The sequence below is a fragment of the Coraliomargarita sinensis genome, from assembly GCF_003185655.1.
Lineage (GTDB): Bacteria > Verrucomicrobiota > Verrucomicrobiia > Opitutales > Coraliomargaritaceae > Coraliomargarita_B > Coraliomargarita_B sinensis.
The window spans coordinates 1-57,671 of sequence record NZ_QHJQ01000009.1 but is presented as its reverse complement, the minus strand read 5'-3'; the positions used below and the strand labels follow the sequence as shown (position 1 = coordinate 57,671).

Annotated in this window: 43 protein-coding genes (1 of these 43 running past the window's edge); 16 read left to right on the top strand and 27 right to left on the bottom strand. The window is 56.0% G+C overall.

From position 1 onward, the window contains the following. Positions 1 to 356, bottom strand: partial view of a DUF456 domain-containing protein gene (locus DDZ13_RS11900; protein ID WP_110131681.1) — the 5' portion only. The gene continues 139 nt to the left of window position 1, outside the view; 356 of the gene's 495 nt are visible here — the first part of the coding sequence; its start codon is at positions 354 to 356; its stop codon lies off the left edge, out of view. Between the two features lie 91 nt (positions 357 to 447). Between DDZ13_RS11900 and lysS the strand changes: the two genes are divergently transcribed. The 6 genes from lysS (at position 448) to DDZ13_RS11870 (ending at position 8,853) form a co-directional block, all read left to right on the top strand. Next, positions 448 to 1,941: a lysine--tRNA ligase gene (lysS, locus tag DDZ13_RS11895; protein WP_110131680.1), complete on the top strand. Its 1,494-nt coding sequence runs from the start codon at positions 448 to 450 to the stop codon at positions 1,939 to 1,941. 263 nt (positions 1,942 to 2,204) lie between these two features. Continuing rightward, complete coding sequence (doeB2, locus tag DDZ13_RS11890; protein WP_110131679.1) at positions 2,205 to 3,386, top strand: N(2)-acetyl-L-2,4-diaminobutanoate deacetylase DoeB2; 1,182 nt, start codon at positions 2,205 to 2,207, stop codon at positions 3,384 to 3,386. 17 nt (positions 3,387 to 3,403) lie between these two features. Further along, on the top strand, positions 3,404 to 4,672 hold the full coding sequence (locus tag DDZ13_RS11885) for an aspartate aminotransferase family protein (protein ID WP_110131678.1): 1,269 nt from the start codon (positions 3,404 to 3,406) through the stop codon (positions 4,670 to 4,672). Then, positions 4,669 to 5,961 (top strand): ectoine hydrolase, encoded by a 1,293-nt coding sequence (gene doeA, locus DDZ13_RS11880; RefSeq protein WP_110131677.1) that lies wholly within the window; start codon positions 4,669 to 4,671, stop codon positions 5,959 to 5,961. The genes DDZ13_RS11885 and doeA overlap by 4 nt, the downstream gene beginning before the upstream one ends. Continuing rightward, complete coding sequence (locus tag DDZ13_RS11875; RefSeq protein WP_110131676.1) at positions 5,955 to 7,316, top strand: NAD-dependent succinate-semialdehyde dehydrogenase; 1,362 nt, start codon at positions 5,955 to 5,957, stop codon at positions 7,314 to 7,316. Before doeA ends, DDZ13_RS11875 begins: the two co-directional genes overlap by 7 nt. Positions 7,317 to 7,491: 175 nt before the next feature. Next, positions 7,492 to 8,853 carry an alanine/glycine:cation symporter family protein gene (locus DDZ13_RS11870; RefSeq protein ID WP_199221115.1) on the top strand — a complete coding sequence of 454 codons (1,362 nt, stop codon included), beginning with the start codon at positions 7,492 to 7,494 and terminating at the stop codon, positions 8,851 to 8,853. A 507-nt stretch (positions 8,854 to 9,360) separates the two neighbouring features. Here DDZ13_RS11870 and DDZ13_RS11865 read toward each other — a convergent pair. From DDZ13_RS11865 to DDZ13_RS11835, 7 genes are all read right to left on the bottom strand, one after another. Continuing rightward, complete coding sequence (locus DDZ13_RS11865) at positions 9,361 to 10,755, bottom strand: C39 family peptidase (RefSeq protein WP_158279908.1); 1,395 nt, start codon at positions 10,753 to 10,755, stop codon at positions 9,361 to 9,363. 123 nt (positions 10,756 to 10,878) lie between these two features. Next, a complete protein-coding gene (locus tag DDZ13_RS11860; RefSeq protein ID WP_110131674.1) occupies positions 10,879 to 11,862 on the bottom strand; it encodes a 3'-5' exoribonuclease YhaM family protein in 984 nt (327 codons plus the stop codon). 354 nt (positions 11,863 to 12,216) lie between these two features. Then, a complete protein-coding gene (locus DDZ13_RS11855) occupies positions 12,217 to 13,038 on the bottom strand; it encodes a LamG-like jellyroll fold domain-containing protein (protein ID WP_233246152.1) in 822 nt (273 codons plus the stop codon). Between the two features lie 103 nt (positions 13,039 to 13,141). Beyond that, complete coding sequence (locus DDZ13_RS11850) at positions 13,142 to 14,458, bottom strand: Gfo/Idh/MocA family protein (protein ID WP_110131672.1); 1,317 nt, start codon at positions 14,456 to 14,458, stop codon at positions 13,142 to 13,144. A gap of 224 nt (positions 14,459 to 14,682) precedes the next feature. Beyond that, positions 14,683 to 16,173 (bottom strand): sulfatase family protein, encoded by a 1,491-nt coding sequence (locus DDZ13_RS11845; protein ID WP_110131671.1) that lies wholly within the window; start codon positions 16,171 to 16,173, stop codon positions 14,683 to 14,685. A gap of 204 nt (positions 16,174 to 16,377) precedes the next feature. Further along, positions 16,378 to 17,670: a sulfatase-like hydrolase/transferase gene (locus tag DDZ13_RS11840; RefSeq protein WP_110131670.1), complete on the bottom strand. Its 1,293-nt coding sequence runs from the start codon at positions 17,668 to 17,670 to the stop codon at positions 16,378 to 16,380. A gap of 302 nt (positions 17,671 to 17,972) precedes the next feature. Further along, entirely contained in the window at positions 17,973 to 18,743 is a 771-nt protein-coding gene (locus DDZ13_RS11835; protein WP_110131669.1) for a hypothetical protein, read from the bottom strand. A 147-nt stretch (positions 18,744 to 18,890) separates the two neighbouring features. Between DDZ13_RS11835 and DDZ13_RS11830 the strand changes: the two genes are divergently transcribed. The 8 genes from DDZ13_RS11830 (at position 18,891) to DDZ13_RS11795 (ending at position 27,324) form a co-directional block, all read left to right on the top strand. Then, the gene (locus DDZ13_RS11830) at positions 18,891 to 19,955 is read left to right on the top strand and encodes a substrate-binding domain-containing protein (RefSeq protein ID WP_110131668.1); all 1,065 of its coding nucleotides are present in this window, start codon (positions 18,891 to 18,893) and stop codon (positions 19,953 to 19,955) included. 153 nt (positions 19,956 to 20,108) lie between these two features. Beyond that, positions 20,109 to 21,293 (top strand): prenyltransferase/squalene oxidase repeat-containing protein, encoded by a 1,185-nt coding sequence (locus tag DDZ13_RS11825; RefSeq protein WP_110131667.1) that lies wholly within the window; start codon positions 20,109 to 20,111, stop codon positions 21,291 to 21,293. Between the two features lie 23 nt (positions 21,294 to 21,316). Continuing rightward, positions 21,317 to 21,580 carry a hypothetical protein gene (locus tag DDZ13_RS11820; protein ID WP_110131666.1) on the top strand — a complete coding sequence of 88 codons (264 nt, stop codon included), beginning with the start codon at positions 21,317 to 21,319 and terminating at the stop codon, positions 21,578 to 21,580. 4 nt (positions 21,581 to 21,584) lie between these two features. Further along, positions 21,585 to 22,397 carry a TatD family hydrolase gene (locus tag DDZ13_RS11815; protein ID WP_110131665.1) on the top strand — a complete coding sequence of 271 codons (813 nt, stop codon included), beginning with the start codon at positions 21,585 to 21,587 and terminating at the stop codon, positions 22,395 to 22,397. A 156-nt stretch (positions 22,398 to 22,553) separates the two neighbouring features. Next, positions 22,554 to 23,729 carry a metabolite traffic protein EboE gene (gene eboE / locus DDZ13_RS11810; RefSeq protein ID WP_110131664.1) on the top strand — a complete coding sequence of 392 codons (1,176 nt, stop codon included), beginning with the start codon at positions 22,554 to 22,556 and terminating at the stop codon, positions 23,727 to 23,729. 183 nt (positions 23,730 to 23,912) lie between these two features. After that, the gene (locus DDZ13_RS11805; RefSeq protein ID WP_110131663.1) at positions 23,913 to 24,773 is read left to right on the top strand and encodes a UbiA family prenyltransferase; all 861 of its coding nucleotides are present in this window, start codon (positions 23,913 to 23,915) and stop codon (positions 24,771 to 24,773) included. Continuing rightward, positions 24,773 to 25,954 carry a 3-dehydroquinate synthase gene (locus DDZ13_RS11800; RefSeq protein WP_110131662.1) on the top strand — a complete coding sequence of 394 codons (1,182 nt, stop codon included), beginning with the start codon at positions 24,773 to 24,775 and terminating at the stop codon, positions 25,952 to 25,954. The genes DDZ13_RS11805 and DDZ13_RS11800 overlap by 1 nt, the downstream gene beginning before the upstream one ends. Continuing rightward, positions 25,951 to 27,324, top strand: coding sequence for an alkaline phosphatase family protein (locus DDZ13_RS11795; RefSeq protein ID WP_110131661.1), 1,374 nt, complete (start codon positions 25,951 to 25,953; stop codon positions 27,322 to 27,324). Before DDZ13_RS11800 ends, DDZ13_RS11795 begins: the two co-directional genes overlap by 4 nt. Positions 27,325 to 27,653: 329 nt before the next feature. On the opposite strand, the gene DDZ13_RS11790 is transcribed toward DDZ13_RS11795, so the two are convergent. From DDZ13_RS11790 to DDZ13_RS11755, 8 genes are all read right to left on the bottom strand, one after another. Next, complete coding sequence (locus DDZ13_RS11790) at positions 27,654 to 29,810, bottom strand: TonB-dependent receptor (RefSeq protein ID WP_158279907.1); 2,157 nt, start codon at positions 29,808 to 29,810, stop codon at positions 27,654 to 27,656. Between the two features lie 171 nt (positions 29,811 to 29,981). Continuing rightward, a complete protein-coding gene (locus tag DDZ13_RS11785) occupies positions 29,982 to 31,298 on the bottom strand; it encodes a sigma-54-dependent transcriptional regulator (protein WP_110131659.1) in 1,317 nt (438 codons plus the stop codon). Then, positions 31,295 to 32,674, bottom strand: a complete 1,380-nt coding sequence (locus DDZ13_RS11780) for a sensor histidine kinase (RefSeq protein ID WP_110131658.1) — start codon at positions 32,672 to 32,674, stop codon at positions 31,295 to 31,297. Before DDZ13_RS11780 ends, DDZ13_RS11785 begins: the two co-directional genes overlap by 4 nt. A gap of 248 nt (positions 32,675 to 32,922) precedes the next feature. After that, positions 32,923 to 33,702: a YdjY domain-containing protein gene (locus DDZ13_RS11775; protein ID WP_110131657.1), complete on the bottom strand. Its 780-nt coding sequence runs from the start codon at positions 33,700 to 33,702 to the stop codon at positions 32,923 to 32,925. A 77-nt stretch (positions 33,703 to 33,779) separates the two neighbouring features. Beyond that, a complete protein-coding gene (locus tag DDZ13_RS11770; protein WP_110131656.1) occupies positions 33,780 to 35,072 on the bottom strand; it encodes a Gfo/Idh/MocA family protein in 1,293 nt (430 codons plus the stop codon). Positions 35,073 to 35,081: 9 nt separating this feature from the next. Continuing rightward, positions 35,082 to 36,287: a cupin domain-containing protein gene (locus tag DDZ13_RS11765; protein ID WP_110131655.1), complete on the bottom strand. Its 1,206-nt coding sequence runs from the start codon at positions 36,285 to 36,287 to the stop codon at positions 35,082 to 35,084. Positions 36,288 to 36,422: 135 nt separating this feature from the next. Beyond that, the gene (locus DDZ13_RS11760; protein WP_110131654.1) at positions 36,423 to 37,565 is read right to left on the bottom strand and encodes a Gfo/Idh/MocA family protein; all 1,143 of its coding nucleotides are present in this window, start codon (positions 37,563 to 37,565) and stop codon (positions 36,423 to 36,425) included. An 86-nt stretch (positions 37,566 to 37,651) separates the two neighbouring features. Beyond that, entirely contained in the window at positions 37,652 to 38,401 is a 750-nt protein-coding gene (locus DDZ13_RS11755; protein ID WP_110131653.1) for an AraC family transcriptional regulator, read from the bottom strand. 100 nt (positions 38,402 to 38,501) lie between these two features. On the opposite strand from DDZ13_RS11755, the gene DDZ13_RS11750 reads away from it, so the two are divergent. Further along, positions 38,502 to 39,521 (top strand): sugar phosphate isomerase/epimerase family protein, encoded by a 1,020-nt coding sequence (locus tag DDZ13_RS11750; protein ID WP_110131652.1) that lies wholly within the window; start codon positions 38,502 to 38,504, stop codon positions 39,519 to 39,521. 176 nt (positions 39,522 to 39,697) lie between these two features. Here DDZ13_RS11750 and DDZ13_RS11745 read toward each other — a convergent pair whose 3' ends face one another. Next, on the bottom strand, positions 39,698 to 43,318 hold the full coding sequence (locus DDZ13_RS11745) for a DUF6288 domain-containing protein (RefSeq protein WP_110131651.1): 3,621 nt from the start codon (positions 43,316 to 43,318) through the stop codon (positions 39,698 to 39,700). Positions 43,319 to 43,464: 146 nt separating this feature from the next. Here DDZ13_RS11745 and DDZ13_RS15765 point away from each other — a divergent pair, with 146 nt between their 5' ends. After that, the gene (locus DDZ13_RS15765) at positions 43,465 to 43,809 is read left to right on the top strand and encodes a hypothetical protein (protein ID WP_233246151.1); all 345 of its coding nucleotides are present in this window, start codon (positions 43,465 to 43,467) and stop codon (positions 43,807 to 43,809) included. 194 nt (positions 43,810 to 44,003) lie between these two features. Here DDZ13_RS15765 and DDZ13_RS11735 read toward each other — a convergent pair whose 3' ends face one another. The 10 genes from DDZ13_RS11735 to DDZ13_RS11690 all read right to left on the bottom strand — a co-directional run bounded on the left by DDZ13_RS11735 (position 44,004) and on the right by DDZ13_RS11690 (position 57,255). Next, entirely contained in the window at positions 44,004 to 44,864 is an 861-nt protein-coding gene (locus tag DDZ13_RS11735) for a substrate-binding domain-containing protein (RefSeq protein WP_110131650.1), read from the bottom strand. Between the two features lie 65 nt (positions 44,865 to 44,929). Then, positions 44,930 to 46,261, bottom strand: a complete 1,332-nt coding sequence (locus DDZ13_RS11730) for a sulfatase-like hydrolase/transferase (protein WP_110131649.1) — start codon at positions 46,259 to 46,261, stop codon at positions 44,930 to 44,932. 157 nt (positions 46,262 to 46,418) lie between these two features. Continuing rightward, the gene (gene corA, locus DDZ13_RS11725; protein WP_110131648.1) at positions 46,419 to 47,618 is read right to left on the bottom strand and encodes a magnesium/cobalt transporter CorA; all 1,200 of its coding nucleotides are present in this window, start codon (positions 47,616 to 47,618) and stop codon (positions 46,419 to 46,421) included. A gap of 11 nt (positions 47,619 to 47,629) precedes the next feature. Continuing rightward, the gene (locus DDZ13_RS11720) at positions 47,630 to 48,226 is read right to left on the bottom strand and encodes a hypothetical protein (protein WP_110131647.1); all 597 of its coding nucleotides are present in this window, start codon (positions 48,224 to 48,226) and stop codon (positions 47,630 to 47,632) included. Positions 48,227 to 48,312: 86 nt separating this feature from the next. Continuing rightward, positions 48,313 to 51,411 carry an efflux RND transporter permease subunit gene (locus DDZ13_RS11715; RefSeq protein WP_110131646.1) on the bottom strand — a complete coding sequence of 1,033 codons (3,099 nt, stop codon included), beginning with the start codon at positions 51,409 to 51,411 and terminating at the stop codon, positions 48,313 to 48,315. Continuing rightward, a complete protein-coding gene (locus DDZ13_RS11710) occupies positions 51,411 to 52,628 on the bottom strand; it encodes an efflux RND transporter periplasmic adaptor subunit (protein WP_110131645.1) in 1,218 nt (405 codons plus the stop codon). Before DDZ13_RS11710 ends, DDZ13_RS11715 begins: the two co-directional genes overlap by 1 nt. Then, on the bottom strand, positions 52,625 to 54,031 hold the full coding sequence (locus DDZ13_RS11705) for an efflux transporter outer membrane subunit (RefSeq protein WP_110131644.1): 1,407 nt from the start codon (positions 54,029 to 54,031) through the stop codon (positions 52,625 to 52,627). The genes DDZ13_RS11710 and DDZ13_RS11705 overlap by 4 nt, the downstream gene beginning before the upstream one ends. Before the next feature lie 85 nt (positions 54,032 to 54,116). Then, positions 54,117 to 54,401 carry a YhbY family RNA-binding protein gene (locus tag DDZ13_RS11700; RefSeq protein WP_110131643.1) on the bottom strand — a complete coding sequence of 95 codons (285 nt, stop codon included), beginning with the start codon at positions 54,399 to 54,401 and terminating at the stop codon, positions 54,117 to 54,119. Between the two features lie 84 nt (positions 54,402 to 54,485). Continuing rightward, complete coding sequence (locus DDZ13_RS11695) at positions 54,486 to 55,859, bottom strand: Gfo/Idh/MocA family protein (RefSeq protein WP_110131642.1); 1,374 nt, start codon at positions 55,857 to 55,859, stop codon at positions 54,486 to 54,488. A 10-nt stretch (positions 55,860 to 55,869) separates the two neighbouring features. Then, entirely contained in the window at positions 55,870 to 57,255 is a 1,386-nt protein-coding gene (locus tag DDZ13_RS11690) for a Gfo/Idh/MocA family protein (protein ID WP_110131641.1), read from the bottom strand. Between the last annotated feature and the right edge of the window lie 416 nt (positions 57,256 to 57,671).

Sequence of the window (57,671 nt, the reverse complement as noted above, 5' to 3'; positions counted from 1 at the left end):
TCGCCCGCGACCGCTCCGATGATGGGGCCGATCACCAGCCAAAGTAGGGGTGGGGGCAGAAAGAATCCAATACAGGCCCCGAGTAGGGCTCCGAGCGCTCCTTTCCATGAGGCCCCGAATTTCTTGGCGCCCCAAAGCCCAAGTACCAGATCACCGGTCTGTCCGATCAGGGTCAGTACACCGGTGATCAGCACAATTTTCCAGCTCACCGAGGCATCGCCCAGCCAGAGCTTGTGCACAATTACTCCCGCCCAGACGACGAAATTGCCCGGGACGACGGGCAGCAGCGAGGTCACCAGACCGGCCAGGAAGATGAGCATGCAGATGCAGAGCGCGGTAATTTCGATCCAATTCATTTCAAGGCTAGATTGGCCCTAAAGCCTCAGGTTCCAATGCCAATTTCCATTTGCCATTTCCCCGCGGCCCCGCATTTTCGCCCGTTTCGTTATGACTGACCAGAACACACAGCCGGATAACTCGCACGACCTCTATGCCGTGCGACTGCAAAAACTGCAGGAGCTATGCGCGGATGGGCGCAATCCCTTCGCGTCCAATTGCGAGCAGAGCCACACGTCCGAGGAGGCGATGGCACTTTACAAGGAAGATGCGCCCGACGAGGAGCAGCCTCGCGTCAAAGTGGCCGGCCGGATCGTGGTCTTCCGCGTCATGGGCAAGGCCAGCTTCATCAAGCTGCAGGACCGCGACGGCCAAATTCAATGCTACGTGACCCGCGATGAATTGCCCGAGGGCGAATACAACACTTACTTCAAAAAGAAGCTTGATCTCGGCGACATCATCGGCGTCGAGGGGCGGCTTTTCAAAACCAAGACCGGTGAAATCACGGTGCGTGCGGAGAGCTACACGCTGGTTTCCAAGTCATTGCGTCCGCTTCCGGAGAAATGGTCCGGCCTGAAAAACGACGATAAAATCTACCGCCAGCGCTACCTTGACCTGATCATGAACCAGGACTCGCGCAAGCGTTTCAAGCAGCGGGCCGACGTGATTCGTGCCATGCGGGAATACCTCTGGGCCCGGGATTTCACCGAAGTGGAGACGCCGGTCCTGCAGGGCGTGGCCGGGGGCGCGGCCGCCCGTCCTTTTATCACGCATTTCAATGCGCTGGATTGCGATTTTTACATGCGAATCGCCCTCGAGCTCTACCTGAAGCGACTGCTTGTGGGGGGCGAGGACCGCGTGTTTGAGATCGGGCGGGTCTTCCGAAACGAGGGGCTTTCCCGTCGGCACAATCCTGAATTTACCATGCTGGAACTCTATCAGGCCTACTCGGATTACCGCGGCATGATGGAGATCACCCAGGGGCTCATCCAGCATGTGGCGGAAAAGGTCATCGGCTCGCTCGAAATCGAGCGCCCCGACGGCACCGTGATCCAGCTCGGCGGCGAGTGGCGCGAGGCGAAGTACAAGGACCTCGTCCTGGAGGCGACCGGTGACCCGGATTGGTTCAGTCACGACCGCGGGACCAAGTTGGAAAAGGCCCGTGCCCTGAATATCGAAGTCGACGGCGATCTCGAGGACTACGAAATCACGAATAATGTGTTCGAGAAGATTATCGAGCCGACGCTGATCCAGCCGACTTTCGTGACCCATATTCCGAGGGAACTCTGTCCGCTGGCCAAGATTACGCAGGATGACGAGACTACGATTGACGTCTTCGAACTCTGCATCAACGGCCAGGAGATTGCTCCGGCCTACTCCGAGCAGAACGACCCGATCATCCAGCGCAAGATGTTTGAGGAGCAGGTCGGCGAGGAAGTACAGGACATGGATACCGACTTTCTCAACGCTCTGGAGCACGGCATGCCTCCCGCCGGCGGGATGGGCCTCGGTATCGACCGCCTGATTATCCTGCTCACGGGCGCCGAGAGTATTCGGGACACCATTCTCTTTCCGAGCCTGAAGCCGATCAAGCAGGAGGGCTAGGCGGAAAGGCGTGCCGGTTGGCCGTGCCCCGGGGCTTCGCCTACGCGCGCAGGCGCCGTTCAGGCGATGGGTCCCCTGCGGTTGCGCAGTCCCAAAATATCCTACGGTACCAAAAGCTGTCGGGCGGCTTCTCCGTGAAGCCGAGGCATCCACAAACGGGCCCCTCCGGTCGGGCCTTTCAATCGACTGTAAAAAAAACTGCATCCTTTGCCTCAAGCAACGGTTTCCTTTGCAATTGGCCCGCGCGCTGCTAGGGTGTTTTTGTGCTTACCTCCCTAAACACTTGGGACTCTGTTTTGAACGCGGCCCGGACTTTGCGCCACCGTCTCCACACCCATCCTGAGTTGGGCTGGAACGAGCACAAAACCTCGGCGGTGATTCGTGCTGAGCTCGATTCGCTGGGGATTTCCTGGCGCTCAGTCGCGGGGACAGGCACGCTGGCTACGCTCGCACCGGATGCGGGCGGCACCCATATTGCCCTTCGCGGCGATATCGACGGGTTGCCGATTCGTGAAAAAACCGGTCTCGACTATGCTTCCGATGTCGAGGGGTGCATGCATGCCTGTGGTCATGACGGCCACACGGCTGCTCTTTGGGCGACGGGAGCCTGGCTGAAGCAATTTGAGTCCGAGCTTGCGGGGCCGGTCACCCTGCTTTTCCAGCCTGCGGAAGAGGGGGGACACGGTGCGGCCGCGCTAATCCGCGAGGGAGCCCTGGACGGGATTGATTGCATTTACGGCTGGCACAACTGGCCAGCGATTTCCTTTGGGAAAATCGTGTGTCCGGACGGCCTGATCATGTGCGGAAACGGGACTTTCGAGATTACGGTGACGGGGCGCGGCGGACACGCGAGCCAACCCGAGCTTTGTGCCGACCCGGTGCTGGCCGCTTCGGCCATCCATGTGAATTTACAGCAGGTTGTCAGTCGCCGGCTTCCGCCTCAGAAGCCGGCGGTGCTGAGCGTCACCTCCATCGAAGCGAAGAGTGCCCCCACCATCATTCCCGACCGTGCCGTCCTGGGAGGGAGTATCCGTGTTCCGGATGCAGCCACCCGTGCCTTGCTGAACGGCGCGATCGACGAAGTCGCGACAAAAACCGCGCAGGCCTACGGTGTGCAATGTGAAGTGGTGCACCGCCCACGCTATGAAGCGACGATAAATCATGCGGAGCCGGCGAACCGCATCCGCGAGGCTTGGAGCGCGGACCACGGGGCCGACGCTTTCGATTACGAGTTCCCGCTCCCCGCCATGGCGTCCGAGGACTTTAGCGACTATCTGAGGGAGATTCCCGGTGCCTTTGCCCTGATCGGGGCGGACGATGGGCCGGACCATCGGCAAAACCTCCACAATACACATTACGATTTCAACGACCGCTTGATCGAGCCGGTCGTGCAGCTTTACAGTCGGCTGGCCGGTGTTACCCCGCCACTCCGAACAAACCCATAAACAAACAGGACAAAAATATGAGTATATTCGAAGAGAGAGAATCCGAAATCCGCGCTTACAGTAGGCTGTATCCCGTCGTTTTTGAAAAATCGCGCAACGCGATTATCAGCGACGAAACGGGTAAAGACTATATCGACTTCTTTGCCGGCGCCGGCGTTCTCAACTTCGGGCACAACAATCCGGCGATGAAGAAAGCGGTGATCGCACACCTCGAAGCGGACGGAGTGACCCACAGCCTTGATTTGGAGACCACGGTTAAGCGGAGCTTTATGGAGCGGTTCACCGAGCGGGTGTTGGAGCCGCGGGGCATGCCGCACAAGATGCAGTTCATGGGGCCAACCGGCACCAACGCCGTCGAGGCCGCGATCAAGCTGGCCCGCCGGGTGACGGGGCGTAACGAAATTGTCGCATTCCAGCACGGTTTTCACGGGATGACTCTCGGCGCGCTGGCCTGCACGGCGAACAGTGTCTTCCGCAACGCTTCCGGGGTGCCGCTGCAGCACGTGCGCCACTATCCCTATGGATGCGAGCCGGTTTGCCTGGGCTGCACCCGCGGTTGTGGCATGGAAGGGTTGGAGCGCTTGCGGGCGCAGTATGCCGATACTTCCAGCGGTGTTGCCGCACCGGCCGCTTTCCTTGTCGAACCGATTCAAGCCGAGGGCGGGGTCAACGTGGCTTCGAAGGAATGGCTGCACGGTCTGCAGAAGCTGGCCAAAGAGATCGGTGCCCTGGTGATTTTTGATGACATCCAGGCCGGCATGGGCCGGACCGGGTCCTTCTTCAGCTTCGACGGCATGGATCTGGATCCTGATATTATTTGTTTGGCGAAAGGCCTCGGCGGCCTGGGGACACCCATCGCCATGAACCTGGTCAAACCGGAGCACGATAATCGCTGGAAGCCCGGCGAACACACCGGTACCTTCCGTGGTCAGAGCCTCTCCTTTGTGGCCGGCACCGAGGCACTGGATTACTTCAAGGACGAATCTCTCATGGATGAGGTCAAAGCAAAGTCGGCCAAAATCTTCGAGGCCCTGGCTCCGTTGGAAAAGCACCCGGGTGTACAGGTGCGTGGCAAAGGCATGATCGCCGGGCTTGATCTTGGAGACGGTGCCCTGGTCAAGGAAGTCGTCCATAAGTGCTTCGACGCCGGAGTGCTCATCTGCCCGTGTGGCACGGGCGGACGTGTCCTTAAACTTATCCCGCCACTTACGATTCCCGATGACCAGTTGGAACAGGGGCTCAAAATTATCACCCAAGCAGCAGAGGAGGTATTACAAGCCGCATGAAAGCACGAGAAGACATGACCTTTCCCTTTGAGGAATACCAGGAACGGATCGCCCACCTGCGCAAATGCATGGTGAGCCGTCACCTTGACGCGGTGATCGTGAGCGACCCGGAAAATCTGATGTATTTGACCGATTATCAGACGACCGGTTACTCCTTCTTCCAGGCGCTGGTAGTGCCGCTCGATGAAGAGCCTTTCATGATTACGCGTAAGATGGAGGAGTCGAATGTGCACGCGCGCACGTGGGTGGAGTTGACACGGCCGTATCCAGATACTGGAGACGCGATTCAGATGCTGGTTGATGCCCTGCGTGAGTTCGGACTTGCCGATAAGCGAATCGGATACGAACGGAACAGTTATTTTTTTCCAGCCTACCAGCAGGATCGGATCCGTACTACACTGACCAATGGGCGATTGCTCGATTGCTTCGGCATCGTCGAGTCCGGTCGTGTGCGTAAGTCGCCCGCCGAGATCGCGATTATGAAGAAGTCGGCCATCGCCACGGAAGAGGGGATGAAGGCAGGGATCGAAGCCAGTGCCGCCGGGGCGACGGAAAATGAAATCGGCGCCGCCATCAGCGCGGCGATGTTTAACGCGGGGGGCGAGTTCCCGGCGGTGATGCCTTATGTGACTTCAGGACCCCGCACCATGATAGGTCATGCCACTTGGGAGGGCCGCACCGTTCAGGAGGGCGAGCACGTCTTTCTTGAGGTGGGTGGCTGCTACCGTCGCTACCACACGGCGATGATGCGTACAATTGTGCTCGGTGAACTTACGGATTCGATGTATAAGGCACAGGAGTGCATGAAGTCGGCCCTTCAACTACTCCACGAAACCATACAGCCGGGCATGACGGTTTCCGATGCGGATAATTTAATTCGCGGCGTCATTTCCAGTAACGAGGTCGGGGCGTCCCTGATTACGCGTTCCGGTTATTCTATCGGCATTGCCTTCCCGCCAAGTTGGGATGAAGGCTACATTATCAGTCTGAAGCAGGGCGATGCTTATGTCATGCGCGAGGGCATGACCTTCCATGTGATTCCCTGGATGTGGGGCGTGGACGGCGACAAGACCTGCGGTATTTCCGATACCATTTACATCACGGAAAATGGGTGTGAATCCTTCTTCACTCTGGATAAGGATTTTGTGGTGAAGAAAGATGCGCGAGCCAACGGCGTGCACGAGCTCAAGGTTAATGCTCACGACAAGGATAACCCTCCGCCTGAGGCGGAACACCGTGATGTTGAAGAAGAACAATCACTCACAGTCAAAGGAACCGAAGTATGTTAGTATCAGTAAACCCCGCTACGGGGAAGCAGGCACATGAAGTTGAATCACTCGATGAACAGGGGCTAAAGGAAACGCTCGATGCGGTTACCGCCGCTGCGGATACGTGGCGTAAGACGAGTATCGCCGAGCGAGCGAAAGTGCTCCACTCGGTGGCCGCCAAGCTAAGAGAGCAAAAAGAAACAATCGGGACCCTCATGACGGAAGAAATGGGCAAGCCCGTCAAAGAGGCCGGACCCGAAGTTGAAAAGGGTGCCTGGTGTGCCGAGCACTATGCCGAACACGCTGCCGACTATCTCAAGGATGAGGTCATCGCCAGCGATGCCTCCAAAAGCTATGTCAGTTATCAGCCGCTGGGTGCCGTCCTCTGCATCTTTCCCTGGAACGCACCGGTCTGGGTCGCGATGCGTGGTATCGTGCCGGCGCTAATGGCGGGCAACACGGTTGCCATGAAGCATGACCCCCATGTCCCGGCCTGCGCGGCTGCACTGGAAAAAGCATTCATCGAAGCCGGTGCTCCGGCCAACATTATCCGCAATCTGCCAATCCCGACCGAGCTGGCGGAGCAGGCCATTCGCCACCCCGGTGTACAGGCGGTTTCCTTTACCGGTTCCAGTAAAGCGGGTGCTATCGTGGCTTCGACCGCGGCCAGTGAAGTCAAGCACTCGGTGCTCGAACTGGGTGGCTCCGACCCTTTCGTGGTTCTGGCCGATGCCGATCTGGAGGCTGCGGCCGATATTGCGACCCTGTCCCGGATCATCAATGCAGGCCAGTCCTGTATCGCGGCGAAACGAATCATTATTGAAGCGCCGGTTTATGACAAATTTGTCGGTATGCTTAAGGAGCGCCTGGCCAAGTTGAAGGTAGGTGATCCCACAAAAGAGGATACCGATCTCGGCCCGATTGCCCGTGAAGACCTTCGTGAAAACCTCCACCGTCAGGTCACGCAAACAGTCGAGGAGGGGGCAGACTGCCTGCTCGGCGGCGAGCTGCCGGAAGGCCCAGGCTACTTTTATCCCTGCACCTTGCTTGCCGGAGTGACGCCGAATATGTGCGTCTTCAATGAGGAAACATTCGGCCCGGTGATGGTGGCGGTGAAAGCGGAGAACGCTGAAGCCGCACTCGAATTAGCCAATCAAACCGAATACGGTCTTGGCGCCGCTATCTGGACGGCAGATGAGAAGCAGGCGCTGCATTTCGCCAATGAGCTGCAAGCCGGTCAGGTCTCGGTCAACGGTATCGTAAAAACCGATCCGCGTCTGCCCAGTGGTGGGATCAAGCGTTCAGGTATGGGCCGTGAACTGGGCCCACATGGCATACGTGAGTTTACCAACGCCAAACAGATCTGGATCAAGTGAGCGTCGAACATTGAACCGCCAACATCGAACATTGAATCGCGACTTTGTAAGACTGGTGGAGCGCTCTGAAGAGGCGTTGTGTCGCCGACCGTTCGCGGGCCTTCCGAAGGCAAACCCCTACGTTGCATTGGTTCGTGATTGCATCCGTTCATGATTGTCGGTCGATTCACCACCGATGGATCAATTAGCGACCAATCTGGAAACCGCTCTCAAGGCCTTCGAAGCCTTTATGTGGGGCCCGGCACTGATCGTTCTTCTGGTCGGCGGCGGGCTGTTCCTTGCTATCTATTCGCGCTTTCGTCCTTATCTGCACTTTAAACATGCGGTCGACATCGTTCGCGGGAAGTTTGACGACAGCGATGATGCCGGGGATATCCCACACTTTCAGGCACTGTCCACGGCACTCTCCGGTACCTTGGGTTTGGGCAATGTTGCGGGTGTAGCGGCTGCGCTTTCAGCAGGCGGACCCGGAGCGATCTTCTGGATGTGGGTGACCGCCATGGTAGGGATCGCTACCAAGTTTTACACCTGCACGCTCGCGGTGATGTATCGGGGTCGTGATTCAAAAGGGCACCTCCAGGGCGGTCCAATGTATGTGATTCGTGAAGCGCTGGGCCCGCACTGGCGTCCTCTGGCGGTGCTTTTCGCCGTAGCGGCTTTGTTCGGAACCCTCCCCGTTTTTCAGGCCAACCAACTCGTTCAGCTGATCGGTGAGTCCGCCTTCGACGGAGGCCTGACCACAATGCATAAGGGAATCATCGGTAGCATCATTATGCTTATGGTCGCCATTGTGGTGTTGGGTGATATCCGGCGCGTGGGGCAGGTCACGGCCCGTTTCGTTCCGGCAATGGTGGTTTTCTACTTCGGGCTATGTGCCTACATCCTGTTGAGCCATGCCGATCAAATCCTGCCCGCTTTTGAGGCGATCTTTGCCAATGCCTTTAGCGGCCAATCCATTGCCGGTGGGGCGCTGGGTACTGTTATCATGCAAGGCGTGAGTCGCGGTGCTTTCTCCAACGAGGCCGGTATCGGCACCGAAGCTTTGGCTCACGGCGCTGCCAAAACGGACGAGCCGGTCCGCGAGGGGCTGGTCGCGATGATGGGGCCCGCTATCGATACCTTGCTTGTCTGTACCTGCACCGCATTGGTAATCCTTGTCACCGGGGCGCTCGAGCCCGTGGACAGAGCGGTTGGTGTCAGTCTGACCGCTGCTGCTTTTGACACAGGGCTGCCCGGCGGGAGTGGCAGTGTGCTCCTATTGTTCATGGTTTTCTTCCTCAGCGTGAGTACGATGATCAGTTTCGGTTACTACGGTTGTAAGTGTTTCGGCTTTCTGGCCGGAGCGGAACGTCAGCACTGGTGGATGTGGTTCTACTTTGCGCTTATTTTTGTCGGGTCGATCGCATCATTCAAAACCGTCAGCGGTCTCGTTTTCGGGATGTATGCGGTCATGGCCATACCGACGATGGCATCCACGCTTCGTCTCGCTCCGCGCGTGAATGCGGCGAGCCGTACCTATTTCAAAAAGCTGCGATAGTAGGTTCGCTTGTTAAAGCGGGGTGTTTGAACATGCGACATGCCTTCTGCTATCAGAAAAAAAGTCACGCACTGGTAAAATACCGATTTAAAAAGATTTGATTCTTATCGACTGTAGCGATGGCAGGCACATGTCACGCCGTCTTGTCCGGCGTAACCCGGTGAAGACGGAAGCCTCGTTGAGCGAAGGCGGAGTGCCGACGATGGGCATTCAGATACAACCCTCGACCTTGCTGGCGCGAGTTCGCTACAAAAATCTGTTTCCAAAAGGATCAAAACTTTTGCAAACAGGTACAAGGTCGAATGCTGCTAACTTATGGACTATTATGTAGAAGACAGTTCGCCTTCGTAGGCAGTCTGCTCTTGAGCGGGCGTAGTTAAAACGCAGCCCCTTTAGTCGTCTGCCCGCAAGTACAAACGGTATCGCAAGCCTTTTCGTAGTCACAGGGCTAAAGCACTGTGACTACGTTAAATTACCTTAAGTTAGCGCGATTCGGTATAAGGCCCTTTAAAAATCGATAATGTAAAAGCTTCCCTGTGAAACCATGTCCGCCTGCTCGGCGGTGATCCAACGTAGCTCATACCTCGGTCCCCAGGAGTCACTGACTGCAATCTCGTCGGTATTCTTGTTGTAACCGACGATCATGCAGAGATGGCCTTGTGTTCGGTCCGGTAAAAGGTCGGGGGCATCTCTCAGAATATCGCGAAGTGTTTTTCTCCATTCTTTATAGTCGGTCGCGCCCCTGCGTTGTTTGGTGATGCTGTTGGCAATTCGATTGTAGGCATTTGTGGAATACATCGTCCACATCAGAGGTTGTCCCTGGTCGATGTACTCACTGACGGTCTTGATGCTGACATCATCGGAAATGGTTTCCATTTTACGACTACTTCGCCGTACGTAGGAGGAAGTGCCTTCAATAATATCGCTGAGCCGTGTGCCGCCACCGATCGTCGTACTACCAGCCATGGCCAAGGTATACATGTCCGCGCGAATGCCCATGTAACGGAGGCATCGCTCGATAGTAGCCGGCACGCAATAGCCTTTCGGGCCCTGGTTGACCATTGGGATATTCTGAATCAGGACATCGCCAAACTTGTTTTCCTTTACGTTGGCCGCAGCGGCCTGTCTCACGGTTTCGTCACTCTGGTATTCCGGTCGGCCCCAGGTGTCGGCCAACTCGGGTGGCATAATGCGCAGCGCGATGTATTCGTTCTCCACGGCGGCCAGCCAGAAGCTGTTATTGCCGGTATCCCAGCGCACGGCCCGTTCTTTCATGCCACGGCTGATCCCGCCGATTTCATTTTGTGATTCTCCCAAAGTATCAAATCGTGCACTTATCGATTCAAGGTCGGCATCGATGGCATCGTTCACCTTTTCGAAAGCTTCATCCATATCTTCAACCGAGCCGGGTGGAACGGAGTCGCCCTTGTTGGCAAACATGACGGAGAGATAGTCCACTTTGCCTTCACGACCATAGAGCACCGCCGTGTAGGGCCTGGCTCCGGCGATCGAGTTCTCCCTCCGAAAATAAATGCGGTAGCTGGATTGGGTTCCGGTTTTCGATTCGCGCGGCCAGCCGAGCCTTTTCGCTACTTGATCGACGGGGTCGTCCCAGAGGTTGGTGTCCTTCCAGAGCTTGAGCTCCAGCAATTGATTGAGCGATTCGAAGTCGTACGTTTCATTGGTTGGCTCGGACTCTGAACTTTGCTTTAGCTTGCCTTTGCTTTCTGTACTCAGGCTGGAAAAGGGGATGTTGAAAACATAACCGTCCGAGCGGCGTACTTTCACCGAGTCGTCACTGACTTCAAGTATGTCCACCTCAATGCTGCGGCCCTGTGTGTCGGTCAGGGTTGTGCCGTAGAGGCAGGGGGTAAGCAGTGCGAAGAGGAAAATACGAATCATTAAAATTGAGTGATGCAGGTCTGGAGATCTGCGTTCCCGGGATCGCAAATCTCCTGATTTGCTCGAAAAGGAAAAGGTGCTCGTGATGCGAGATAATGGCATGATCTTATCCCTGCGAATCCATCAGCTCTTATCCGGTGGCGTCAACAAGACCCGCGTTTGTAGGCCCATAAGACGCTCGGAAAATTCATCGCCCTCGTTGGCGTTGCGGAGCACGCGCTGCACCATGCCCATCTTGGCGTCGAGGTTGTCGACCATGGAAACAAAGACCGCTTCCGGCGTGGCGGCCATAGCGGCGGCCCCCCATTCCTTTTCGCCCTGGTGGCTGAGGATGATGTGCTCCAAGCGCTCGGTTAGATCGGTGTTGAGGTGGGATTGCAGGGCCGCCTTGCGGGCGGTCCGGAAACCGAGGACCACGTGGCCGTGTAGTGTCCCAATCCGGCTGGTCTTGGCGGAAAAATCGCCTTCGTATTCCTCCAGCTTGCCGATGTCGTGCAGGATGATGCCGGCGATGGCCAGATCGGCATCCACTTGAGGATAGAGGGGTAGCAGGGCGCGGCAGGCGCGCAGCATGTGCACGGTGTGCTCGAGCAGCCCGTGGCGATAGGCGTGGTGCATGCTGATGGCGGCCGGCGCGGTGCGGAAAGCGGTTTCGGTATCGTCGATCACCCGCTGTACCGTCTCCTTGAGTTGCGGATGCTCGATCGCGGCGATGCCCTCCACCAGATGATCCCAGAGTTCCTCCTCCGATTCCGGCGGCACTTCGACCAGTGCGCCCAGCATGCCTTCGGCCTCCGCCTCGGTGGCCTCGATGACTTCGGCGGCCGAAAGCTTGGGCGAAAACATGTCGTTGTAGTAATCCGTTTTCCCGCTGATCCGTACAATGCAGCCCTCAGCTGCGGGATCGAGGGCTTCGAAGACGGCGGAATCCCCAAAGGCATTGGCACTGAAGCTGCCACCCGCATCCCCCAGTTCGACCTTTAGGAAAGGATTTCCGTTCTTGGCCGTCCGCGTCTCCTTGCGCTTCAGAATGTAAATGCCCCGGAAAGGCGCCGCCATCCCGGGATCAATCGATTTGAGCTCCTGAACGCTTTTGTAGTCGGACATGGGCATCAGCAAAGCTGATGGGTGGGAAGGTGTAAAGTGGGAAGGTCGGAAGGTGGAAAGTGAAAAAGTAGGAAGAAGGGGGCCGTGGCGACTCCGCTTGCAGATGTCTCGGCTTCGTTGAGAAGCCGTATCTCTGTTGGTCAGGAAAGGCACTTGCTGCCCCGTCGCGGTCCACCACTTCATCAGATCGGCCAAAATCTCGGTATCTGGTAGCACATCGGCGATAGCCGTTGTGTGACGCGTTCCGATGACCTTCGTCTCCCTGGCTATCAGCGAGTTACAATCTGGTGTCCTGACACAAAAAAGCGCCGCGTCTTACGAGCCCGGCGCTTCGTAAAAATTGTTTTCTTGCGTTTAGGCGCGAAGGCGTCGGATAAAAAGTGCCAGACTAGCGAGCCCGATAAGGGCAAGAGTGGAGGGTTCAGGTACGACTGCCGCACCATTGGATAGGTCGATAATTCGCTGGTCACTCAAAACTTCATTCCACACAGCAATATCATCAATCAAACCCTGAACGTCCTCAGAAAATTTTCCAGATCCGCCAATTTCGAAGTTATTATTGTAAGTAGCTAGGCTGTCAAAAGTTGCGCCAGTATCGGTAGCAACATTTACACCGTCTACCCATAAGTTGAAAGTTGCTGATGCGCCAGTTCCCGCCCCCGTGTAGGCGACGTGGTGCCAGTTGCCGGTATCAACACTATAGCCCCCAAAGGATGACCATCTCTCGACTGATTTAGGCTGGACCTTGTGCCAAGTTTGTCCGCTATCGCTCCGTGTTCCGATGATAGTATCTCCGTTACTAGAGTCACTGTCGTGAAAGTCTAAGCTGGGCGATTTGAACCAAAAAGACCAAGTGAATCCCTCGGTCAGATCGATATCCTGCGTCCCAGCTGAGTAGCGATGGCCTTGAACTGTGGAAATGACGTCGCCTCCTCGGGTCGAATCGAAAACGATTGATCCAGTGTTGTTATTCCCTGTCCCATCGGAGATTGCGTGAGTTGCATCATCGATAACGTCGTCGATGAAGGTTGATGTGTCCGTAGTGGAATCGATTGGGAAATAGGCGACTAGTTCTGCGTTGATGCTGCACGTGAACCCAGCCAATGCGCTGGCAAGAACAATAGTAGAATAAAGCTTCATAATAGGTAGGATATTATCACATAAAATTTTTGCCAAAAGTTAGCCGAATATCAAGTATATATCTTAAGGCAGAAGCTCGTGGTAATGGTCGTTTATTGATCTATTTAAAGCGTCGCAAGTGTCTTGGAGCTAAGATTTATTAAACTATCGCTTCTTTCACCTTATCCCATCGCACCTGCCGCTTCTGGCGGTAGGATTCCAACGCCATCATGAGGACGGCTGTCTCGATGAAGGCCTGATCCTCGTCGCAGCGGGGCTTCTCGCGGGTGCGGACGCAGTTGAGGAAGTCCTGCATGTGGTCGGGGCGGCGGTGTTCCTTGCCCGGGACGAAGAGCTGCTCGGGCTGCGGTTGGGGACGGCGTGAGATCTGGTAAGCCTGCTCGTCCCCGAAGCGTTCGAAGATGTTGGCGCTTTGTCCGATATTGTTGAAGATGATGCGTCCGTCACGCCCGATGTATTCGGGGGTTTGGGCCCGGCGGGAGTTCATGCAACCCTCGTAGGTGACCACGCAGTCCTTCTCTTCGAAAACGTAGGAACTGGTCCAGTTATCCGGCACCTCGCGGTCGTCCTTCCAGTGGCAAAGGTGGGCGTTGGTGGTGCAGGTGTCCGGGATGCCGTAGCGAAGCACGGTCTGCACATGGTCCATCTCGTGGGAGAGCAGGTCGCCGCACTGGCCGGTGCCGTAGGGCCAGTAGCAGCGCCAGTGCCAGAAGTGGCGTTCGTTGAAGTCGATATTCGGGGCGTCGCCCAGCCATTTCTCCCAGTCAAGGAGCTTGAGGACTTCCCTGGGCTCCAATTCGGGTTCTTTGACCGAGTAGTGGCCATACCAGCGCCAGGGCGGGGCTTCCTCGGTGCCGTTGAAGAAGCGGCCGCAGTTGACCAGGGTCACGTCGCCGATTTCGCCTGAGGCGATCATGTCGTGGGCCACATCCGCCGCGGCGAGCTGGCGGCCCTGATGGCCGAGTTGCATGACGGCTCCCGCGTCCTTGACCGCCTTGCGCATGCGCTTGGCCGCCTCGACGGAGGTGGTCCAGCCCTTTTCACAGTAGACGTCCTTGCCGGCGGCGACGCAGTCGAGGAGCATCTTCTCGTGCCAGTGGTCCGGCGTCGCAATGATGACGGCCTCGATGGCCGGGTCGTTGAGCATGTCCTTGTAGTCGGTGTAGGCCACAGCCTCCGGATTGTTGCAGAGCTCAAGTCCACGGTCGGCGTGTGGTTTATAGACATCGCAGACCGCGACCACCTTGCAGGTCGGCTTGCTGCCCGCCACCCGCACCAGATTCATGCCGCGGGTGCCGATCCCGATCTGAGCGACTTTAACGGGGTTGGATTCGGAGGCCGGGGCGGCAGCTCTGAGGATCGACGGGGCAATGCCAGTCGCGAGGGCGGCGGCTGCCGCCGTTTTACTGGAATCGCTAATAAAGCGGCGGCGGGTGATGGGGGAGCTTGGGTTCATTTGTGTTATAAAGATAATTTTGTGGGAAAGAACAACGTCAGAATAGTCAATGGCTCGGGTGCAAGGTGGCGTGTCCGCTTGCCGGACGCCCAACTCAGTTTGAAATAGCAATCATAGTCTCGATGCCGCAACGCCGCCCGGCGAGCGGGCGCGCCACAGGAGGAGTCCGTTCTGCTATGGCGCTCGGGATCTGCTTATTAGAGCCCGCCGCTACGCAAGAACGTCTACTTCAACGGCTTGACCGGAAGGCCGCCGACGTCGTCCGGCACTTGATATTGCTCGCGGAGGCGCAGCAGTTCTTCCTTCAGTGCCGCGACTTCCGTTTCGTAGGCCGCTTGCCCGTAGACATTGGTCAACTCGTTGGGGTCGGCCTCCAGGTCGTAAAACTCCCACTCTTCGCCGTTGGGAACATCGTTGCCGTAGAAGCGGATCAATTTGTAGCGGTCGGTGGAGACCCCCTCATGGCGCCGCACGGCATGCCAGTAGGCGGGGAACTCGTAGTAGTGGTAGTAGAGGCTCTTTCGCCAGTCGCCGGGTGTTTCCCCTTTCAGCAGGGGGACAATGCTCTCGCCCTGCATGTCGTCCGGCGCCTCGACACCGGCGATATCGAGAAAGGTTTCAGCGTAGTCAATATTTTGCACGAGGTCCTCGTTGATCGTCCCGGGCTTGGTCACGCCCGGCCATTTTGCGACGAGGGGGGCGCGGTAGGACTCCTCATACATGAAGCGCTTATCGAACCAACCGTGCTCGCCCAGATAGAAGCCTTGGTCGGCGCTGTACATCACGATGGTGTTCTCAGCCAGGCCCGACTCTTCAAGGTAGTCGAGCAGCTTGCCGATGTTCTCATCTACCCCGGCGATGCAAGCCAGGTAGTCGCGCATATACCATTGGTATTTTAGCTTGGTTAGGGCGCGGGGGTCGTTCTTGTCGATCAGGGCCAGCTCGGCGGCTCTTTCCGGTTGTTTGGCCTTCACATCGCGGCCCATTTCCATAGTATGAAGGATCGTCATGTCCTGATGGTGGGCGGCATAGCCTCGACCCTTATAGTCGTCGAAGAGGGTAGCCGGTTCGGGAAAGATCTTGGCCTTGAAACGTTCCTTCCAGCGGGTGGTCGGTTGCCAGCTGCGGTGGGGTGCTTTATAATGGACCATGGCCATGAAGGGCTTGTCCTTGTCGCGCTTGTTTTCCAGCCAATTGATCGCGTTTCGGGTGATGACATCGGTGGAGTGCTCCCCCTGGTAAACGGTTTTGCCCTCCTCGGTGATAAAGATGGGCTCCCAGTAGCGGCCCTGGCCGGGAAGCACTTCCCAGTAATCGAAGCCCTGCATTTGTCCCTTCAGGTGGATCTTTCCGACCATGGCGGTCTGGTAGCCATGCTTTTGGAGGATCTTTTGAAACTGCTGCTGGTCGTGGTTGAACCCGGTGTAGTTGTCGAACTTCCCGTTTCGGTGGCTGTGCTTACCGGTCAGCAGGGTCGCCCGGGCCGGGGCGCAGATGGAGTTGCCCACGTAGGCCCGGTCAAAGCGCACCCCCTCGTCGGCGATGCGGTCGATGTTCGGCGTCAGGTCGAGATCGCCGAAGCGTCCACCGTAAGCACCGATTGCCTGGTAAGCGTGATCGTCGGAGTAAAGCCAGAGGATGTTGGGACGTGCCCTATCTGCGGCTGACAGGCAGGCTTGGGCGGCAAGTAGAAGGGTGAGCAATCGGATCAACATAGTCGGTGTTATTTAGGCTCTGGCTGTGTTTTTCCAGAAGATTATTTGAATAGGCTGGGGCGAGGGAGTCGTAGAAGCGACACTCCTGTCGCTTTTGTATGGGGGTCGAAGGGATCGTTGTCATGTCGTCACGGCAACGAATCGATAAATTGGGAAATACGTTTTAGTGTCGGTTGGAAAGGAAAAGGATTGTCGCCTCGCGGTTCATGAGCCCGGTACGACCGTTGCTTTGAACTGCTCGATCGCGGCGCGCATGGACTCGACCACCTCGGGATATTTGTCGGCCACGTTGCTTGTTTCCTTCAGGTCCTTTTCCAGATTGTAGAGCTGCACCTTGCCGTCTTTTAAAATCATCTTCCAATCCCCGCGGCGCATGGCCGTGCCGAGCTTGGGTTCGTAGCCGAAAAAGATATCGCGGCTTGGCACCGGGGCCTGATCCAGAAGATGGTCGGCAAAGCTAATGCCGTCCAGATTGTCGGGGTTGTCTTCACTGACCCCGGCGATTTCGGTAAAAGTGGGGTAGAGGTCGAAGCCGAGGAGGAGGGCGTCCGATTCGGTGCCGGCAGGAATCATTCCCGGCCACCAGGCCACCGCCGGGACGCGGTGCCCACCTTCGTATTGGCCGAATTTGGTGCCGCGGAGTCGGCGGTCGACCGGGCTCATGCCCACGTCACCATTGTCGGACCAGAAGAAAACGAGGGTTTTTCCGGCCAAGCCGCATGCTCTCAGCTGATCGAGAATCGCTCCAATGCTGTCGTCCAGGTCCTTAAGCATTTCCTTGTAGCGCGGACGGTTCTCGTCGCTGACGCGGTTTTGTCGCCATCCTTTTTTACGGTTTTCCGGTGTGTCGGCGCGCGTCTGGTAGGGGTTGTGCGGTGTTTGGTGGGACACGTAGAGAAAGAAGGGCTCGTTCTGGTGGCGCTTGATGAAATCGACGCTGTCACTCGTGATCCGATCGGTGGCGTAGCTTCGCAGAGTCATGGGTTCCAGCCCGTTCCGCCAGTCCTCTTCAACATGGAAATCGCCCGCGCCGTTGAGTAAGCCGATGAATTCGTCGAAGCCGTGGTGGGTCGGGTTGTATTCATCCTGAAAGCCCAGATGCCACTTGCCGAAGAGGGCCGTGGCGTAACCGTTTTGCTGAAAGGTTTTCGCGAGGGTGGGGAGCTCCGGTGATAGCCCGGAGTCGGGCTCCCTCGAGCCGACGATGACATCGACGATTCCCACCCGCTGCTGGTAGCGACCGGTGAGAAGGGCGGCCCGGGTGGGGCTGCAAACCGAGGAGTTGGCGTGAAAATCGGTGAAAGTCATGCCTTGTTCCGCCATGGTTTCAATGCGCGGCAATTCGACCCAGCCGTTGTAAAGCGCCATATCGCGCATGCCGAGATCGTCGGCCAGGATGACCACGATGTTGGGCGGCCGTTCTTCGGTGGCGGCTGAAGGCCCGACGGCCCCGAAAATGAGCAGGATGAGAATGAGGGGTTTCAGATGAGCTTTCACATTGGGTTAGGTAACCAAGAAACAAGTGCTGGCAAGTCACAGATCACTCTAGCTAATCGATTCGGCGGCATTAGTCGGGCGGGATCTTTTTCTAAAGTCACCGTTGTTGACGAGGTGCCGGAAAAATTCATCACAAGGAGGAAAATCATGATGATACTGAGGTATCCCGCTCGTTTTTATTTTGTCCTGAGATAAAGCGAAGCGAGCAGGGACGAACACCTCTGGCAAAATTAAAAAAAGCCACGATCCAACAAGGATCGTGGCGGGACTTAATCGTTGAAGCTTTTGACGAGCGCAGTGTCTTACCTGCGGCGAAGCAGCATAGTGAGTCCGACGACTGCAAGAAAAAGTGCGCTCGAAGCTTCGGGGACCACCGTCAGCGTGTCGGACATGGCGAACATTTGACGCGCGGTATCCGCAGTGGCTGAGGTGTTCACTCTCCAAATCCACTCGTTAAGTTCCGATCCATTTTGACCTACCCCAACACCGCTATCGTCACCACCGAGAGAACCGCGGTTACCGTGATCCGCTACTGTAGTTCCGTCGATGTAGGTACCGGTTAATGCGAAATTAGGCGACTTTGAATTTCCATTTTCATCGAGATTGAGAGCATTATCGATAGCACCATCCCAAAGATCCGCATAATTGGAAGCGATCAAAGTCGAGCCATCAACAAGGAATATACTCTCTCCTGTCCCGTCAGTGTTCGGGTTTGTGGATGTGTTGTCGCGAGCATCCACCGATGAAGTCGAGCCGATTATGTTCCAGGTGACCCCTTGGGCAGAACCAATGTTCAGCGCGGATGCATCCGCTAGCCCTTGTGCCCAGTCATTATAAACCGTAATGTCGGTGCTCTCGGCGGTACGGTCTTCACTGCCCACGAACACGAACCTGTAGGTATCTCCAACTTGCCACGCCTCTTCGGTTGCCGGATTAATGCCGCTGGTGTCGAGAATACCAAGCTCACCCTGAAGCTGAGCGTGTGCCTGCTGGGCACCCAAAAGCAGGAGAGCACAAAATGCTCCGGATAACGATATCCATCTGGACCGAGAGGTTTGCTTAATCTTCTTCATAATTCGAATGATTTTTGGTTATTAGCTGTGACTGACTGTAATAATGATCGACTACTAAACCTCATTAGAATCAGGGATCAAAAGAAACGGGTCAAAACTTCAAAGCTTGCTAACTATCCCTAAATCTGGGTAGTTAATCCTTGGGTTATGAATTATTTCCAATTTCGCACCGCGACGGAACAGGTAACGGATTATCTTCGCGATGAGCTTGCTCGGCGGCGTTGGAGTGTTCATCTGCCCGGGAGCAACGCATTGGCCAAGGATTTGGGTGTGGGCAAAGGGACGATCGAGTCGGCACTGGAAAAACTGGAGGACGAGGGCTTGCTGGTGCCACAGGGCAAGGGGCGTCCCCGACGGATCGATTTGACGAAGCAGCGGGGCACGACGACCTGTAGGATTCAAATATTACTCGGCGGGGAACTGGACCGCTCGCGGGCGATGATGATCGAGTTGGAACGCCAGTTGCAGCTGGCGGGACATGCGGCGGAATTTTCCCCGAAAACTTTGGAAGATCTGGGAATGCGGGTTAATCGCGTGGCCCGATTTGTACAGAAGACGGAAGCTGACGGCTGGATGATTCTGGGCGGGAATCACGAGATCCTGACATGGTTTGCGAATCAGCCGGAGCCTGTGTACGCGATCTTTGGCCGACAGGCCTCTGTCAAGATCGGAGGGGTCTCGGTCTCCCGGTCCCAGGCTTTGTCCCGTGCGGTTCAACGTTTAGTGGAACTGGGGCATCAGCGTATTGTATTGATGGTTCGTCCGGATCGGCGGAAGCCGAGCCCCGGGCTTTTTGAGCGGCAGTTTCTCGAGACCTTGAGTCGATACGGTATCCACACCGGTTCCTACAACTTGCCCGACTGGGAAGACGAGCCGGAGGACTTTCGGGCCTGTCTGGACGCGCTCTTCAGCTTCACACCGCCAACTGCCCTGGTTTTTGACCAGTCGCATCTCTATTTTGCGGCTCAGCAGCATCTGGCGCAGCGCGGCCTGGTGGCACCGAGGGACGTCTCCATGCTCTGCAACGACCCTGATATCGTTTTTCGCTGGTCGGCTCCCCGCGTTTCTCACCTCCGCTGGGATTCGGGGCGTCTGATTCGACATGCGAGGCGCTGGGCGGGCCAACTGGCACGTGGGCAGGCGCGTCGGAAAAAATCGGTGGTCGAGGCGGAATTTGTCGAGGGCGGTACCATCGGGCCGGTGCCGGAGTGATTCGAGGGTCCGGGGGAGCTGCGGTCACCTCACCCTGAAGCGGGTCTCCGCCTCTTCGATGCCGAAAAAATCAAAGCGGGTCAGGTTTGACCTTCGGAACCATGGGCACATTGTCGTTGTTATAGTATCTGAACCATCTTTATCACTGCTCTTATGAAAATCTCCCTATTCCGTTTCTTCGCTTTCACGCTCCTGATAGCACTTGTTCCAACTGCCCACGCGGAGAGCCCGGTCAAGGACCTCTCGCTTCGCAACGAGGTGGACCACGCGGTTCACCAGAGCCTGACCCTGCTGGCGGAGGAGCAAAATCTGGACGGTTACTGGGCCTCGCCCGACTATCCGGGTCTAACCGCGCTGATCGTTCGATCGTTCCTAGACAGTCCGGTGGACAATGAACGCTGGTCGAAATCGGAGGCCGTGGCCAAGGGAATTGCCTTTATTCTCGATAACGTGAAGGAGGACGGTGGCATCTACAACCGTGGGCTCTACTCCTACAATACGGCGATTTCCCTGATGTGCTTGAACGTTTATGCAGAGGCCGCCGAAAAGTATGGGCTTTTGACGGAGGAAGAACTGTCCGATTTGAAGGAAATTATGGTGCGTGCGCGCGAATTCGTGGTCGGCCAGCAACAATTCTACTCAGAAAAGGATTTTGAAAAGTTCAGCGGAGGTATCGGCTACGGGAACAGCTACAAGCATTCCGATTTATCCAACACCTCGCTCGCCATCCAGGCCCTGCACGAGACACGTCATCTGGTTGACGAAAACGACGAGCAAGCCGTGGAACTGAACTGGGATGCGGCCATCCAGTTTCTCAGTAATACCCAGAACCTGCCTGAGACAAATAAGCAGGCGTGGGCCAGTGGTGACGCGGAGAACCGCGGCGGATTTGTTTATTACCCGGGAGACAGCAAAGCGGGGACCTTTGAGAAAGCCGACGGCGTCACCGGACACCGCTCCTATGGGAGCATGAGCTACGCCGGCCTGATGAGTCTCCTTTATGCCGGTGTAGATAAAGATGATGAGCGGGTCGTTGCCGCCGTCGACTGGTTGAAGTCGCACTTCAATTTGGAAGAAAATCCCAATATGGGATTGGAGGGGCTTTACTACTATTTCCATACCATGGCGAAGGCACTGGATGCCTATGGTGAGGATACATTGACATTGGATGACGGAACGGAAATTGACTGGGCCAAGGTGTTGGCTGAGAGATTTGTTTCCTTGCACAAGCACCCGGGTTTTTGGGTGAATGAGAACAGTCGCTGGATGGAGAGTAATCCTTATCTCGTTTCCGCCTACACACTGTTGGCTCTCGACTATATTTATCCCCGACTCTAAGCCTTGTTGGTAGGAGACGAACAATGAAAGAAACCAAGACAGCAATGATGGACGTCTATTTTATGGATGCCCGTTCCAAACTGATCGACATCGCTGCCTTTATGGACCGCGCTGAACGATACGGGGAAACCGGTGACTACCGCTATCAGGAATTTGTGAAAGCTTTGGATGCGCTCCGCTCGTCGGATCGCGCGGAGTCGGTTTTAATGAAATTGAGCGACCCCAGTAAAGAGCCCAGCGAGAAGGCTAGCGCCGGCCCGGCCGTGGGCGCCTATCAAAAGGATTAGACCGATGCGTTATATCGAGCCGCATGCCCACATGGTCAGCAGGACCATGGACGATTATAAAGCACTGGCCATGGCCGGTTGCCGTGCAATTTGTGAGCCAGCGTTCTGGGCGGGTTTCGACCGCAGCTCGGTCGATGGATTTTACGATTACTTCCGCCAATTGACGGAATACGAACCCAAGAGAGCGGCGCGCTTTCAAATCGCCCATTACTCCTGGATCTGCATCAATCCCAAAGAAGCGGAAGATCCGGAGTTCGCCCGGGAAGTGATCCAGATTATCCCTGAATTTCTCAAGAAGGAGAATGTGCTGGGGGTGGGGGAAATCGGCCTGAACAAGAACTCCAAAAACGAAGTCGCAATTTTTGAAGAGCAGGTGCAGCTGGCCTTGGATCACAATCAGCTCATCCTCATCCACACCCCGCATCTGGAAGACAAATACAAGGGGACACAGCTCATCATCGATATGCTGCGCCAGCACTCGGAGATCGATCCGAACCGTGTTCTGATCGATCATGTTGAAGAGCATACAGTCAAGCAGGTGGTGGAGGCAGGTTTCTGGGCAGGTATCACTCTTTACCCGGAATCGAAATGCACGCCCGCCAGAGCTGTCGATATGCTGGATCTTTACGGATCGACCGACCGGCTCTGGATGAATTCCGCCTGCGACTGGGGTGTCAGCGACCCGCTTTCCCTCCCCAAGGCCGTGCTGGAGCTGCGCAAGCGTGGTTTTGATGAGCAGACGATCGATCGCTTTGTTTACCAAAATCCGCTCAAGTTCCTTCGCCAGAGTGGTATGGAGATTTTACCGGAGGGTTAGACTTGCGGTTGGGTGAGTGTGCTCACGAGCCTTACATTGCTGCGCGGTTGTTGATTGTGTAGAGGCTTGTAGGTCACTCATTGATGAGTAACCTACAAGCCTCCACTGAGTTTGGGTTTGTGGTTTTCGATTTGGCGGTTTTTCGTCGTATTCCAGATGCGTTTTGACGAAAACATCCACTTAGGTTATTCCACCAATATCCACCGGGGAAACTCATGGGAGGAAACTTTTGCCGGCCTGCGTGACTACACGCTGCAGGTAAAAGATGCGGTCTGCCCGGAAGGCGTGCCATACGGGATAGGATTGCGCCTGAGTCACGAAGCTTCTCTGGAATTGGCCGAAGGTGACCGCCTGACGGAATTCCGGCGCTGGCTTGAGGCCAACAATTGCTACGTTTTTACCATCAACGGCTTTCCCTACGGGAACTTCCACGGCACGCGGGTGAAGGAGCAGGTCTATGTGCCGGACTGGCAAACCCAGGCGCGCTTGGATTATACGAAGCGCCTCTTCGATCTGCTGGCGCAATTGCTGCCGGAGGGAGTGGAAGGTAGCATCAGTACCGTGCCCTGTTCGTTCAAGTCTTTCATCCAGACGCCGGCCGAGGTTGAGGCCATGCAGGCCAAGCTGATTGAATGTGCCGAATATATTGAAGAGCTGAGCGATCGGTCGGGCCGCGATTTACATCTTGGGCTGGAGCCCGAGCCGTTCGGCTATTTGGAAACGACACCGGAAACGATTGATTTCTTCAAGAGCTTGTGCACTGCAGCGCCGGATGCCGGGTTGATCCGCCGCCGTATCGGTGTGAACTACGACACCTGCCACATGGCGATCCAGTTCGAGAACGCGGCCGAAAGCCTGGCGGCCTTGGCCGATGAGAAGATTCGCATCAGTAAGTTGCATCTCAGCTCTGCTTTAAGTGTCCGGCCGACCGAAGCGGCGCGCGTGTACCTGAAGGACTTTGTTGATTCGGTTTATTTACATCAGGTCGTCAGCCGCGATCCTGGCGGGGCGATGACGCGATGGGAGGATCTGGACCAGGCCCTGGATGCCCCGGCTAGTCGCACGGGTGAGGACAATGAATGGCGCGTTCACTTCCACGTGCCGCTTTATGCCGAACCCGAAGAGATTATGGGCACCACCGTCGGGCATCTCGAAGACACCCTGGATTTTGTGGCGAAGCACCGATCGGTCTGTAATCACTTCGAATTTGAGACCTACACTTGGGAGGTGTTGCCCGCGCATTTGCGAACCGATTCGGTGGTCGAGCAGTTGATTGCGGAATACAAGTGGTGCTTCGATGCCTTTACGAAGAGAAGCATCTCTCTTTCGTAGGGGGGCAGCTTTGCGGCACCTGCGAGCGCTGTGTGCGGTTTATCGCTTGCGCTGCGCTCTCGAACTTCTGCGGGACAAGCTCAGGCCCTGCGGCAAGCAAGCCCCGGCCAGGTAATTTGTTTTTTTCGTAGCCGAAGCCCTTCGGCTTTGGCTTACTGCAGGATTCGCTCATACTGAAGCACCGTGAATCCTTCCATCCATACGCATCTGAGCCTGGCTCGGGTGTCGAATCTGCCGACGACCTGGTCGAATGTCCTCTGTGCCACTCTGTTGGCCGGTGGTTTTCAGTGGTCGGTATTTCTCGGAGCGCTGGTGGCGATCAGTCTGTTCTACATCGCCGGAATGTATCTCAATGACTGGCGGGATGCTGAATATGATCGCAAGCACCGCCCGGAGCGTCCGATTCCTGCCGGCAAAATCTCGCGGAAGGCAGTTCTGCTTTTTGCCCTGACTTACTTCGCGGTGGCGCTCGCGATCAGTGTGATTATGCAACCACTGTCTCTGCTTTGGACGCTTGGTTTGATCCTCTGTATTACCCTCTACGACCTCGATCATAAGAATAATTCGATGAGCCCGTGGATCATGGGGGGCTGCCGTGCCTTGATCTATCCATGGGCTGCTTCGCTGACCGGCCAACCGCTTTCGGTTGAACTCTGGATTGCCGGTGCCGCGGCCTACAGTTACACACTGGGACTGACCTATATTGCCCGGGGCGCCGGCAAGACACGGTCACTGAAATATATTCTTCTAATATGTCTTTTCTTACCCGCGGTGCTATGGGGCAGCCAGTCGAGTGATCAGGCTATGTTTTTGAGGTGGCTGGCGATGGCAGTTTTCCTTGCATGGACCGGCTACTGCCTTAGCGCTTGGTGGAGTAAGTCATCAAGCACGGGGCCCTCCATTGGCAACCTGATTGCGGGATTCTGCTTTGTTGACCTATTGGCGATCACTGTCGTCACGCCGATTACGGTGGCCATTCTGTTCTTAGTGGCATTATTGTTTGTCGGTACACTCAAGTTTCAAAAAATTATTTCAGGCACCTAATGGATGAATCCCCACATTCGATTGTTGAAGAGTTCAAAGTAGCTTATTCCCACCGGGTTTACTTTACCGAAGGTGTCTTTGCGCCCGGTAATTCCCTGCTGGCTTCGACCATAAAAGCGTGCACCAGCGCGGAGACGCCCCGGGTCTTTCTGGTGGCGGATGCGGCATTCATGGCCGCGAACCCGGAAATCAGCTCGCAAATCACGCAATTCTTTGAGCATTGCCGGGGAGAGATTCAATATCTCGGCAGCCTGGAACTGCCGGGAGGTGAGCAGCTCAAAAATCACTCAGAGTATCTCGAGCAGTTGTATCGGGTCATCGAGCAAAATAAGCTCTGCCGCCATTCCTACATTATTGCATTGGGCGGCGGCGCCTTGCTCGATTTGGTGGGCTACGCGGCGTCCACAGCGCATCGTGGCATCCGCCACCTGCGCCTGCCGACCACATCCCTGAGCCAGGGCGACGGAGGCTGTGGGGTGAAGAACGGGATCAACTATTTCGGGAAGAAGAACTTCCTCGGCACATTCACGCCTCCGGCGGCAGTGATCAATGATGTCAACTTTTTGAAGTCACTTCCCGAGGCCCGATTAATCGACGGCTTTATCGAGGCCATTAAGGTCGCCTTGATCAAAGACTGCAGCTTCTTCGACTACATCGAGGAGAACGCGGTCGCCATTATTCAGCGTGATTTTGGCATTATTCGAAAGGTGCTCGAAGCTTCCGCGCGCCACCACGTTTTGCATATCGCGCGGAATGGGGATCCGTTTGAGCTCACTTCGTCACGCCCCCTCGATTTCGGGCACTGGTCCGCGCATAAGCTGGAAGTGTTGACGGATTATGCCCTGAGTCACGGGGAGTCGGTCGCTATCGGCATCGCACTGGACAGTATTTATTCGCATCGAAAAGGCTACCTCTCCGAGGCCAAGCTTCAGCGTATTCTGAAATTGATTCAGAGTTTCGGCTTCCGGATTTACGATGAGCGCTTATCTGAGCTCACAGAAGACGGGCAGTATGTTATCCTGCGTGGACTCGAGGAATTCAGGGAACACATGGGCGGGAAGCTGACCATCCCGCTGCTTCGCGATATAGGCGATCAATTCGAAGTGAACGATATGGATGGGGAGTTGTTGATCGAGAGTATCGAGAGCCTTCGTTCCTGGGAAACGACTTTGCAGACATGAAGCGCACTGCAGTCATCAATGTCGTTGGATTGACGAAATCACTGATCGGAGCGCATACACCGCACATCCGCGACTTTGTCGCGCGTGGCAGCATTCAATCCATACGGCCCGCCTTTCCGGCGGTGACCTGCACCGCCCAGTCAAACTATCTTACAGGGCAGGAGCCTGAGCAACACGGCATCGTGGGTAACGGGTGGTATGATCGCGAGTATGCCGAGCACCGTTTTTGGAAGCAGTCGAACCATATTGTACGGCAGCCGAAAATCTGGGACGCACTGAAAGAGATGGACGCCTCCTTTACCTGTGCCAAACTCTTCTGGTGGTATAACATGTATGCCTCGGTGGATTATTCCATCACGCCCAGACCGATGTATCCCGCCGACGGCAAAAAGGTCTTTGATGTGTATACCCAGCCGATGGGCCTTCGGGAAACAATTAAGGGGGATCTCGGCGAGTTTCCCTTTCCCTTCTTCTGGGGGCCGATGGCGGGGATCAAGTCTTCCGAGTGGATCGCTCAATCGGCGGAGTGGATGGAAGCCAAACATTCGCCGACGCTGAATCTGGTTTATCTGCCGCACCTCGACTATAATCTTCAAAGGGTGGGGCCGAACGACCCTGCCATCAACGAAGACCTGAAGGCGATCGATACGGTTGTCGGGCGGCTGATTCAATATTTTGAGCAGCGTGATGTGCAGGTTGTTCTGTTATCCGAGTATGGGATTACCGAGGTGAGTCGTCCGGTTCATCTCAACCGTGTCTTCCGAAAACAGGGTTGGATCCAGATCAAGGACGAGCTCGGCCTCGAACAAATCGATTGCGGAGCCAGCCAGGCCTTCGCCATCGCCGATCACCAGGTGGCCCACATTTACATAAACAACCCGTCGATCAAAGACGAAGTAAAGAAAACTTTGGCGGCGACCGACGGGGTGGAGCATGTTCTCGATAAAGAGGAGAAGAGAGCCCAGGGGATCGACCACGAACGTGCGGGCGACTTGATCGCTGTCGCGGATAAAGACAGCTGGTTTACTTACTATTACTGGGAGGACGATGCGGTGGCGCCCGACTTCGCCCGCTGTGTCGATATCCATCGCAAGATCGGTTACGATCCGGTGGAGTTGTTTTTCGATCCGGCCATTCGTTTCCCCAAGTTACGTGTGGCGCGACGACTGCTGCAAAAGAAGCTGGGCATGCGCATGCTTCTGGATGTTATTCCTCTCGACGCTTCTCTAGTCAAAGGCTCCCACGGCAGAAGGCCGGAAGACAAAGCGGATTGGCCGGTATTTATCGGTCCGAAAGTCGCAACTGAGGACGAAGAGCTCGAAAGCGCCGATGTGTACGCACGTCTGATCGAGTGTGTGCAAGGAACGTAGGGGCTCCGCTCTTGTCCCGTCCCGGCGTAGTTTTCCGGAGACGGATGCGGATGCCAGTATCGTCGTTCAGACGATACTGCGCCCGTTGTCGTGCCTTGTTGAGGGTAAGACAGTCGAGAGCGGTGCCCGCTTCCCGAGCGTAGCGAGCCGCTGTCGTGCAATCGCGGGCTCCGCAAAGCAGTCGCCCTTGAGATGACCTCGCTGTGGCGCTAAACACAAGAGCACGTCCTGTGTTATAGTGAATCAACGCGGATCGAAATAAAAAACGGTGCCAAGCCTGTCGTTCAAGGAACGACCAGGCCGGCACCGCGAAAAACATGAACCCGGCCTTAGTAGCGCAGGCTTGCCGTGATCCCGAAGTTGCGTCCGACGCCATCGGCACCACTACCGGGTTCGCGGTAGGTGATGTCGCCGATGTTTTCGACGAAGAAGCTGACGCTGCGATTGCCGTCGTCACTCTGCCAGCCGATCATGAAATCCACCACGCCGTATCCGGGCATGCTGCCGTCAGGGTTGCCTGCGGTGGTCAATCGGACGTCATCCGCATCGGAGTCACTCGGGTGTGTGGCCACATCATCATAGTTGTCATGCCAGCGAACCTGTAAAAGACTCCACCAGTTTTCGTCTTTTTCGGCTTTCAGACCGACGCGACCGTATAAGCGGTTGGCGCGTGAAAGGTTGTCTTCCACTGTGCCGCCCATGACCGGGATGTCGCGCGTGGCATCGACCAGTGACATGGAACCAACCAAGGCCAAGCGCTGCCAGGAGCCGACCTCGGCACCATAATCCCAAGCAGCTTCAAAACCTTGGAGACGGGCACTTTCCACATTGGTCGTGACTGCGGGCATCACCGAGAAGTCTCGTTGGATCAAGTCTTCAATGTCAGTCCGAAAAACCGTCAGCGCTAACATATTGCGGCCTTCCTGCCACTTCCAGCCAGCTTCATAAGTATAGCTGAGCTCCGGATCCAGATTGGGGTCGCCGGTGGCCGGGGTCCCGCTGGAACCACGATCCACATTGCCCGCAAGGTTGACCAGGTTAGGCGCGCGGAAACCGCGGGAAACTCCGGCAAATAGTCGATGATTTTTCTTTACCTTCCAAATGCCGCGGATGCTGCCGGTCAAGTCGTCCACGGAGCCATCAACATCATCAAAAGACCATGTGTAGTAGCTGTAGCGCAAACCGCCCACCAAGTTGAAACGGTCATTGATTTCCCAATCATCCTGAAGAAAAGCACCGTAGGACTCGTAGACACTGCCGTCCGGAACGGTGGTATTATTATCCCAGTCTGACTGGCCAAGCGGAGGTAAGGGTGAACCGACCGGACCTTGGAATGCGCGGAAGCTGTTGTCCGTGGTTTCATAGATATATGTGCCTCCCCAGGTAAGTTCATGCGACTCGTCGGCGCCCAGTAAAGAGGTCGCCTGAAGATCGATGCCAAAGACATCGATTACATTGTCATACTCACGCTCGCGGATTTCGCTGCCACCACTCCGGAAAGATGAACGATACTGTTCCTCTGCGAATTGATGCCACCAAAGCTTGGTATCGAAACGATCGACAAAATCATTGGCGACATCCCACGAGTGCTTCAGGTGAAGAAAGCTGAATTCCTGCGGGTCGAAATAGCGGTAGATACGATCCGGATCCTTGGAGTTGGGGGCATAGCCACCAGGACGTGGCGCATCGACTTGACGCTTATGACCGGTGTTCAGCTGTAATTGATGGTCGTCGAAGCCGAGATAAGCAACCCGCAGCCCACCGCTGTAGGCGTCGTAATCGGTGTTGGGAATCTCGCCGCCGTAGCTGCCGGGAAGAAGATGATCTTCGAAATCCTTGCCACCTTCGCGGTCATGAAACCAGCTTCCGCTGACTTCAAAGGAATAGGCCCAGTCGCCGGAGACTCCGTCGATGCCCGTCTCGAAGGTCGGGCCGTTGCCGGTATCGACACGCGTTCGTGCCCAGGGAGAGAATGCCTGGGTCACCCCGCGGCCAGCGGGGGCCAAACGAAAGTCCATCGCACCAGTGAGACCGTCCGAGCCGTTGACAGTGGAGGAGGATCCAAGGATGACATCAATCGAACTTAATCCGGTATCCGGTACCGAGGCCGCATACTGGTTTGGGCCTGGGCGCATAAAAGCATGGCTGAGACGAATACCGTCGAACATCAGCAGAGCCTGCTCGCCGGTCAGTCCGCGAATGAAAGGGCTCGCTTGGTTTGGCGCAGTGCGTTGCACGAAAACACCGGGCGCATAGTTCATGCGGTCCAGCGCAGTTCGTCCAACACGTTGGTCGAGATTGTCCGTTTCAAGTCGGTAAAACGCATAAGGCTGCTCGAACGGGGTGCTGTCGAGTCGTGTTCCTGTGAAAACACTCGGAGGTAGTTCGTAGACGGGTTCAGGGGCTTCCTGATCGGAGGCCAAGAGGGCATTGCTGCAGAAGCAAAGACCGCAAATGGCTAAACGGGATATAGATTTTACAGTCATCTTATAGCTTGATTCTTGTTTGTTGTTTGACGCGGCCATTCCGGACGCGAATCTACTCGAATGAACGCTAGCAGAACGCCAAACAAGTCCCGTTTGGTAGTTTTTAAGGGGTGAGCAAAATACGTTCAGGTGCTGATCAAAATTGGGCCAATCCTGGCGTTCGGCGCATGGTCAGTTGTCCTTGGTGCGTAGTTTGCGTCGCAGGGTGCTGCGATTGGCCTGAAGAGCTGTTGCCATCGGAGCGAGCTTACCGTTGTAGCGTTCGAGCAGTTGTTCGACCAGTGCCTTTTCCAGGTGATCTTCGAGCTCCCGGTAGCTGGGTGCTTTATTGGACTCGAAATATTGGTCGAGCCAGGCGCTCATCTCGTTCAGTAAGGGGCCGGGAAGCGGGTTTGTCCTCGGTCGATCCGATTGCGTGTTGAGGTGGCTCGGCAGGTGCGGTGTGTCGATCACCGTGGCTTCGGAGTTTACCGTAAGGGCAAAGGCCATGGCGTTGTGCAACTCTCTCAGATTACCCGGCCAGTCGTACTGCAAGAGCAGGTCCATGGCAGCATCGCTGACGCTGACATGAAAATCGTTCTTGAGCTGCCCGAGGAAAAAAGAAACCAGAGCGGGCAGGTCTTCCATCCGGTGACGCAAGGGCGGTAGGCGCACTTCGAGAATTTGCAGGCGGTAGAATAATTCGCTGCGAAAGTGTCCCTCTTTAACCGCCTGATGGAGGTCTTCGCTGGTCGTTGCAATTAGCCGCGGAAAAGTGCTCGAGGATTGGGACTCAATCCGGCGCACGAGTTCGGCCTGCACTGTGTCGCCGAGTTGGCCGACATCTTCCATGATGAGAGCGCCGCCTTCTGCTTCTGCGAGAGCCTCCTCCAGTTCAGCGATCGTCGTGCTGGGGCCGGCAACGAATGTGCAGGTGTGCTCGTGACCGCGCATGCCATAGCTTTGGATGACGCGTGCGGTATGTGATTTGCCGCTGCCGATTTCACCTCGCACCAGTACCGGCTCATCGGAAGCGCAACAGTGGGCGATTTGCTGGAATACCGGCCGCATGGCTCTGGCGGCCCCGATATAGGCCGCCGTGTCCGCAGCCTGAGGTCCCGTTGGCTCCTTTTGGCTCTGCATGGAGCTGATAATGCGTTTAAGGCTTTGGTTGAACGCATCGAAATCGATGGGTTTCTGAAAAAATTCCACGGCACCAAGCTTGCGGGCGGTGATCGTGTTTTGAATTTCGCCGTGGGCGGTCACGATGATCGTGGGCAGGTCGAAGTCCTCACCGAGTGAGTCGAGAAATTCGAGGCCATTCTGGTCGGGTAGACCGATATCGAGAATCATGGCCGCATAGGCGGTCGCCCCGGATTTCAGAAGTTTACGTGCTTGTGTGGCGGTGGCGGCGATATCGCTGGATGCGCCGGCCTGTTCGACGGTCGCGGCCAGCGCACGCGCGAGCGCATGTTCGTCTTCAACGATGAGCAAATGGGTGGATTTCATGCCGGATCCTCTTTTGTCGGTTTCGCAAGTGGGAGCTGAACGTGGACACAGGCCCCACCGTCGGGATCGTTCGACGCGTCGATCTTTCCGTCATGCGCCTCAACGACCTCACGGGCAAGTGTCAGACCGATCCCCATGCCGCCCTCACGTTCAGAAAAGAAGGGTTCTCCGAAGTGCTCCAGTGCATCTTTGCTGAAGCCCGGTCCTGAATCGTGGATCACGAGCACGGCGTGCTTATCGGTCCTTTCGAAATCGACTCTGATGTCACCGCCCTCCGGCATCGCTTGTACGGCATTAACCAATAGATTGCGCACGACCTGTTCGATTCGAGCGTGGTCGCAGTTAACGGGTAAAGGATCAGTGGGTTCGGCTATGCGCAGGGTTGCATTGGCGTGGTCCATGGTGGCCCGGAGGCTTTTACTGGTGCGGGCGACCAGGGTAACGAAATTGTGCCGGCTGGATTGTGGCGGGGCCGGACGGACCACGAAGAGCCATTGGTTTACCAGATCAGTAATGCGGTCGACTTCCGTGCGGATCAGCTCGACCGATTCCGAGTCTGAAAGGCTGGGTTGACGCGCCAGTAAGTCGGCATGCAGCCCAATGGACGATGCCGGATTGCGAATCTCGTGAGCCAGGCTGGTGGCAATGCGTCCAAGGGCAGCCATGCGCTCTGACTGTCGTCGTCGGCTTTGTTCTTCACGCAGGCGTTGATGCGTTGCCTCCAGTGACCGCGCAAGTTCGCCAATTTCATCGCTGCGTCCGGAAACGGATTCGGGGAGTCCGGGTGCTGGCCCCTCGTCTTGTTTCAAATGCGGCAGCCAGTTGGTTAAGCTCGAAAGCGGTTTAACAATCCGGTGTGCGAGGTAGTAGGCCAAGCCGCCACAAGCCAGGGTGAGGATCAGGGTGGGGATGAGCACCGTATTGCCCAGACCGGTTGCCAGGATCGAGCGGGTCTCGCGGATCAGCACGATTTGCATAGGCTCGCGCTCAAAGGGGGCGATCGCGATCTCCTTTTCCGCGAATTGAAAGGTCGCCTTGTTTTCTGCCAACGCTTCATTCAAGGCATCCCTGAAACCTGCAGACCAGGCGGCATTGGCAAACTTTGGATTCGCACTCTCCGTGTCATAAAAACCGACCCAAACCCCCAACACGGTCGAGAGCTTCTCCGCTAGAGCGGAAGACTTCGGCAGCTGCAATTCCTCGACAAATTTCGCGTTGGTTTTGGCCATCTGCTCAAGTTGACGCAAGGCGTCGCGCTGACTCCAATACGAGATATACCCCGCCAGAGCCAAGGATGCCAGCAGCACAAATAACGAAAAGGGCAGTGTCAGGCCGCGATAAAGACTGCCACTAAATTTGTTCAGAAGGCGCAACATCTGGACGAAATTTGTTCAAAAATACTTTAACTGGCCAGATTATAAAGTTTCCATGTGCCGATGCCGTTGTGCCCTCTCCAATTTCATCGCAATCGGGAGTGCGGACATTTCCTGTCCGCGTGTCAGGCTTGATGTGACTTACGGCGGCTACTTTGACTTTCCCACTAAACTGAACCGTGTTCCCGTCAGGACCTCACACCGCCTATAGCTCAAATGAATAACTCCTGCTTGCCCTTGAGGCTTAGCACTTATCGGGCTTTCGGCTGCAGCCGCAAGGTGACCTTGGTGTCGAGTGGGGGTAGGTATGTCGGGTCCAACTCCCAGACCAGTTCTCCGTTTTCGCGGCTTTGGATGTCGGGAAGGCCAAGCATTTCGTCGCCAAAGGTGGAGATGGTGATCACATGGCCGCTTTGATCGGCCAGATACTGTTTTTTGCCGTCCTTGCCTTCAACCAAGTGTGAACCGGTAAAGGCAAAAACATCAGGGAAGCTTTCCTTGGCTTCGTCGTCATCGGCCGGTTCTCCTCCATCGCCGTAGTCCGGCATGTAAGGGTCGCCTTCGGTGCGGCGGATGAAATCGCTGATCGGCCGTTCGACAGGATTGCCGTCCTCGTCTTTGATCACCAGAGAAACATGGACCGGATCGCCGCTGGGAGGCACGTGCATCCAGCGGGTTTTTTCTTCATTGATCGGCTTGCGCATGGCTGGCGTGCCGTTTCGGGCTCCGATCAGCAAAAGCGCGGTGTGCACGTGAATCGGAGTGGCATTGATTCGAACCACCGCCTCATGTTCTTTCGTTCCCTCCGTGCAGGCGATCAGTTCCAGGAGGCCATCCTCAAGACTGATTTGGGCCTCCACGTCGACGATGCGGTTCTTGGCATCGATTTGAACGCCCGGGAGTTTGATGACGTCATTGATGGACTTTTTTGAGGCTACGGGCTCTTCTGCGCTCAGAGAAAGAGGCATTCCGGAGACTCCGAGCATGAAGCCAAAAGCAATGATAAGGGGACGGATGGATGAATGGATCATAAACAAACGGGTTATTCGCTCCTCCAGTGAACTGCGATACAATAAAATGGTTGCAAGCCGGGATGACGAGTCAGGCATCAAATTGTGTAGGGCGCACGACGCGTATAGCTTTGCAGTGAATTCGATTCGTCGTGGTCGGGCAGGATCGGATTTTGGGGATCGAATGTGACCTTCCGTCCGCTTTTCCAACTGGCGGCGGCAGCGAAACAGGCGAGGTGTCCGTAGCGCGCGACGGTGCTGTTGCAGGAGGGCTGCTCTCTGGTTTTTACACAATCGAGAAAATTACGCACGTGGTCGTGGGGGTTGGTACCGGCTAGCCGGTCTACCTTTTTACCTTCCACCAGCGTTGGTTCGCTGGCGACGATTTTCTTGTTGTCGCCTGCTTCGACCCAGCCGTTTTCGCCTTCAAAACGAACGGGGCAGGTGCCCAGACCTTCGCTCCAGTCGCCTTCCCCCTTAAAGCCGGCGAGGCGCATGACGAGCTTCACTCCGTTGGCGTATTTGGCGTGAATCGTGGTGTCATCAATCGCCTCGTATTCGACCGGCGTCGTGCCATCCATTCCGGCGGCCCACTGGCAGAGATCGATGGTGTGGGCCCCCCATTCAGGCAGGTAATAGGCGGCATAGAGGCCCTTGTGGCCCCGCCATCCTCCCCGACAGTAGCGTTGATTGTAGGGTAGATTCGGTGCTGGCCCCACCCATTTGTCCCAGTCCGTGACCGAAGGGTCGGGTGTGGATTGTGCTGGATAGGGAGAACGATATTCTCTAAGGGCTAGAATCCCGGCGTGGACGGCGGTGAGGGAGCCCAGTTTTCCGCTCTGCGCCAGTTCGGCGGCCAGAGCAAAATTGGGTACATTGCGGCGCTGGGTGCCGGCCTGGAAGATGCGCTCGTGCTTGGTGACTTCCTCGTCCAGCTCGATGCTCTCTTGGATGTTCATGGAGCAGGGCTTCTCGCAGTAAATGTCTTTTCCGGCACGTGCCGCATAGACGGAAGCGGTCGTGTGCCAGCGGTCACCGGTGGCAATAATCACGGCATCGATATCGTCACGGCTGAGAACATCACTCATATCCTGATGGGTGCTGCAGTCCTTGTGTCCGTATTTGCGCTCCACGATCCGCTTGATAATGTTGGCCCGCTCAACCTGAGCATCGGCAATAGCGACAAACTGGACATCATCCTGTTTCAGAAAACCGGTCAGCACTTCGCGACCGCGTGGGCCGAGCCCGATGCCGCCAAGCACGATCCGTTCCGACGGAGGCGTTTTCCCGTTCAGCCCCAATACGGATGAGGGGAGAATCATGGGAGCCCCGGCGATGAGGGCCGAATCCCGGATGAATTCCCGGCGCGAGCGGTTTTTGGCGGCTTTCATGTGGCGGTGTTAAAGCTTCAGATCCGGGTTTTTCGGACCGAAGTGCTTGAGCATAACGATAGGGTCGGATTTGGAAGGGTTGGTAATTGTGACCCCTTCCCGCGCCGCGCGTTCCGAAACAAAATACTCGTCGTGGGTCAGCTGGCCGTAACGGATCAGGGCCGGAGTCTCGATATCCCATACGCCCATGGTGCCGTGGCCCTGCATCATAATCATGCCGTAGGCCCCGCCATCCTTGATTGTGACGGTTTGGCCGGGCAGCACTGTCAGTTCCTTGGCGCTGTAAGCCTCCGAGCGATAGCAGATCCAATTTTCCCGGTAGCCTTCGGCTTCCATCTCCTCGACCGGACGCACCGGCTTGGGATACATGTGATGATTCTGGCGGAAGTTCGGATCCACGTTCAGTTCCCAGTCGATGACCTCCATTAGCCAATCGATATCGCCAATACGGTCTTTCGGGGTGTCTTTCCAGAGCAGTTCCTCCGGCACCACCGCCGTGCCGGCAACGGATTGATACATGGCATAAACATCCGAGGCCCGCTGCGGTTCATAGGTGCAGAGTGTACCGGGCGCGTGGAGGATGCCGGGCGGGATATCCCAGCCGGTGCCGACTTCCAGGCGATAGGCTTGGGAAAGATTGGTGATTTTGTTGTCTCCCTTGGTGAAATTGACGAGGCACTCACGGACTTCTTCTTTGGTCACGCCCGGCGCGAATCCGAAATAGGTGACCTGGATATCGGCGGGGTAGTTATTGACCTGGGGCGGGAAGAAGTGGGCCTCGGGTTTTCCTTTCTGCCCGGTCAGCGCGGCGTGATGATCGCGGTGATGGATGTGGTGGGGCAGCGGGCCCTTGTTGTCGAAAAATTTCGAATACATCGGCCAGCTCTCGTGCTCCTTCCAGAGGCGCTCGCCAATAAGCTGATCTTTCAGTTCGCTGACGGCCTCGCGCAGGGTGACCTGTTGGTCCTCGAAAACCACTTGACTGAGCCCTTCGTGCTCTCCGGTCAGGGGGCCGTTCTCGGCCGGGGTGGTGGATGAAAACCAGCGCTCGTCGATTCCTCCGCGTTCGCCGCCCAGTGCATAATAGTCATCCGGGTGAAGCTTGATGCGGCGACCCGGAATGCAGAAGGAGCGGGGAACCCAGTTGGGTGCGAGTCGGAGAATGCCTTGGCCCTGGTCGAGGGCGTTGTGGAGGAGTTGAGTGTTGGAGGACATGGTATGTTGGGAGAAATGAAAGGTAAAGCAATAGGTAGACAACTCGCGCCAGCGAGGTCTAAATACGGTTCGGATTATGAGAATATCGACGACACTGGCGTGCCATCGCAACAATTCGAATAAGAGGAAGTTTCATCACTCAATCTCCTGCCAGCTCTTTGTCTTGGCCGACTCGAGCACAGCTTCGCAGACGACGTCGGTCTTGACTCCGTCGCTGAAGTCCGGGTGGAAACCGGCCTCGCCGTCTTCCAGACTCTTGAGGAAGCCGTAGAGGCAATGGGTGAAGGAATGCTCATAGCCGATATTCAAGCCGGGTACCCACCATTTGTCCATGTAGGGGTGTTCGCCTTCCGAGACATGGATCGAACGCCAGCCGCGCAGGTCGCCATCGGCATTGTCGTAATAAGAGAGCCGGTGCATGTCGTGCAGGTCCCAGGCGAAGGAGGCGTCCCGGCCGTTCATCTCAAAGGTGTAGAGTGCCTTGTGGCCACGCGCGTAGCGACTTGACTCGAAGATGGCCAGCGAGCCGTTTTCGAAGCGGGCGAGGAAGGCGCAGGCATCGTCAACGCCGACGGATTTTTTCTCGCCGGTCTCGCTGTGGGTGCGCTCCTTCACGAAGGTTTCGGTCATCGCGCTGACCGACGTGATCGGTCCGTTCAGCCACATCGCCGTGTCGATACAGTGGGCCAGCAGGTCGCCGGTCACGCCGCTGCCGGAGGCATCCACATCCAGCCGCCAGAGCGCCTGGCCGCCGAGCGGCACATCTTCGCTGATCGTCCAGTCCTGGAGGAAATTAGCCCGGTAATGGTAGATTTTTCCGAGCTTCCCGGCATCCACCAAATTTTTGGCCATGGTGACAGCCGGGATGAAGCGGTAATTATACCAGACAAGCGTCTTTACGCCCGCTTTTTTCGCTGCGGCTGCCATCTCCTTGCTTTCCGCAGTGTTCATGCCCAGCGGTTTTTCGCAGAGAATCATTTTGCCCGCTTCCGCCGCCGCGATGGCGATCTCCTTGTGCATGTTGTTGGGGGCCGCGATGTCGATGGCGTCGATATCGTCGCGCTCGACCAGCCTGCGCCAATCGGTTTCGGTAGATTCGTAGCCCCAGTTCTCGGCGAATGCTTTGACCTTTTCCTCATTCCGGCCGCATGCGGCCTTTAGGACGGGCTCGTATTCACAATCAAAGAAGCGGCTGACTTGTCGATAGGCGTTGGTATGGGCACGGCCCATGAATCCATAGCCGACGATTCCAATGCGAAGTTTCTTTTTATTGCTCATGATGGGATAACTAAAAGCGGAATAATACCATTCAAGCTTTGGGACTTAATAGGAAAATAAAGCATACTTTTTGTATATTATCGGCATCAGCGGTATCGCTTGCGATACTCCCTGGGGGTGGCATGCAGAATGCCCTGAAAGGTTCTTGAAAAGTGACTTTGATCGAAAAACCCGCATTGTGAAGCGATCATGGCAATGGGTGTATCGCTGTTGCTCAGTAAGCTGCAGGCCTGGTTGACCCGATACCGCTTGATATATTGGACCGGGGTCATGTGCAGACTGCGTTTGAAATTCCGTCCGAGCGCACTGATGGAAATGCCCGCAACCGAGGCCAGTTCATCGGAGGACAATACCCGTGAATAATTGTGGTTGATGTAGTCGATTACCTTCGCAAGTGCGGGGTGTTGGGGAAGTATTTTTCGGTCCGTCTCGAATTCACGCGTGATTCCTGCCAGACCCGCTACCTCACCGGAACGGTTCCAAAGTGGCGTCTTTGTCGTGATATGCCACTTGATGACCCCGTTCAGGGTCGTCACCAACTCGATTTTGTTTCGGATCGTGACGCCCTCCCGAAGGATTCGCTCATCGTCTTTCCGAAACATTTCTTCCACATATTCGTCACAATATTCGCGATCCATCTTGCCGATTACGTCGGCCTTCCGGCCCAGCCTGAACATCTCCGAAAGGCTCTGGTTGACGTAAACGAATCTGCGCTGCCTGTCCTTTACAAAAAAGAGCAAGCCGGGGGTATATTCGAATAATTCCTCCGCCAGGGATATGATATTCTGGTCATCCAGAAATTGACGCAGATACTGGCGGCTTTTCGTTAACTTCATCGGGGATATGCCGATAATTTACAAATAATCGCTGATCTAATCCAAGCCTAACCTGCTCGGATCAGCTATTATTTCGCGTTTAAACAACCCCAATAAAACCATGAGCTTAAAATTACACAACGCGATGTGGCCCGGTGTGGTCGGTAAAGGAGAACCTGATACTGAACCGGCCATCGGTTTTGACAAAATGCTGGACCTGACCACGGCGGCCATCGTCAACGGAGCCGGCTACGACGGGGTCGACCTGTTCTTGTTTCAACCCCACATGGACGTCTTCAGTGATGCCGACGTCGAACGGGTGGCCGAAGCGGTGCAGAAACGAAATTTGAAGATCGGCAGCTTCGTGGCTCCCGTCTGGCCCGGCACGGTGGGTGCCAGTGCGATGGGCTCCGACGAGGAACGGAAGAAGTTCCTCGAGGCCATCGAGATCTCCTGCAAAATCGGGCAGCGCTTTAAGGAGCTGGGCGTGCGCGACTACGGCTGCGTGCGGATCGACTCGGCCACCCCGACGTCGGAGTGGGCTAAGGATCCCGGGGCCGGGACCAAACGCATCGCCGAAACTTTCAAGGAAGCCGCTAAAATCGCCAAGGACCACGGCGAGCGCCTGGCGGCGGAGGGCGAGATCTGCTGGGGCGGCATGCACTCCTGGAAGGACATGCTGCAGCTTCTGGAAATGGTCGGCGAGCCCGAGGCGGTTGGCTTTCAGGCGGATTTGGCGCATACCTACCTCTACCTGCTCGGCTACAACGCGCCCGAGCACAAGCTGCTTGAGCCGGACCACGATGAGGCCGCCTTCAAAGAAGCCTACCAGACTATGGTCGGGGCGCTTGGCCCCTGGCTCTTCGATTTCCATGTGGCCCAAAACGATGGCACTGTTTTCGGCAGCGGTAGCCACGATAAAACCGGGCGCCACTGCCCCGCGGATGCCAACGATGGTAAGCTGGATATTGTGGAATGCTCGCTCGCCTGGTTGCTCGATGATAACGGCCAGATTCGGAATGGAATCGAGCACATCTGCTGGGACGGTTGTATGTTCCCCAACGAAACCCTGGAGAATCCGAAAACCTGGACCACCATTCTCGAGGTGATGCAGAAGGTGCGGACGGCGGTGAATGGTTAGTTCCCCTTGTAGGGGCTCTCGCTTGCGAAGCCCGCTGAAAGCTTCGGTAAACTATCGAACGCCTTAGACCCAAACAACGCTCGCGGGTGCCGCGAGCGGACACCCCCACGGAAAAGGGTCATCGGCCTTGACGCCCGATGCGACAAAGGTAGCATCCGGCGTTGAGCTGGCGGGACCTACCGCGAAAAGACCTGCCACATGACTTCCGTGCCGTGCTTGTCTCTGCGGTTGAAGTTGCCACTTTCGACGAAGAGATACTCAGCGCCGTCGATCGTCTTGGTCTTTGTGCGCAGTGCCTGATAATCGTCGAGATCCATTAGCCACTCGCCCGACCAGATCAGGATCGGCTTGTCGGTGGTACCGTCCGCGTTGAACGTGCCTGTTTTGAATATCGGGCGTCGAACATTGCCGTGCTTGGCCGACGGGTCGAATGCATCCACCGAATCGACCTCGGTGACCAAGTTCCACTTGCCGGGTAATTGCGGGTTTTTTTCGAGCTGGCCGTCCCAGACAAAGAGCAGGCTGTCCAGGTCAAGTTCTTCGCTTTCCTCGTATCTGGCGCGCATCCAGTCGGAGGTCATCATGGGAACCACCCTGGCTGATTGGTAGACAAGATCATCGCCCATCGGGGGAAGCTTCTGCTCCTCTATGTGCACGCTGATCCGGCCCTGGGGGACGCGCTCCGTTGGTTTGGCCTTATACTTGTCGTTGTAGCGGAGGAAGCTCTTCACTGCGATCGTGACTTCGTCCTTGCTGAACTCATCAAGCCACTCCTTCGTGATGTAGGCCCCGTAGGGTTTCTCGCCCATACCGCGTCCGAGACCCTTTTCCATTTCGATCAGCAGTTTACCGTTAACGTAGACGCCGAAGCCGTTGCCGTTACCCACGTGGGCCAGTTGGTTGACCCGGAGACGGTAGCGGTGCCCGTCCTTTAGAGGAGGCAGTTGGACGGTCTTACGTAGCAACAGGACTTCCTTGTCCCAGAGCGTATTGACGGGGGTATCTCCGAAGCAATAGGGCCCGAGGCAGGGGCCGATCCCGTCCTTGTCGCACTTGGACACGGGCCCTTTAGGGATTTCGTCGTTATAGTTCCCAAAAGGTGCTTGGCCGATTTTCCAGCCCGCCTCGGCCGGATCAAAATCGGGGGCGAACCATTGCTCCATGCCCTCCGGCATGGTGATCTCTCGGTAGCGGCAAATGAGTCGGTCGAAAGGCACCTGTTCCGACGGAATCGGATTGAAAGTGTGGTAGTGCCAATCACTGGTCTTGAAGTCGGCGAAGGTGGTCCAGTTGTAGGCGTCCGTTCCGGCGCGCTCGTGGAGCGCAACCAGTTCGTCAATGTGTTCTCCGGGGCCGCCACAGCGGAAATTCTGCACCTCGAGGCGAGCCAGTTCTCTTAACTTTTCGCGGTTTTTACCGACAAATTCGGGGATCAATTCTTCGTTGATAATCGGCGTAATGGCCTGCTTCAGCTTCGGTCCGAAGAGTTCGGGATCGGCGTTGAGGAACAATTCCTTGTAGGGCAAAGGCTTGTTGGGGTAGCGCGCCTGGGCAATTTCAAAGAGGGCGTCCATCCCTCCCGGAACGTCCGCCAGAGAGTTGGCGATGTACTCCAAGTGGGCATCCACTGTTCTGGAAACATCGAGACCGCCGGGAGCTGTTGGCTCTCCGGCATATCCGGTATAACTTTCCCTCAGGGTTTCGACCGCCAGTTCGTGCACCTTCGGGGTCGCCAGTTTGATCTTGTCACGGATTGGCTTCATCAGGCCGAGAGTTAGAGCCGCGCGCTGGTTGGTCCGGATGACTTCGCCGAGGCGGGGCAATACCTTCTCGTAGCAGCGCTCGTCAGCAACGACTGGGATCAAAGCCTTCATGGCCGCATTTTGCAGCCACCAGTCTTCGGCGTCCAGGTAGGCGAGCAGTAGGTCCACGTGAGGGACGACCTGATCGGGCATGCCGTAGCTGACCACATGCAGCGCCGCATCCTTGACCCACCAAGACTCTTTCGGGTCTTCGATCGCTTGGATCGCCAAGTCGAATACCTCCGGTGTCAGCAGCTTCATCTGCTGCTCCTCTTTCAGGCTTTCTGCGATCGCATTGAACATGGCGCGTCGGACACGTGGCGATTCGGAGTGGAGAAACTCCATCATCAACTCGGGGCGTGCTTTCCCGCCCGGCTCGCGCCAGCCGATGTAGCCGCGGTTCACGCCGAGCGCCTTGGTCGCTGCAGTCAGGCGAATGACGGCATCCTGATGGTGCACGTAGCGACGGATTATGTCGTCGCTGACTGATTTTCCGTGGATACGGCGGAGGAATTGCATGCTGGAGTCTTCGGCCAGTGTCTCGTCGCTCAGGTCCTGCTGCTCGCCTCCGGCGTTCGGTACGGCTTCGAGCGAGAGAAAGGTGTTGTCGGCCTCATTGCCCCAAATTTGCTCGGGGAGCTTGTAGGACTTGGAATACTTGGTCGGCGGTGCGCCGAAAATTCTCAACTGCTGGCGCGGCACGGTGTAGGCCCAGCCGTAGGCGGCCCCCCACTTGGGGTCGTCGTAGCCACCTCCACCGAGGATGCCGAAGGACCCGTCAAAGCGGCGGGACAGTTCGTAGTGGAACAGCCGCTTGTCCATGAAATCGCGGTATTGCTTTGGCTTTTTCTCGCGCAGGAGTCCCATGGAAGCGCTGCGCCAGATCTCGCCGATGCCCCCGCCGGTGTGGCCGTGGAGCATGAAGGTGGTGGTGTAGAAGGCGGTCATGGCGGCGACATCCCGTGCCTTGGCATAGACCGAATCCTCGCCGTTCGGTGTCAGTGCCGCCGCGGCCTGCATGGCAAAGGCCAGATTCCCGTTCTTGCCGTTGTCCACGAAGCCCATCTCGGGACGGTTGTCGCCGTAGGGATTGGAGCCGCGCCCGGCATAGCGGTAGAAGTGGCGCAAGGCTCCAAGTAAAGTGTGATTCGGCACATCGGCACCGCACTCCTTGGCCAGCATGAGAAAGGTAACCACCCCGGTGCCGGCCGCATTCAGGTGGCCGTAGCCGTAAGTGACCCGCGGTACGCCGCCGCGTCCGGCCCAGCCGTCGAGATATTGTCCCGCGACTGCCTTATCCACGGCTTCCTGGATCGTCGGCAGCACTTCTTTGTCGCCGGTGCGCAGGTAGTATTCGCAGAGGGGGATGCCGGCAAAACCAAGGTACCAGGCGTACTGGCTCGGCTTCATTTTGCGGGCCCATTCGCCCACCACTTCGAGATCCTTCTCGTTGCCGGTGGAGAGAAGAAAGATCATGCCGATGTCCGAGATGCCCCGATTGGCGTCCGGGCTGGCCAGATAATCGGCCATGTTGCGGACAATTTTGTCGGATTTTGGGCAGTTGAGCGGCCAGGTCTCGCTGTAGGCACCCAGGATCGGGAGCTGCACGACCACGGGTTCGGCTTCGCCCTGTATCGCGAAACGGAGCTTGCCGTCGCTGGCCTCGGCCTTGGTGATCATTTGCGCGAGTTGAATGCGGGGGTCGATGTCCTTAAGAGTCTCGCCGTTGATCGACTCGATGATCTGGCCCTTCTTCAGCTTGCCGGTGGCGGCCGCGGGGGAGCCTTCCTCGATTGTGCCGACACGCATGGTAAAGGCTGGCTGGATCAATTCCACGCTCATGCCCACCGGACCGAAGCGGTCGATGGTCACCAGCGACTTGCTGTCGCTGGGGCGCTTGGAGAAGAGGGCGGGTTCGCTGTAGTAGGACTCCGACGCGGTAGCGAGGGAGGCGCAGGCCAGAGTAAGTATCAGGGGGAGAGAGAATCGACGCATGATTTTATTGTATGATAAAAGTGGATAAGAGTGCACATTTCGCAGCGAGTTCCCGCAGCGGCAAACAAAAAGCTGGGCGATCAGTAGGCTGTCCTTCTGTCGGATAGGTGCAGGGTGCTGTTATTCCGAAAAAAATTTGAGTCGATGTGTTTTCACTCTATAATTACCAACTAAACGCGGGCAGTGTTGTTGGGAGTTCGTTGGATCAAATTGGTAGCTCGGTCACGGCCGAAATTGATGAAACTGCGCTCGATCTTATCAACTTGAATCGACAGCGCTATTTCGAGGCCGATGAAATTCGTATTGGACAATCCCTGGATGACGTGGTGATCGCTCGTCCCCGAGCCAGCAGCCTTCATGTTTATTGGCCTTGCCGGCCTAGCGCTCTTGTGCCGTCGCCGCTAAAGCGCATCGACAATTTAATTTTCCAAATCCCCATGTTTACGGGCACGGGGATTTTTTATGCCCGAATTGTTCTTATACCGATTTAAAGAAGGGATGAGCTTAGTAACAGCGGCAGGGTACAGCTCACGCCTACGCAAAGCTACGGCGGCGGAAGCCGCTTGAACCGAGACGTGCAAGTGGTATCGCTCTCGCCCATGCGGACGAGACGGAGCCCGTCTCTCCCAAATGAACCTTAGTGATCGGGATCAACCTTTTCTGAAAAGGATATTACCCTGTCTTCTTACCAGACCTTACCAGCGGTTTCCCGAGTCCATTTAGCCATAGGAGGTGGGCCGATGGTTTCCCCGGCAATAAATTTAGCGTCCAGGATATTCTTTGAAGTTTCGGGTTTACCGTTGGAGACATTTCCGGCCCATTTGACGGCCGCGCTGACGACTTCTCTAAAATCCCATTTTGAGTGGGCGATGGCCGGCACCGACCATTCGAAGCGAGGGTCATAATCGGTGCAAAATACGGAAACGTGCTCGGGTATTTTCATGCCCTGCTGGTAGAGAAACTGTTGTGCCGCCATGACCAACTCAGGTTCCTGGAAGATGACTGCACTTGGCCGTGATGTCGCGAAAAGAGACTGAAGGCTCGCCCTGAAACCGCTTAAGCTTTCTTCCCATTCCGGGAAGGTCTGTTCGGTAATGGGTAATCCATTTTCTTCAAGTGTTTGGAGTAGTTGGCGCTCGGGGACGCCTGGATTCGGGGGACGGCGTTCTTTGCGTGAAAATATGCTTATCTTCTCATGACCCAAAATAATAAGTTTCTCCAGGCATTCCTTTAACGCGTTGAGGTGGCAGGGACCAATGCCCGAGATCGGTCCTTTGGGAAGGTTTCCGAAAATCGCCAGGGTGGGAAAGGGTTGCTCCGCAAACCAGCTCAGGACGTCCTTTGGGCCCGCGATAACGATCCAGGCATCGCATGAAATCTCTTTGACGAAACTTGCGATTCTTTCGGGATCCAAGTTCAGGTCTTTTAGAGACTTGGGGGCGAATTCCGCGCGATATCCTGATTGCTGCAGGCCAAGTTGGATCTCCGCTTCAGGCGAGTGTAAGCGTTCGTCCATTTCGTAGAGCAGGATTTTGATCCTATACACGACTATCTCTATATGCCTGAAATCACAGCACGTTAGCAATGCTAAATAGTCGTATTGCTTCGTGATTATTCATTCGCATTCCAGAAGGCAGCCAATTCTGCCTGCATACGTTTGACGATTTCGGGGTGCTGGTCGGCAAGGTTGTTGGTTTCACCGATATCGACTTCCAGGTCGTAGAGCTCAACAACCTCCTCCCGGTCGGTATCTTTGCAGTAGCCCGGGACAGTATGTTCGGCTTTGAGAAATTTCCATTTTCCAAAACGCATGCCGTTGACGGTATAAGTGTTCTCCCAGCGGTTGATGTGGGCTTCGTAGAAAAAGGTGTTTCGGTTTCCTTTCGGCTTTTCCCCGAGCAGTAGCTCGGTCTGGTCGGCACCGTCGATGATACGGTCCTTTGGGACTTTAAAGCCTGCGATCTTCGCAAAGGTAGGCAGGAAGTCCAGAGTGGCGAAGATCGCCGAGGATGTGGCGCCAGCCTCAACCTTGCCCGGCCAACGTATGATACAGGGCACTCGCGCACCGCCCTCGTAGCAGGAGCCCTTGCCGTTGCGCAGCGGGCCGCTGTTGCCCCAAAAGATGGAGCCTGGCGGATGCCCCTTCTCTTTCTCGGTGTAGGCAGGCTGATTCCATGGACCGTTGTCAGTGGTGTAGATGACCAGTGTGTTCTCTGACAATCCCAGATCGTCCAGAGTGTCTAGCAATCGTCCGGTTTCGTAGTCGAATTCTTCGACGACATCGCCGTAGAGGCCGCCCTCCGAGGTGCCGCGGAAGCGCTCCGAAGCGTCGATATCCGTGTGCATCATGGTGTGCGAGAGATAGAGCACAAAGGGCTTTGTCTCATCACGCTTCTCCTCAAGGTACTTGATGGCCTTGTCCGTGTAGAGCCGTGTCAGGCTGCCCATGTCGTCTGTTCCGCCGGCGGGCTCGTTGTTTTCGTGAAAGGTGACTTTGCCGTTGTCATTGGCGCCGAGCGGACCGAAGTAGTAGTCGAAACCCTGTGCCAGGGGCATGCGGTCAATAATGGCTCTGCGGTCCGATACGTCCCATTTGCCGATACAAATAGTTTCGTAGCCGACCTCCTGCATGAGCTCGGCCCAGGTGATTTCCGAGGCGGGCATGCCCCAGCCGCCGCTGCGATGCGGGTAGCGGCCGGTGAGCAGGGCCGAGCGTGACGGGCCGCAGACATTCTGGGCGTAGAAGCTGGTAAACTTGGTTCCTTCTTCGGCCAGTTGATCCATGCGGGGCGTTTCATGTCTCTCCGACCCGAAGCACCCGAGATCGCCGTAGCCCTGGTCGTCGGTGAAGATGATCAGGATATTGGGGCGTGCCGCATCGCTCGCTATCGCGGAAGCGACAGAGCTGAGGAGACAGATAAAGAGGTGTGTGAGTGTTTTCATGATTCTGGAGGGTCGTAGTTGGCTTCTCGACCGTGCGGCCCAGCGATATGTTCCATGATGAGCTTGAGAGGAATGAAGCTGTCTTCAATAAGTTGGTTTTTCTTCCCTAAGCAAAACCGGTAACCCGAACAGAATTTGTAGAGTAGGCAAGGGCTCCCTATTTCCCGATCCAGCCCTTGCGCCAGAAGTAGACTGCCAGGGCTGCGGTGATACTGATGCAAACGCTCCAGAAGGCCGCGTAGGCATAGGGCCAGCTAAGCTCGGGAATGTGTTCGAAGTTCATCCCGTAAACCCCGGCTACGAAAGTGATGGGGATGAAAAAGGAAGCCATGATGGTCAGGACCTTCATGGTCTCGTTCATCTTATTCCCGACAGCGGACTGGTAGAGGTCGCTCAAACTGGAAGCGGTTTCACGGCAGGTCTCGAGGAGGTCGATGACCTGAATGCTGTGATCCTGAACATCACGATAGAAACTCTTAAGATCACGGTGAATTATATCGGATTCGTCGCGGTAGAGTTGGTCAACGACTTCACGGAGCGGCCACAGAGCACGGCGCAGAAGTGAAAGGTCCCGTTTGACGGCGAAAAGCTGCTGCTGTAATTCGGGGACGGGGTTTTGAAGGATCTCATATTCCAGATCCTCCAGAGCAGCGCCGTAGCCCTCCAATAGAGGAAATAGGTGGTCCACGATGGAGTCGAGCAGTGCATAAAAGAGGTAGTCGGTCTTGTAGATCCGGAACCGGCCGGTCTTGTTTTCCAGACGGCGGCGAACCGGGTCGAAGACGTCACCCTCGACCTCCTGAAAGGAAATCAGGGTGTCCCGGGTCAAAAAGAAGCTGATTTGCTCATTCTTGAGTCGGTCTTCGACTAGCTGGATCTGCCGGGCCACGACAAAATAGTGGTCGTCGAAAACTTCCAACTTGGGCCGCTGGTAGGTGTTGATGACGTCTTCGGCCGACAATGTGTGAAAGCCGTACTGCTTGCAGACGGTGTCGACAGCACTTGGCTTCAGGCCGTTGATATTAATCCAGCGCACATGCGGCTTCTCCGGCTTGGGGTGGTGAAGCGCGTCGTCGATATTCTCAAATTCGTGATGCTCGGTGTAGCCTTCGCCGTAATCGATAATTGAGACCGAGACCGTGAATGAGCTGTCCTCGGCTTGCAGGTATTGTTCAATGCCGGGAGCGGCCCCCGGTTCGGCGCGTGGCGCAACAGCAGTCGAATTGGTCAGTGGTTGAAAAATACCTCGCCCTATCCCAACGAATGTCGACGCAAAGAAGCCCGCAGTCTTGGCAATAACATCACTCGTCGCGCTGGCGACTTCTTTGGCTGACTCAAAGGATTTGCGCACGGGCATAAGAGGATTTACTAGTCTTCGACTGTATCCTGACTGATTCCGAGAATGTCGATGATTTCGCGAGTGTTCTCGATCACACGTATCACTTCGTCACCGATTCGAATGATCTCAGTGCCTTCGGGACTTTCGGGTAGACGTTTCAGGATTTCTCCGGGCAAGCTTTTGGCTTCGGAGGCGTATTCCTCGGGGAGCCGGTCTCCGACAGCCAGTTTCTTTTTCCAGCCGGGAGGTAATTCGCCGCCGCGTGCTACTTTCTTCTGTAGCCCGGGAGGAAGCTTCCTGCCTGATTTTTTCCATCCGGCCTCGCCCCGCTGCCAATCCTCCAAAACGGCGCGTTCTTTGTCCGAAAAGCCTCGGGCATCTTTTGCCGCAGCTTTACGGTCATTGGCTTTATCTTCAGCTTCCTCACCATTCCGAGATGTTTCCCTCTCTGCCTGGTTACCCTTCGAGTTGAAAATACGTTCAAGCCAACTTAAACGATCTTCTTTCGCGGATTGTTTTTCGACGAGCGCTTCGGCCTCGGCGTTTTTTGATTCTTTGGCAGTGGCAGACGTTAGCCCGAAACCGATGAGTAGACAGATACATGTTAGGTAGAATGGGTATTTCATAACTGCAACAGTAAGACAGGAGCCCTGCTTGTCCAATCATTTGCTTGCCGGCAGTGGTCCGGATGAAAGAACCGGAAGTCCGCTTTTTAGGAGTCGGTTGTTAATTTCGACTGTGGTTTAACATCCTCAAGAATCAGATAGAGGCTCGGCACCAGAATCAGAATGATCGAGGTGGCAAAGACGATGCCGAAGCCCAGCGAGATCGCCATGGGAATAAGGTAAGCAGCTTGCTGGGAGGTTTCGAGAATGATGGGGGTGAGCCCGCCGAAGGTGGTGAGAGTAGTGAGAATGATTGGACGGAAACGTCGTACCCCGGCTTGGGTGATCGCATCAAAAGCGGATTGATCCCCCCGGTTACGATTGGCGAAGTCAATCATGATCAGCGAGTCGTTGACCACCACCCCGGAGAGGGCGATCATGCCCATTAAACTGATGAGGGAGAGGTCGAAGCCGAGCAGGATGTGCCCGATTACGCCGCCGATGATGCCGAAGGGAATGGCTACCATCACAATGAGCGGTTGAATGTAGCTGCCGAAGGCGACGGCGAGCAGTGAATAGATCACAAGCATGGCCAGCACGAAGCCGCCTTTGAGCGCTTGGGTGGACTCCCGCATGTCGGATTGGCTGCCTTCGAAGCTGTAGGTCAGGCCCGGAAAATCCGCCTGTAGCTGCGGCATCTCTTCGAGCTCGATCGCCTCAATGATTTGTCCGACCGCGCGCTTGGGTTGCACATCCATCCCAACGGAGACGACGCGACGTCCATTGCGCCGATTGATACTGGAGAAGGCTTCGGTGGTGTTGACTTCGACCACTTCCATCAGGGGCACCTCGACTCCGGAAGGTGTGCGGATAACAAAGTTCTCCAGATTGTCCAGGGACTCACGTTCGATTTCCGGAAGCTTGACCCGTACTTCGATTTCGTGAATGCCGCGCAGCTGGCGCAGGGCAAGGGAACCGTAAAAAGCGTCGCGTACCTGACGGCCGATTTCCTCGGAGGTGAGACCAAGCAAGCGACCTTCAGGAAGGAGCTTGAAGTCAAACTGCTTCTTCCCGCGATTGTAGTTATCGTTGACGTTGGTCGTCGTCGCATAGCCTTCCATTCTCTCAACGAAGGCGGCTGTCGCTAGCTCGAGCGTGTCGATATTGGTGTGGCTGAGGTCGACCACGATATCCTGCCGCCACCCTCCGGGGCCACGCTCGGCCTCGAAGGTGATTTGGTCCACGCCGGTGATTTCCCCGATATTATCGCGCCAGAGTGAGATGATGTCCCTGGCTCGCATCGTACGTTCGGCGGGGGCCTTGAGCACGATTTCAACATCGATAAAATTACCATCGCGAACATTGGTTTTTACGCCTTCCGCCTGTTCGTATAGATTGTGCTCATCAAACATGCGCCGGGTCGCCTTGGTGATATCCTCAGCCACGCGGGCAGACTGGTCGCGGGTGACTCCGACCGGTAAGCGGACGCCGGCCTCGATCTCGTCGGCGGCAACTTCCGGCATTAGAATCATGCCCATATGGCCGCTACGTGCATAACCTCCAACAATGATAAATAGGGCAACGGCAGCACTGAAGGTGATATAGCGATGTTTGAGACAGATCTTGAGCGCGCGGCGGTAGTAGGTGTCAACAAAGCGGCTGAACCCCTTTGAGAATTTTTGCTGTACCCCGTGTAAGCGATCGCCAATCCCTGAGCTGCGGCGCTTCGAAACATGGCCGAGGTGTGCGGGCAGGATAAACAGAGCCTCAAAGAGTGAGACCAGTAAAACGGTGATCACGACGGCAGGAATCGGCCACCAGAATTTACCGGTCGTGCCCGGCATGAAGAGCAGTGGAACGAAGGCCACGACGTTGGTCAGGATACTGAAGGTGACCGGCCCCGCGATATCGCGCACGCCCTGAATAGCGGCGTCGATCAGGCTCATTCCCTTCTGCCGGTATTCGTAGATGTTTTCCCCCACCACGATGGCGTCGTCAACGACGATGCCCAGTGAGATCAGGAAGGCGAACATCGAGACCATGTTGATGCTCACGCCCAGCATCGGGAGGAAGACGATCCCACCGACAAACGAAGTCGTCATTCCCATCATCACCCAGAAGGCTAGGCGGAATTCCAAAAATAGGGAGAGAATGGCAAGTACGATGACGATCGCCATCAGACCGTTTTCCAGGAGCAGGGTCAGCCGCTCGCGAAAGTCCTGCGCCCGGTTGCTGTCGATCCGTAACTGGACTCCTTCCGGAGCAATTGCTTCAAATTCTTCCATCACCCGTTTGACGGTCTCTTCAATATCGAGCGGCGATTGCTGACCGACCCGGAAGATCTCCAGCTCGACGGAGGGCTGCTCGTTAAACTGGGAGTGAAAGCCATATTCTTCGAAACCGTCCCGGACGTCCGCGATCTCTCCCAGGGTGAGTTCCGCACCTCCTTCACCGGTCAGAATCTTGATTTCGGCAAATTCTTCAGCCCACTGCTTGCGTTCCTTCATGCGTAGAAGGATCTCCCCTGCGTTGGTCTCGATAGAACCGGCGGGGACGTCGTTACTGGAATCCTCGATGATGCGGGCCACCTCATTGAGCGTGAGCCCGAACTCCCGCAGTCGATGACGGGGAATCTCGACGTGAGTCATGAAGTCCGGCACCCGGTTGATCTCGACTTGCGTGAGCCCTTCTTCGGCGAGCAGGCGGATGCGCAACTCCTCCGCGAGTTGACGCAGGGTCCAGACGTCGACGGGGCCGTATAAACCGATCTCCATGACGTCGCGCTGGCGACTCCGCAGAACCACCTCCGGTTCTTCAATATCGTCGGGGAAGGTGCGGATCCGGTTAACCGCTTGGTCAATGTCCTGAAAGACCTTCATCCGGTTGACCCCGGCAATTAACTCAATCGTGACCGAGCCGTTGCCTTCCTCGGCAGTGGAACTAACTTCACGGATGCCCTGGACACCGCGAATCGCCTCCTCAACCGGTTGGAGAATCCCTTGCTCCACTTCGGCGGGGGCGGCGCCGGGGTAAACTACGCTGACATTGACGATATCGAGCTCAAACTCGGGAAAGACCTCTTTCTGAATATTGATCGCAGTCCAGAAGCCGCCCGCAATCAACAGCAGCATGAGCAGGTTGGCGGCGATCGATTTCTTCGCCATCCAAGCGAGCATGCCCTTCGGCGCGTTGCTGGAATCTTCCATTATTCGCTGGGTGTGGAGTTCTCTACTTCGACGCGTAATTCGGCCCCTTCGGTGACCCGCGAAAGGCTACTGGTGATGATACGCTCACCTTCGGAGATGCCTGATTTCAGATAGGCGTAGTTGCTGTCTTTGAAGATGATATCGAGTTGACGTATTTCCAGTTTGTCGTCTTCGGCCATGACCCAGGCCGTGTCGTTTTTGCGTAGGTAGTCGACGGGGATACGGACGACGTCTTGTAGGCTTTCGCCTTGTATGTGCACCTCGAGAAACTCACCGACGAGGAGAGGGGGGAGGCCGGCCGACTCAGGCTTGCGGCACAAGGGGTCGTCCACCTCGATGACGACACGGGCCAACCTTGTGTTCGGCTCGAGTTCCCCGATCAGGCGGAAAAGCCGTCCCGTGCGTTGGTCTGCCTGACCACTGGCATTACGTTTGAAGAGCTCCACCTTCGCACCTGGTTCTTCTCCACTGGGAAAAGCGATGAATGGGAGTTTGCTTGGAGGAACGGTCGCCATCACCCAGTATTTTTCGATACCGACGATTTCAGCGACCGGCATGCCTTCCGATACTTGAGTGCCCAGGTTAGCCATACGTGTGAGGATTTGGGCGTCAAAGGGGTTACGCAGGCGGGTGCGTTCAAGGTCCAGCTTGGCTTGGTCGACCGCCGCCTCAAATGCATCGATTCTAGTCTTGGCGGCTTCGAGTTGGGGCTCACGCAGAACCAGATTGTTTTCTCCTTCCGGTAAGCGTTCGCCCAGAAGTTCAAAGTCGCGCTGGGCTACCTCTTGCCGACCCATCTCAAGCGCCAGTTCGGTTTTGGCTTCGACCAGTTCGCTTTCCCGTTGAGCCAGCATATTCTTGTAGTCGGCCGGCTCGATTTCGAGAACGACTTCCCCGGCTTCGATAAAGCCGCCTGGCGTAAAGTCAGGATGTAACTTGATGACGGGGCCGCCGACTTGCGGTGAAAGCTGTATTTCTTTCGCGGGTTCCACCGTGCCCGTTTCCACGATTACGGGGCGGAATGTGCCCTGTTCCGCTTCGATCACATCAACCAGCATCGCACGCCGCAGGGTGGCGGTTTCCCGCTCCGCCGTCGGTTCGGTCGAGTTAATCCAGTAGAGAACGGCTAAGGCGGCCACAATCAGACCGACTGAGATGATCCAGGTCAATTTGCCGCTCTTAACTTTAGATTTTTCGAATGATTCTTCTTCGCTCATGGCTGTTTTCTTTTTTCGTATGCTTGTATGGGGCCGGCGATGCTACGGTGGAGTGCGATGCGGAACTCTATCTGCCTGCGCTTGCTTTCGATCAGGTTGCGTTGCAACTCCTGGGCTCCGGTTTGGGCAGTGAGCACATCGATAAAGTTACCTACGCCATTGAGGAATTCTTTCTGCAGTTGTTTAAATGCGGTTTGTTGCAACTCGACTTGTTTGCTAAGGCTGGCGTGCCTGAGTGTCTCCTGCTTTTCCTGGACCAGCGCATCTTCGACTTCACGATAAGCGACTATACTGGCCTGTTTGAATTCGGCTACACGTTGCCGCTTGATAGCTGTCTGACGATCCACCTCGGCGCGCCGGTTGCCTCCATCGATGATCGGCGCTACCAATTCACCGGCGATGCTTCGGATCCAGTCGTCGAAAAGTTTCGAGCTGTCCTCGGAAGCGGAACGCACGCTCGCCGTCAAATCGATACGGGGAAAGCGCTCGCTGATCGCACTGGCAAGGTCCTGGTCAGCAGCAAGCAGTTCCAGATAAGCCGATTTTAGATCGGGACGGCGCAGTAGTAATTCACCCGGTAAGCCGGTATTCGGAAGCGGGGGTAGGGCGGGGAGTTCGGCATGGCTGTCCGATGCAAAGTTTTTTTGCGGAGTATTCCCGAGCAGCACTTGTAGCTGGTTTTCTAATACTGCTATATCTGCTTCGGCGATAAGTTTCAGTTCACGGGTGGCTTCAATGAGCTGCTCTTGACGAAGTACATCGACGCTGCGGGCCTCGCCTCCCCGGAAGCGGGCAATTAGTGATTCAGCAACTTTTTCATTGGCCGCTATTTGATCTTCAATCAATGCAAGGATTTCGGTGCGTGCGAGGAGCCGATACCAGGTGAGGGCGACTTGCCCGGAGAGCGTTAACGCCGCTGTTTCGTAGTCGGCTTTGGTGGCTTCAGCGCGTAGGCGCTCGGCCTCTGCTTCCGACCGTATGCGCCCCCAGAGGTCAACCTCATAGCTGGCGTAGAGGCCTACGCTGAAAAGTTCGGTGCCTTCGTTGTCTTCTCTCTCGGATGAAGCGCCTAATATTCCATCTAGTTGAGGAAAAAGTGCGGAGCGTTCGCGTCGTGCAAGAGCTTCGTTGGCTTGAAGGCGTTCCCAGATTGCCTCCAGGCTTGGACTGTCTGAAAGTGCTTCGTCTATAAGGCGGTTCAATTGGGGATCATCAAAAGCCTTCCACCATTCGGCCCGGCGCTCGGCGCTGCCCGATACGCTGAATGTTGTCTCAACCGGAGACAAGGCTTGGGCCGGCGCCACTCCTTGCGTACATGCGGAAACCAGCGCGCAAGCACTGAGCAAGAGTGCGGCACTCAGGTGGCGTACAGTATTGTAATCGTGTTTACGACTAAAAGGCATTGATAACCATAACGTGTGCGAAGCCTGAAACTTACCTCTTGATTAGTGACAGCGAAATTCCGGTGCCACAGAAAGTTGTGCTTACTTAGCTTTCCTCGGGCATGTCGCGGAAGAAAACAGCAGTTTTGCCGACACTACCGACAAATTCGGATCCTGTTTTTTCTGGAATCTCTGAGCAAAGCGTTTTGACCCCCTCGCGATCGCTCTCAAAGCGAATTTTGATTAGGCCGTTTTTGGTCAAAGCGGTCTCGATTTCGGCCAAGACGGATTCGGATAAGCCATGCTTGCCGATATGCACGATCGGTTTCAGGCGCTGTGCCATGCCGCGGAGCTTTTTCTTTTCAGCGCTGGTAAGAGGTGGAGTGTCCATGATGTTTAGCCTTACGTATATGCGTGGAAGGTCGAACCCTGAATTTGTACAAGGTTTCAGGTCGCCACTTTTGCGTCCTGTGCACTAAGTCCACAAATAATCGCCGAAGTCCCAGCCCTCGCGTGCCGGCTCTCTGACAAAAGCGTTGAGCTCAGGTTGGTTGGTTATCTTGCCGGCCTTGGCGTCCCACTCGATGCGGGTGTCGAAGCGCTGGGCAATCACCCCGAGCAAAATGATCTCAGTTAGGTTGGCGGAAACATCAAAGTTGGAGCCGGGTTCGGGGCCTTCGCCCTTCATTGCCCGCAGCCATTCGCGGAACGGCCCGCCTTCGACCCGAGGGATCGTCTCTTCCGGTGGATTGGTCATCCAGTCTTTGCGCAATTCGTTGGGCAAAATCATGGGGGTCCCAGCATGCGTGCCGCAGCCCATCAGGCCTTTGTCGCCTACCATCCAGCAGGCACGCCCGGCATGGGTGGCGTCTTTCGCGCCGAAGGCATCGATGCGGCCGACCTCTTCCCAGTCCTGCGGGCCGTCAAACCAGTCGAGTGTGACCGGACCCCGATTGCCCTTGGCCGGAAAGTGAAAGCGTAGATGGCTGCTGGCGGGAATGACACCAACCAGTGAACTTTCCCGGCGGATGCTTTCCACGACGGTTGGGGGGGCGAGGTCTAGGGCCCAGACGGGCATGTCAAAAGTGTGGCAACCGAAGTCGCCGAGCACACCCATACCAAAGTCGTAAAAAGTGCGCCATTTCTTGGGCAGGTAGCTTGCAGAGTAATCCCTATCGGCCTGTGGCCCGAGCCAGAGGTCCCAATTGAGTGTCTTGGGTACCGCTGAGGAAGGTGGTGGCATCTGGTTGATATTGGCAAAATGGCGATCGCTGAAATCGGGCCATTCGTTGCGGGCAAAGACCTGTTTGACTTCGCCGATGACTCCGGCTCGGTAAGCTTCGACCGACTGGCGGATGCCTTTGCCCGAATGGCCTTGGTTGCCCATTTGGGTGACGACATTATATTTGTGCTTAGCCTTTCTCAGAGTTCGCGCCTGCCAAATGTTATGCGTCAAAGGTTTTTGGGTGTACACGTGGATGCCACGTTCCATTGCCATCAGGGTTGCGGCAAAGTGTGTGTGGTCCGGAGTTGAGATGACCACCGCGTCGATCTCCTTGTGCATCTTGTCCAGCATCTTTCGAAAATCCTCGAAAAAGGGCTGGGTGGTGCGCCAGTTTTTCATGTTTTCAGCACTGTTTGCGCGGTCCACATCACAGAAGGCGACGAGGTTTTCGTCCTTACAGCCTTGGTTGTAGGGCTGGCGGGCAATCCAACCGCCAGAGCCGATAAAGGCGACGTTGAGTTTACTGTTGGCGGAGGGGCCTGACTGACCAATCGCGAAGGTTGGAAAAACGGAGCTGGCGGCCAGCACCTGGCTGGATCGTTTGACGAAGGTTCTACGTTTCATAGGGCACGGTTTAGGCGATAAAGTCGTAGTTGTAGGGCGCACGCATTTCCCGGGCAATGTGCGCGTTGGCTGCTGTTGAACCCGGGCCAGTGAAGATTTCGCCGTCGGGATCCCAGGTCAGGTTTTTGCCGGTTCGGAGGGAAATTGCGCCGAGGTGGCAGACGACCGCTGAGAGGTGACCGGTCTCCACGTTGCAGATGGGGTCCTCGCGGGATAGCATACAATCAAAGAAATTCTTCCGGTGATCGCTGCTCTCATATAGCTTTTCGGCATCGTCCGGAAGAGGGGTTCTGAGTAAATCGCGATCACTCGCCTCGATGGAACCGCGGTTGACCCAGATCCATCCATCCGTGCCTTCAAAACGGATGCCGTTTCGCTGACCATCTTTATTGACGATGCCGCCGAAAGGATTGTCGTCCCGGGTCGACCTGACATTAAAGATAACACCGTTCGGGTAGGTAAATTTTACTTCATAATCGGCGATTACAGAGTAGCCGCCGGGAATTGGCTGACTCAGCGCCTTGCTCTCGATCTGGGTCGGTGCGGGCAAACCAATGGCCCAATAGCCGATATCCATATGGTGCGCCCCCCAGTCTGTCATCGTTCCACCGGAGTATTCATACCAATAGCGGAACCAGGTATGGCAGCGCTCAAACATGTAGTCGTTGGCCTCGGCTTGGCCTTGCCAGAAGTCCCAATCCAAGGTTTCCGGTATGGGTTGAGGTTGGAAAGGTGCTTTAGTGTGTTTGCTCGGGTCGCCTCCGACCTGACCTTCACGCAGCCCGGCAGGTAGCCAGACATTGACCTCTTTCAATTTTCCGATGCGACCGTTGCGTACGAGTTCGCAGGCGAGGCGGAAGCGCTTGCTGCTCCGCTGCTGGGTGCCGGTTTGCAAGACGCGCTGATTATCGCGGACCGCTTTGATCACATGTCGCCCTTCGTCGATGGTCAAAGTAAGCGGCTTTTCCGAGTAGATATCTTTTCCGGCGCGTGCGGCGGCGATGTTGATCAGGCTGTGCCAGTGGTCCGGTGTGCCGTTGACAATGCAGTCGATGTCGTCGCGTTCCAAAAGTTTACGGAAGTCCCGATATGTATCCGGCTTCTTGCCGCCTACAATGAAGCGGCTTATTCGCTTGTCGATTTGAGCCTGATCCACGTCGCAAACGGCGACAACATCAGCAAAGCGCATGCAGCTCTTGGCACCCCCGGCCCCCATGCCACCCGACCCAATCAGAGCAAGGCGCGGCCGATCGTTAGGCGACTTGATCTTCGACTTGTCTGATTCCGCACTCGCGACTTGTTGTTTAACAAACCAGATTGGTAGACCTGTTGCTGCTGCAATGGCCGAGCAGCGACGTACGAAAGCTCGACGGGAAATGTGATAAGTTTTGTTCATTTGGTTCTGTTAAGTCTGCTTGTGTCCAAGGTTAGGGAGGAGAAGCAAAATATTAGGTATGCTGCCACTCAGACTGAGTTGCATCTTTGAAGTTCCCCATGCTTTTCCGATCCAAAGAATATGCAATATTCGTTTCCTTCTCTAGTGCACGCTCAGCCCACCATGAATTAGAAATTAAATTAAATAAGGATAAATCTAGAAATTAGGGACAGGCTAATAATAGTTGACAACGACTTCAATTTGAGTGATTTCCTTTTCTTAGCATGCGAATCCGGCGTCTAAAAGTAAATGGTAGCGATGCGACCTATCACTGTATGACCAGAACGGTGAATGGAGAGCGTTTGTTTGGGGACCGCGAGAAGGAGATCCTGCGGAAGATGATCTGGCAGGTGGCGGATTTCTGCGGGGTCGAGGTG

Excerpts from the sequence above, each read along its gene's own strand:
- lysS (WP_110131680.1), top strand. The coding sequence starts at position 448 with ATGACTGACCAGAACACACAGCCGGATAACTCGCACGACCTCTATGCC.
- DDZ13_RS11885 (WP_110131678.1), top strand. The coding sequence starts at position 3,404 with ATGAGTATATTCGAAGAGAGAGAATCCGAAATCCGCGCTTACAGTAGG.
- doeA (WP_110131677.1), top strand. The coding sequence starts at position 4,669 with ATGAAAGCACGAGAAGACATGACCTTTCCCTTTGAGGAATACCAGGAA.
- DDZ13_RS11875 (WP_110131676.1), top strand. The coding sequence starts at position 5,955 with ATGTTAGTATCAGTAAACCCCGCTACGGGGAAGCAGGCACATGAAGTT.
- DDZ13_RS11870 (WP_199221115.1), top strand. The coding sequence starts at position 7,492 with ATGGATCAATTAGCGACCAATCTGGAAACCGCTCTCAAGGCCTTCGAA.
- DDZ13_RS11865 (WP_158279908.1), bottom strand. The coding sequence starts at position 10,755 with ATGATTCGTATTTTCCTCTTCGCACTGCTTACCCCCTGCCTCTACGGC.
- DDZ13_RS11860 (WP_110131674.1), bottom strand. The coding sequence starts at position 11,862 with ATGTCCGACTACAAAAGCGTTCAGGAGCTCAAATCGATTGATCCCGGG.
- DDZ13_RS11850 (WP_110131672.1), bottom strand. The coding sequence starts at position 14,458 with ATGAACCCAAGCTCCCCCATCACCCGCCGCCGCTTTATTAGCGATTCC.
- DDZ13_RS11845 (WP_110131671.1), bottom strand. The coding sequence starts at position 16,173 with ATGTTGATCCGATTGCTCACCCTTCTACTTGCCGCCCAAGCCTGCCTG.
- DDZ13_RS11835 (WP_110131669.1), bottom strand. The coding sequence starts at position 18,743 with ATGAAGAAGATTAAGCAAACCTCTCGGTCCAGATGGATATCGTTATCC.
- DDZ13_RS11830 (WP_110131668.1), top strand. The coding sequence starts at position 18,891 with ATGAATTATTTCCAATTTCGCACCGCGACGGAACAGGTAACGGATTAT.
- DDZ13_RS11825 (WP_110131667.1), top strand. The coding sequence starts at position 20,109 with ATGAAAATCTCCCTATTCCGTTTCTTCGCTTTCACGCTCCTGATAGCA.
- DDZ13_RS11820 (WP_110131666.1), top strand. The coding sequence starts at position 21,317 with ATGAAAGAAACCAAGACAGCAATGATGGACGTCTATTTTATGGATGCC.
- DDZ13_RS11815 (WP_110131665.1), top strand. The coding sequence starts at position 21,585 with ATGCGTTATATCGAGCCGCATGCCCACATGGTCAGCAGGACCATGGAC.
- eboE (WP_110131664.1), top strand. The coding sequence starts at position 22,554 with ATGCGTTTTGACGAAAACATCCACTTAGGTTATTCCACCAATATCCAC.
- DDZ13_RS11800 (WP_110131662.1), top strand. The coding sequence starts at position 24,773 with ATGGATGAATCCCCACATTCGATTGTTGAAGAGTTCAAAGTAGCTTAT.
- DDZ13_RS11795 (WP_110131661.1), top strand. The coding sequence starts at position 25,951 with ATGAAGCGCACTGCAGTCATCAATGTCGTTGGATTGACGAAATCACTG.
- DDZ13_RS11790 (WP_158279907.1), bottom strand. The coding sequence starts at position 29,810 with ATGACTGTAAAATCTATATCCCGTTTAGCCATTTGCGGTCTTTGCTTC.
- DDZ13_RS11785 (WP_110131659.1), bottom strand. The coding sequence starts at position 31,298 with ATGAAATCCACCCATTTGCTCATCGTTGAAGACGAACATGCGCTCGCG.
- DDZ13_RS11780 (WP_110131658.1), bottom strand. The coding sequence starts at position 32,674 with ATGTTGCGCCTTCTGAACAAATTTAGTGGCAGTCTTTATCGCGGCCTG.
- DDZ13_RS11775 (WP_110131657.1), bottom strand. The coding sequence starts at position 33,702 with ATGATCCATTCATCCATCCGTCCCCTTATCATTGCTTTTGGCTTCATG.
- DDZ13_RS11770 (WP_110131656.1), bottom strand. The coding sequence starts at position 35,072 with ATGAAAGCCGCCAAAAACCGCTCGCGCCGGGAATTCATCCGGGATTCG.
- DDZ13_RS11765 (WP_110131655.1), bottom strand. The coding sequence starts at position 36,287 with ATGTCCTCCAACACTCAACTCCTCCACAACGCCCTCGACCAGGGCCAA.
- DDZ13_RS11760 (WP_110131654.1), bottom strand. The coding sequence starts at position 37,565 with ATGAGCAATAAAAAGAAACTTCGCATTGGAATCGTCGGCTATGGATTC.
- DDZ13_RS11755 (WP_110131653.1), bottom strand. The coding sequence starts at position 38,401 with ATGAAGTTAACGAAAAGCCGCCAGTATCTGCGTCAATTTCTGGATGAC.
- DDZ13_RS11750 (WP_110131652.1), top strand. The coding sequence starts at position 38,502 with ATGAGCTTAAAATTACACAACGCGATGTGGCCCGGTGTGGTCGGTAAA.
- DDZ13_RS11745 (WP_110131651.1), bottom strand. The coding sequence starts at position 43,318 with ATGCGTCGATTCTCTCTCCCCCTGATACTTACTCTGGCCTGCGCCTCC.
- DDZ13_RS11730 (WP_110131649.1), bottom strand. The coding sequence starts at position 46,261 with ATGAAAACACTCACACACCTCTTTATCTGTCTCCTCAGCTCTGTCGCT.
- corA (WP_110131648.1), bottom strand. The coding sequence starts at position 47,618 with ATGCCCGTGCGCAAATCCTTTGAGTCAGCCAAAGAAGTCGCCAGCGCG.
- DDZ13_RS11720 (WP_110131647.1), bottom strand. The coding sequence starts at position 48,226 with ATGAAATACCCATTCTACCTAACATGTATCTGTCTACTCATCGGTTTC.
- DDZ13_RS11715 (WP_110131646.1), bottom strand. The coding sequence starts at position 51,411 with ATGGAAGATTCCAGCAACGCGCCGAAGGGCATGCTCGCTTGGATGGCG.
- DDZ13_RS11710 (WP_110131645.1), bottom strand. The coding sequence starts at position 52,628 with ATGAGCGAAGAAGAATCATTCGAAAAATCTAAAGTTAAGAGCGGCAAA.
- DDZ13_RS11705 (WP_110131644.1), bottom strand. The coding sequence starts at position 54,031 with ATGCCTTTTAGTCGTAAACACGATTACAATACTGTACGCCACCTGAGT.
- DDZ13_RS11700 (WP_110131643.1), bottom strand. The coding sequence starts at position 54,401 with ATGGACACTCCACCTCTTACCAGCGCTGAAAAGAAAAAGCTCCGCGGC.
- DDZ13_RS11695 (WP_110131642.1), bottom strand. The coding sequence starts at position 55,859 with ATGAAACGTAGAACCTTCGTCAAACGATCCAGCCAGGTGCTGGCCGCC.
- DDZ13_RS11690 (WP_110131641.1), bottom strand. The coding sequence starts at position 57,255 with ATGAACAAAACTTATCACATTTCCCGTCGAGCTTTCGTACGTCGCTGC.